Consider the following 55,422-nt stretch of genomic DNA (forward strand, 5'->3'; position numbering starts at 1 on the left):
GCTTCGCCGGGGTGAAGCTGCCGCTGCCGACGCTGCTCACCGGCGGCTTCAGCGCCTTCGCCATCGGCAACGCGGTGGGCCTGTCGATGCTCTCCGGCGGCTCGGTGCGCTACCGCCTGTATGCCCGCGCCGGGCTGAACGCCATGGAAGTGGCGCGCATGACGCTGTTCGCCAGCCTGTCCCTGGGCTGCGCGCTGCCGGTGCTGGCGGCCATGGCCGCGCTCAGCGACCTGCCCGACGCGGCCCTGGCGCTACGCCTGCCGCAGTGGCTGGTAGCGGTCCTGGCGGTAGCCATCCTGGCCTTCTGCGTGCTGCTGGTGATCGGCATGGAGCGGCGCCGCGAGGCGGAACAGCCGTCGCCGGACAGCCAGCTGATCCGCATCGGCCGCCGCTCGGTGCGCCTGCCGGGCCTGCGCCTGTCGCTGCTGCAACTGCTGATCACCGCGCTGGACGTGGCCGCCGCCGCCACCGTGCTCTACCTGCTGCTGCCCGAGGCGCCGCCGTTCGGCGCCTTCCTGCTGGTCTACATGATCGCCCTGGCCGCCGGCGTGCTCAGCCACGTGCCCGGCGGCGTCGGGGTGTTCGAGGCGATCCTGCTGGCGGCCTTCTCCGGGCAGATCGGCGCCGCGCCGCTGGCCGCCGCGCTGCTGATGTACCGCCTCATCTATGTGGTGCTGCCGCTGCTGCTGGCCTGCCTGCTGCTGCTGGTGGTCGAGGCGCGGCGCATGCTCCTGGCGCGCCAGGCCATGCGCGTGGCCTCCGGCCTGGCCGCGCCGGTGCTGGCGGTGCTGGTGTTCATTTCCGGCATCGTCCTGCTGTTTTCCGGCGCCACCCCGTCCATCGACACCCGCCTGGAGGAGCTGGACTTCCTGGTCCCGCACCGCCTGGTGGACGCTTCGCACTTCGCCGCCAGCCTGATCGGCGTGCTCTGCCTGCTGCTGGCCCAGGGCCTGCGCCGGCGCCTGTCGGCGGCCTGGGCGATCACCCTGGTGCTGCTGCTCAGCGGCGCGGTGCTGTCGCTGCTCAAGGGCGTGGACTGGGAGGAAGCATCGATCCTCGGCGTCACCGCCCTGCTCCTGGCGATCTTCCGCCGCTCCTTCTACCGCCGCAGCCGGCTGATGGCAGTGCCCTTCTCGCCGCTGTACCTGGCCGCCGCCGGCTGCGTACTGGCCAGCTCCATCTGGCTGTTCCTCTTCGCCTACCAGGACGTGCCCTACAGCCACGAGCTGTGGTGGCAGTTCGCCCTCGATGCCGACGCCCCGCGCGGCCTACGCGCCCTGCTGGGCAGCTGCCTGCTGCTGGCCGCAGTGGGCCTGACCTGGCTGCTGCGCACCTCGCCGCCAGCGATCCACGAGCCAACGCCCGAGGAACTGGACCGCGCCGCCGCCATCCTCGCCCGCTCCGAGCAGCCCGACGGCGGCCTGGCGCTGTCCGGCGACAAGGCCCTGCTGTTCCACCCGAGCCAGGACGCCTTCCTCATGTACGCCCGCCGCGGCCGCAGCCTGGTGGCGCTGTACGACCCCATCGGCCCGACCCAGGCCCGCGCCGAGCTGATCTGGCAGTTCCGCGACCTCTGCGACCTGCACCACGCGCGCCCGGTGTTCTACCAGGTGCGCGCGGAGAACCTGCCGTTCTACATGGACATCGGCCTGACCGCCCTCAAGCTCGGCGAGGAAGCGCGCGTGGACCTGCAGCGCTTCGACCTGGAAGCCAAGGGCAAGGACATGAAGGACCTGCGCTACACCTGGAACCGCGGCCAGCGCGACGGCCTGGCCATCGAGTTCCACGAGGCCGGGCAGGCGCCGCTGGACGAGCTGCGGGCGATTTCCGACGCCTGGCTGGGCGGCAAGGCCACCCGCGAGAAGGGCTTCTCCCTGGGCCGCTTCACCCCCGAGTACCTGCGCTACTTCCGCGTCGCCGTGGTGCGCCACCAGGGCCGCGCGGTGGCCTTCGTCAACCTGCTGGAAACCGCCAGCCACGGGCTGGCCAGCCTGGACCTGATGCGCGTGGTGCCGGACGCGCCGAAGATGACCATGGAATTCCTCATGCTCGGCCTGATCCTGCACTACAAGGAGCACGGCTACGCCCGCTTCAGCCTCGGCATGGTGCCGCTCTCGGGGCTGCAGCCGCGCCGCGGCGCGCCGCTGGCCCAGCGCCTGGGCGCGCTGGTGTTCCACCGCGGCGAACAGTTCTACAACTTCCAGGGGCTGCGTCGCTTCAAGGACAAGTTCCAGCCCGACTGGGAACCCCGCTACCTGGCCGTGCCCGCCGGACTGGATCCGCTGGTGGCGCTGGCCGATACCGCCGCCCTGATCGCGGGCGGCCTGTCCGGACTGGTGAAACGCTGATATGTCGAAACGTCGCTGGCGCCTGTTGGCCATCGTCCTGCTGCTGATAATCGCCGCTGCCGCCGCAGCCGTGGCGCTGTGGTTCCACCCGCTGTCCCAGGCGCGCCTGGAGCACGGCAAGCTGCCCGACGGCAGCCCGGTGAGCCTGGCCATTCCCGCCCGCCATCCAACTGCCACCGTGCTGCTGGCGGTGCCCCAGGACAACAAGCTGGACGACGCCCAGCTGCTGGCCCTGGCCCGCGACAACGGCGCGCGGGTGGTGCAGTTCCTCTTCCCGGACAACGACTGCGTGGCCCAGCAGCACCGCGTGCAGGCCGCGCTGAACCTGCTCGACGCCCAGCCCACCCTGGTCGCCGGCGTGCACCAGGGCGGCGCCTGGGCCTGGCGCTGGCTGGCCGGGCAGAACAGCGACAAGGCCAAGGCCCTGTCGGTCGGCTTCGCCCTCGACAAGCCCGACTGCGCCGCGCCCAAGCTGCCGCAGAGCGCGCCCCACGGCCACTGGACCGCGGCCTGGAACGACAACCCGGACGACGGGACCGCGCGCTTCGCCCGCACCCAGCAGAACGCCGAGACCGTCATCGCCAACTACTACGACAGCCTGCCGGTGGTCCTCGACGACCAGCTCAAGCGCCTGATCCAGGGCAGCGGCGACGACTTCCCGGTGGTCGAGGTGCCGGCCGCCAAGCCGTCGCCCACCGTCACCCTGTTCTATTCCGGCGACGGCGGCTGGCGCGACCTGGACCGCGACGTCGCCGGGCAGATGGCCGAGCTGGGCTACCCGGTGGTGGGCATCGACGCGCTGCGCTACTTCTGGGAGCACAAGAGCCCCGAGCAGAGCGCCGCCGACCTCGCCCTGCTGATGCAGCACTACCGCGAGAAATGGGGCGCCACCCACTTCGTGCTGGCCGGCTACTCCTTCGGCGCCGACGTGCTGCCGGCCATCTACAACCGCCTGCCCGAGGCCGACAAGCAGCAGGTCAGCGCCGTGCTGCTGCTGGCCCTGGCGCGCAGCGGGAGCTTCGAGATCGAAGTGCAGGGCTGGCTGGGCAAGGCCGGCCAGGAAGCCGCCACCGGCCCGGAACTGGCGCGCATGCCCGGGCCCAAGGTGCTCTGCGTGTACGGCATCGACGAGAAGGACGAGAGCGGCTGCACCCAGCCCCAGGCCATCGGCGAGAACCTCGAACTGCCCGGCGGCCATCACTTCGACGAGAACTACCCGGCCCTGGCCAAGCGCCTGGTGAACGCCATCCGCGCGCGCCAGGTGCCGCCGAACGAGTCCTGAGCCGAAGGCTGGCTTACACTTCAGGCATTGGCTGCGTCTTCAGCCGGGCTTCAGGCTGCGGACGCAAGCTGCCCCGACCCGCCGCCACGAGCGGGACAGCCTGAAGAGAAGGAGTTTCCATGAGCCAGCCCCCCTACCCGCGCCGCTACGGCAGCCTGTCCATCGCCCTGCACTGGCTGATGCTGGTGCTGATCGCCGGCGTCTACGCCTGTATCGAACTCAAGAGCAACTACCCCAAGGGCAGCGACACCCGCGCCCTGCTAAGCCAGTGGCACTTCATGCTCGGCCTGAGCGTGTTCTGCCTGGTCTGGCTGCGCCTGATCGGCCGTTTCATCTACCCCACCCCGCCGATCGTGCCCGCCCCGCCGGCCTGGCAGATGCTGCTGGCCAAGACCGTGCACGTGGCGCTCTACGCGATGATGATCGGCCTGCCGCTGGCCGGCTGGACCATCCTCAGCGCCGCCGGCAAGCCGATCCCCTTCTGGGGCCTGCAACTGCCGCCGCTGGTGGCGGAGAACCCGGACCTGGCCAAGCAGGTCAAGGCAGTCCACGAGACCGTCGGCAACATCGGCTACTTCCTGATCGGCCTGCACGCCGTCGCCGCGCTGTTCCACCACTTCATCAGCCGCGACAACACCCTGGTGCGCATGCTGCCCGGCGCCGGCGAGGCGCGGCCGGAGTAACCGCGCCATCCCGTACCTGCGCGCGAATCGCGGACGGAGCCCCGTAGGATGGGTTGAGCCTGCGAAACCCATGTGGTTGCGGTGATGGGTATCGCTTTGCTCAACACCATCCTACGAAAAGCCATGCATCCTGGAACCGTAGGAGCGGACTCCGTCCGCGATCGGCCGATCCCATGCACGGTCGATTGGCGAGGCCCCCAGAAACGAAAAAGCGCGCCCTCAGGCGCGCTTCGTCTTCCCGATAAAGCCGGTCAGATCTCCACCTGCGTCCCCAGCTCGATCACCCGGTTCAGCGGCAGGTTGAAGTAGCGCAGGTTGCCGTTGGCGTTCTTCAGCAGGAAGGCGAACAGCCCCTCGCGCCAGCGCGCCATGCCGATGCGCCGGGACGGGATGACCGTCTCGCGGCTGAGGAAGTAGGTAGTGCGCATGGGGCTGAAGTCCAGCTCGTTGAGGTGGCAGTACTTCAGCGCCGCCGGGATGTCCGGGTCCTCCATGAAGCCGAAGTGCAGCAGCACGCGGAAGAAGCCCTCGCCATAGGCGTCCACCTCGAAGCGGCGGTCGGTGGCGACCCGCGGGCTGTCTTCGTTGACCACCGTGAGCAGCACCACCTGCTCGTGCAGCACCTGGTTGTGCAGCAGGTTGTGCAACAGCGCGTGGGGCACGGCGTCGGAGCGCGCGGTGAGGAACACGGCGGTGCCCTGCACGCGGTGCGGCGGCTGCGAGCGGATGCTGGCGATGAACAGCGGCAGCGGCAGCGAGCCTTCGTCCAGGCGCTCCACCAGCAGCTGGCGGCCGCGCTTCCAGGTGGTCATCAGGATGAACAGGGCGATACCGGCCACCACCGGGAAGGCGCCGCCCTGCACCACCTTCGGCAGGTTGGCCGAGAAGAACAGCACGTCCACCAGCAGCATCATGCAGAAGAACGGAATGGCCAGCCACAGCGGCCACTTCCAGTGCAGCCAGAGCACCACGCCCATCAGCAGGGTGGTCACCAGCATGGTCCCGGTCACCGCCACGCCGTAGGCCGAGGCCAGCGCCGCGGACGACTCGAAGCCCAGCACCAGCAGCACCACGCCGACCATCAGCGCCCAGTTCACCCCGGCGATGTAGACCTGCCCCTGCTCCTGGCTGGAGGTGTGCTGCACGAACATGCGCGGCACGAAGCCCAGCTGGATGGCCTGGCGGGTCAGCGAGAAGGCCCCGGAAATCACCGCCTGGGAGGCGATCACCGTAGCCACGGTGGACAGCGCCACCATCGGCAGCAGCGCCCAGGACGGCGCCAGCAGGTAGAAGGGGTTGCGCGCGGCTTCCGGGTTGTAGAGGATCATCGCGCCCTGGCCGAAGTAGTTCAGCACCAGGCCCGGCAGTACCAGGGCGAACCAGGCGCGGGAAATCGGCTTGCGGCCGAAGTGGCCCATGTCCGCGTACAACGCCTCGGCGCCGGTCAGCGCCAGCACGGTGGCGCCGAGGATGGCCACGCCGATGCCCGGGTGGACGATGAAGAAGTTCGCCGCCCAGTAGGGGTTCATCGCGTTCAGCACCACCGGGTGCTGGTAGATGCCGTACAGGCCGAGCGCGCCCAGCACCACGAACCAGATCACCATCACCGGGCCGAACAGGATGCCGATGCGCGCCGTGCCATGGCGCTGGATGAGGAACAGGCCGACCAGCACGATCAGCGCCAGCGGCACCACCCAGTGCTCCAGGCCGTCGAAGGCGATCTCCAGGCCCTCGATCGCCGAGAGCACCGAGATCGCCGGGGTGATCATGCTGTCGCCATAGAACAGCGAGGCGCCGAACAGGCCCAGCACCACCAGTACCGAGCTCAGCCGCGGATAGTCGTGGGCGGCGCGGCGCGCCAGCGCGGTCAGCGCCATCACCCCGCCCTCGCCCTGGTTGTCGGCGCGCAGGACGAAGATCACGTACTTGATCGAGACCACCCAGACCAGCGACCAGAAGATCAGCGAGAGGATGCCGAGGATGGCGTCGTGCCCCACCTGCACGCCGTAGCCGCCGACGAAGACTTCCTTGAGCGTGTACAGCGGGCTGGTGCCGATGTCGCCGTAGCAGACGCCCACCGCGGCCACCATCATGCCCAGGGCGGAGCTTGAATGGTTTTCCTGCTGCTCCGCGGTTCCAGCGCTGGCGTTGGACATGTAACAAAATTCCTCTAGGAAAAATTCGGCGCATCCTGCGCCGACGGGCCCGGCGATGCAAGAGCCGCGAAAGCTTGACCTGAGTGACTATAGAAGGTGTTTGCCGCCCTTACCCTGTGCCTGCCGGCGCTTTCGCCGGCCGCTGCGGCAGCTTGTCTCACGGAGGCTGGTCAAGCGCGTGGGACGCCGCTAGAATTGCGCACTTTTTGATCAGAGGCGCCGCCAGCGCGCCCTTAGAGGTTAGCCGCCCATGTCCACCGCAACGCCCAAAGTCGGTTTCGTCAGCCTCGGTTGCCCCAAGGCAACGGTCGACTCCGAACGCATCCTCACCCAGCTGCGCATGGAGGGCTACGAGATCGTGCCCACCTACGAGGACGCCGACGTCGTTGTGGTGAACACCTGCGGCTTCATCGACAGCGCCAAGGCCGAATCCCTGGACGCCATCGGCGAGGCCATCGCCGAGAACGGCAAGGTCATCGTCACCGGCTGCATGGGCGTGGCCGAGGACAGCATCCGTGACGTGCACCCCAGCGTGCTGGCGGTCACCGGTCCGCAGCAGTACGAGCAGGTGGTCAGCGCCGTGCACGAGGTGGTGCCGCCCAAGGCCGAGCACAACCCGCTGATCGACCTGGTGCCGCCGCAGGGCATCAAGCTCACCCCGCGCCACTACGCCTACCTGAAGATTTCCGAGGGCTGCAACCACAGCTGCAGCTTCTGCATCATCCCGTCGATGCGCGGCAAGCTGGTCAGCCGCCCGGTGGGCGACGTGCTCAGCGAGGCCCAGCGCCTGGTCAAGGCCGGCGTCAAGGAACTGCTGGTGATCTCCCAGGACACCAGCGCCTACGGCGTGGACCTGAAGTACAAGCTGGACTTCTGGGACGGCCAGCCGGTGAAGACGCGCATGCTGGAGCTGTGCGAAGCGCTGTCGAGCATGGGCGTGTGGGTGCGCCTGCACTACGTCTACCCCTACCCCAACGTCGACGACGTGATCCCGCTGATGGCCCAGGGCAAGCTGCTGCCCTACCTGGACATCCCCTTCCAGCACGCCAGCCCGAAAGTGCTCAAGTCCATGAAGCGCCCGGCCTTCGAGGACAAGACCCTGGCGCGCATCAAGAAGTGGCGCGAGCTCTGCCCCGAGCTGACCATCCGCTCGACCTTCATCGTCGGCTTCCCCGGCGAGACCGAGGAAGACTTCCAGTACCTGCTCGACTGGCTGACCGAGGCCCAGCTCGACCGTGTCGGCTGCTTCCAGTACTCCCCGGTGGAAGGCGCCCCGGCCAACGACCTGGGCCTGGAGCCGGTGCCCGATGACGTCAAGCAGGAGCGCTGGGAGCGCTTCATGGCGCACCAGCAGGCGATTTCCGCCGCGCGCCTGCAACTGAAGGTGGGCAAGGAAATCGAAGTGCTGATCGACGAAGTGGACGCCGAAGGCGCCGTGGGCCGCTCCTGGGCCGACGCCCCGGAGATCGACGGCGCCGTCTACATCGATACCTTCGACGTGAAGCCGGGCGACAAGGTGCGCGTGCGCATCACCGACGCCGACGAGTACGATCTCTGGGCCGAGCTGGCCTGAGTCGCCGAAAGCCCCGCCTTGCGGGGCTTTTTCTTTCAACCGGGACACTACCGATGCTCAACAACGACATCCTGCGCAGCCTGCGCTACAGCCTCGACATCGCCGACCGCGAGGTCGCCGCCATCGCCGGCCTGGCCGGATTGGCGCTGGACGAGGCCGAAGTCGCCGCGCTGCTGGCCCGCGAGGACGAACCCGGCTACCGCGAGTGCCCGGACGAAGTGCTGGCGCGCTTTCTCGACGGCCTGATCATCCACCGCCGCGGCCGCGACGACAGCCGGCCGCTGCCACCGCTGGAACTGCCGCTGACCAACAACCTGGTGTTGAAGAAGTTGCGGGTGGCCTTCGAACTACGCGACCACGACCTGCTGGCGATCCTCGACGACGCCGGGCTGGTGATGACCAAGGGGGAACTCAACGCGCTGTTCCGCGCCCCCGGCCACAGTAACTACCGTCCCTGTGGCGACCAGTTGCTGCGCAATTTCCTCAAGGGCCTGGTCCGGCGCGACAGGCGCTGAGCCGCGGGCGGCCATGCCCTGGGCCTGGCTGCCCACGCACTTGTCTTGCGCCGAGGCGCTCTTCGTAGGATGGGTTGAGCTTGCGAAACCCATGCGGTCGTGGCGATGGGTATCGCTTCGCTCAACACCATCCTACGAAAAGCCGTGCTTCCCTGGAGGCGTAGGAGCGGACTTCGTCCGCGATTGGGTTCACCGACCACGCCAGCCCCCCGGTGGCACGAACGGCTCCCTCTCTCCCTCCGGGAGAGGACTGGGGTGAGGAACGAAACCAGACCTGGACACCTTCTACGGCTGGCTGTTGCTGCGCAGGCGCCGGCGATGACGCAAGCGGCGGGGTTTGCAGTGCCGATCGGGTAACATGGCGGCCCCCTGCTCCATGCGCGTGCCGCCATGTCCTACTCCGTCTCCCCCATCGGCTACATCCGTTCCTGCTTCAAGGAGAAGTTCGCCATCCCGCGCCAACCGCAGCTGGCCCCGGCGGCGCGGGGCGTGCTGGAGCTGCTGCCGCCGTTCGACGGCGGCGAGGCGGTGGAGGGCCTGGAGCAGGTCAGCCACGTCTGGCTGCTGTTCCTCTTCCACCAGGCCCTGGAAGACAAGCCACGGATCAAGGTGCGCCCGCCGCGCCTGGGCGGCAACCGCTCCCTGGGCGTGTTCGCCACCCGCGCCACGCACCGGCCCAACGGCATCGGCCAGTCGGTGGTGCGCCTGGAGAAGGTCGAGCCCGGGCGCCTGTGGCTGTCCGGCATCGACCTGCTGGACGGCACCCCGGTGCTCGACATCAAGCCCTACGTGCCCTATGCCGACGCCGTGGCCGACGCGCGCAACGGCATCGCCGAGGCGCCACCGGCGCCGATCCCGGTGCAGTGGAGCGACACCGCCCTGGCCCAGGCCCGCGAGCAGGCCCTGCGTCTGGGCGAGCCGGTGGTCGAGCTGGTCGAACAGTGCCTGGCCCAGGACCCGCGCCCGGCCTACCAGCAACCCACCCCGGAACGCCGCTACGGCGCGCGGCTGTGGGACCTGGACGTGCATTGGCATTACCCCGAGGCAGGGGTGATCCGGGTACTGGATGTGCAACCCGCGCTTCGCCGCCTCACCCCGTAGGTTCCAGGAAGCACGGCTTTTCGTAGGATGGTGTTGAGCGAAGCGATACCCATCGCCACGACCGCATGGGTTTCGCAAGCTCAACCCATCCTACGAAGAGCACCTAGGCGCAAGACAGTTGCTCCTACGGTTCAGGGAAGCACGGTCGTAAGCGGATTCATCCGCGATTGGATTTACCGGCCACGCCGGCCCCTACGCACTCCTACGCACGGCATTTCCCCATGTCCGCCATGAACGAAAAAGCCCGCCGGGTGGCGGGCTCCTTCAATTGCGGGCAGCTTACTTCTCGACGAAGGCGCGCTCGATCAGGTAGTCGCCCGGCTCGCCCATGCGCGGGGAGATCTGCAGGCCGAAGCCGTTCAGCACTTCGCTGGTCTCGTCCAGCATGCTCGGGCTGCCGCAGATCATGGCGCGGTCGTCCTGCGGGTTCATCGGCGGCAGGCCGATGTCGGCGAACAGCTTGCCGCTGCGCATCAGGTCGGTCTGGCGGCCCATGTTGCGGAACTCTTCACGGGTGACCAGGGGGTAATAGATCAGCTTCTCTTTGACCATGTCGCCGAAGTACTCGTGCTCCGGCAGGACCTTGGTGATGAAGTCGGAGTAGGCCAGCTCGCTGACCCAGCGCACGCCGTGGACCAGGATGACCTTGTCGAACTTCTCGTAGACTTCCGGGTCCTGGATCACGCTCAGGAACGGCGCCATGCCGGTGCCGGTGCTCAGCAGGTACAGGTGTTTGCCGGGCTTGAGGTCGTCCAGCACCAGGGTGCCGGTGGGCTTGCGGCTGACCATCAGCTCGTCGCCTTCCTTCAGATGCTGCAGGCGCGAGGTCAGCGGGCCGTCCGGGACCTTGATGCTGAAGAACTCCAGGTGCTCCTCGTAGTTCGGGCTGGCGATGGAGTAGGCGCGCATCAGCGGGCGGCCGTTGACCTCCAGGCCGATCATCACGAACTGGCCGGTCTTGAAGCGCAGGCCCGGGTTACGGGTGGTCTTGAAGCTGAAGAGGGTGTCGTTCCAGTGGTGCACGCTGAGAACGCGCTCGGTGTACAGGTTGCTCATCAAGGACTCCTAGAGATTCGTGGCGCACCCCAGCAGATCCCGGACGTAGCGCGATTGCGCGACATTTTATAGGGGGCGAGAATATCCGCAAAATAAATTATCTGGATATTGCTAATCCAAAACGCAGATAAGGGACGCCTGGCGGCCAGCGCGCGCCAGCTTACGCCCCCTGCCGCCCCGCCTGGGGCGACCGAATGTCGCGCCCCTCGCCCGCCACGGAGCCAGCCGAACCGATGAAATTCACCCTGCGCCAGATGGAAGTCTTCGTCGCCGTGGCCCAGCAGGAAAGCGTGTCGCGCGCCGCCGAAGCGCTGTCGCTGTCGCAGTCGGCCACCAGCACGGCCCTGGGCGAACTGGAGCGGCAGTTCGACTGCAAGCTGTTCGACCGCGCCGGCAAGCGCCTGACGCTGAACGCCCTGGGCCGCCAGTTGCTGCCCCAGGCGGTGGCGCTGCTGGATCGCGGCAGCGAGATCGAGACGCTGCTCAACGGCAAGAGCGCCTTCGGCTCCCTGGACCTGGGCGCCACCCTGACCATCGGCAACTACCTGGCCACCCTGCTGATCGGCACCTTCATGCAGCGCCAGCCGGACTGCCGGGTGCGCCTGCACGTGCACAACACCGCCCACGTGGTGCAGCGCATCGCCCACTACGAGCTGGACCTGGGCCTGATCGAGGGCGACTGCCAGCACCCGGACATCGAGGTGCAGCCGTGGATGGAGGACGAGCTGGTGGTGTTCTGCGCGCCGCAGCACCCGCTGGCCAACGCCGGGCCGGTGGACCTGCATCGGCTCAGCAGCGAGGCCTGGATCCTCCGTGAGCAGGGCTCGGGCACCCGCCTGACCTTCGACCAGGCCATGCGCCATCACATCGAGCCGCTGAACATCCGCCTGGAGCTGGAGCACACCGAGGCGATCAAGCGCGCCGTGGAGTCGGGCCTGGGCATCGGCTGCATCTCGCGCCTGGCCCTGCGCGACGCCTTCCGCCGCGGCAGCCTGGTGCCGGTGGACACCCCGCAACTGGACCTGCGCCGGCAGTTCTACTTCATCTGGCACCGGCAGAAGTACCAGACCGCGACCATGCGCGAATTCCTCGACCTGTGCCGCAGCGAGACGGCGGGCATCAGCCGCAGCGACGAGATCGTGCTGCCGATGATTCCCTGAGGCGGTCTTGTCGACCACGCCGGGACGCTCTTCGTAGGATGGGTTGAGCCTGCGAAACCCATGCTGCCGTGGTGATGGGTATCGCTTCGCTCAACCCATCCTACGACGGCATTTCTTCGCACCTTGCAGAGCGTAGGGCGGATAACGTTCGACGTTATCCGCCGTTTGGCCTTGGCTTCAGGCGCGCTCCGGGTTTGGCCACGAAGTGCCTGTTTCAGGGCACTCCGGGCTCGACCAAGGAGCCGGGCACGAGGTCGGTGTAGCGGCGTATGACCGCGAACGGTCATACGCCCTACGCGCCTGCTCCCATGGGCTCAGCCCAGCAGGATCACCGCCCAGGTCACGGTGATGATGCTCAGCGCGACGAACTGCGCGGCGCTGCCCATGTCCTTGGCGTTCTTCGACAGCGGGTGGCGCTCCAGGGAGACGCGGTCGACCACCGCTTCCACCGCCGAGTTGAGCAGCTCGACGATCAGCGCCAGCAGGCACACGGCGATCATCAGCGCGCGCTCGCCGCGGCTGACGTCGCAGAAGAACGCCAGCGGGACGAGGATGACGTTGATCAGCACCAGTTGGCGGAAGGCCGCCTCGCCACGGAAGGCGGCGACGAAACCGGCCATGGAGTAGCCGGCGGCGTTGAGGATGCGCTTCAGGCCGGTCTGGCCCTTGAAGGGGGAAGAAGTCACGAAGGGCTCTCTGCGAAAAAAGACGCGGCACTCTAAACCAGGTGCCGTAGGAAAGTGTGAAACCGAGGTCACCGGCCGCCGCTCAGGCGCCCGGAACCGTTTCCATCTGTTGCAGCAACAGCGCCGCCTGGGTGCGGGTGCGCACGTTGAGCTTGCGGAAGATCGCCGTGACGTGGGCTTTGACGGTGGCCTCGGAAACGCTCAGCTCGAAGGCGATCTGCTTGTTCAGCAGGCCTTCGCAGACCATGGTCAGCACGCGGAACTGCTGCGGCGTCAGGCTCGCCAGGCCGGCGCTGGCGGCGCGCACTTCCTCGCTCAGCTCGGTCACCGCGTCGGCCTGCGGCGGCCACCAGACGTCGCCGTCGAGCACCGCGCGCACCGCCTGCTGCAGGGTGGCCATCTCGCTGGACTTGGGGATGAAGCCGCTGGCGCCGAACTCGCGGGAGCGCTGCACCACGGCGGCGTCCTCCTGGGCCGAGATCATCACCACCGGGATCTGCGGGTACTGCCCGCGCAGCAGCACCAACCCGGAAAAGCCGTAGGCGCCGGGCATGTTCAGGTCCAGCAGGACCAGGTCCCAGTCGGCCTTCTCGTTGAGCCTGGCTTCCAGCTCGGCGATGCTCGCCGCCTCCACCAGTTTCGCTTCGGGGCCCAGGCCCAAGGTGAGGGCCTGGTGCAGGGCACTGCGGAACAGCGGATGATCGTCAGCGATCAGGATTTCATAGGAAGCCATGTAAGTTCCTTGATGGCCAGGCTCGATCCCGGCCGCGGATAACGGCGGGGCCAGCATGGGAAAGGTCGTGACCTGATTGGCGCATTGTACGCAAATGCATCGGCCGATGCCTGCCGAGAATGCAGATGCGGGCGACTCCCGGCGCACCCGCTGACGGAATGGACAGCTTTTCAAAGTCCCCGGCTTGCGGCAGAGTTGCGCTCTTTTTTTGCCTGCCGAGAACACCATGAAGAGCCACGCCCTGCGCGCCGATATCCTGATGCTGGTCACTGCCATGATCTGGGGTGTGTCCTTCGTCGCGCAGCGCCTGGGGATGGATGCCATCGGGCCCTTCCTCTATACCGGCCTGCGCTTCGCCCTCGGCGCGCTGATGCTGCTGCCGCTGCTGGCCTGGTCGGCCAGGCGCGGCGCCCAGCCGTTCAACCGCGGCCTGCTGCTGGCGGGCCTGGCCATCGGCACTGCGCTGACCCTCGGCATCAACCTGCAGCAGGTCGGCCTGCTGTTCACCAGCGTGACCAACTCCGGCTTCATCACCGGCCTGTACGTGATCATCGTGCCGCTGCTCGGCCTGCTGCTGGGCCACCGCACCGGCACGGGCACCTGGCTCGGCGCGGCGCTGGCGGTGGTGGGCATGGCCATGCTGAGCATCGGCCCGGGCTTCAAGGTGGCCTCCGGCGACTGGCTGCAGCTGACCGGCGCGCTGGTGTGGGGCTGCCACGTGTTGCTGGTGGGCCTGTTCGCCAGCCGCTACGACGCCATCCGCCTGGCCTTCCTGCAGTTCGTCACCTGCTCGGTGGTGAGCATGGCGCTGGCGCTGGTGTTCGAGGAGATCCATTGGGACGCCATCGTCCAGGCCGGCCCGGCACTGCTCTACGGCGGCCTGCTCGGCGTCGGCACCGGCTTCACCCTGCAGGTGATCGCGCAGAAGCACGCCATCGCCTCCCACGCGGCGATCATCCTCTCGCTGGAAGCGGTATTCGCCGCCATCGCCGGGGCGATCTTCCTCGACGAGAGCCTGCACGCGCGCGGTTACTTCGGCTGCGCGCTTATGCTCGCCGGCATGCTGGTGGCTCAGCTGTGGCCGCAGAAGGCCGCGGCGGCCTGAACCCTAGAGCGCGGTGTAGGGCCGCAGGGCCTGGTGCGCCGGGCTCTGCTCGTCCAGGCCGCGCTGGTGCTTGGCGCCCAGGTAGCGCTCGCTGAACACGTCCAGGTAGGCATCCAGCGCATCCCCCGCGCGCTGGTCGCCAGACAGGCCCAGGCACAGCGCCGCCACTTCCGCGGTGCACAGGTGCTCGTCGAACTTGGAGCGGCGCAGGCGGTAGCGCGACAACGCGTCCGGGGTGATGCTCAGCACCGGGAAGCGGTCCAGGTAGGGGCTCTTGCGGAACATCTTGCGCGCCTCGTTCCAGGTGGCGTCCAGCAGGATGAACAGCGGGCGCTTGCCGGGCTGCGGCGCGACCTTCTCCACCACCCGCTCGGCGGCGACGAACTCCCCCGGAAACACCACGTAGGGCTGCCACTGCGGATCGTCCAGCAGCGCCAGCAGGGCCGGGTCGACCTCGATCCGCGACCAGCCGAAGGCCCAGGTGTCCGGCACCGTCTCGGCGATCAGCCAGCCGGTATTGCTCGGCTTCAGCGGCTCGGTGTCGAACATCACCAGGCACATGCCGGCGTTGGCCTGCACCTGCGGCTGCCAGGCGCACATGCAGTAGTCCGGGCGCAGGCGGCAGCCGGCGCAGCGCAGCGAACGCGAGCCGCGGGCCACGAAGGGCTTCACGCAACGGGCCAGGCGCTCGGCGCGCAGGCGGGCGACGGCATGGTTCTTGGTGGCGGGATGGGCAGGCGACATCGGTGGCTCGGGCGGGCAGTCTCGGCGGGCGGCGATTGTAACAGAGCCCCTGCGCGCCAAGGCCGCTCGGCAGCCGGGCGGTTTTCAGGGACAATGGGGGATTTGCGGCGCCGGCGAACCGTGCCGGCGCCGCGCGGTCGAATACGCACCCGTTTCAGGAGAAGCCCATGCTGCGCCTAACCGCCCTCGCCCTCTGCCTCGTCCTGCCCGCGGCCCACGCCGCGTCGCTCAAGGACTTCGAACTGGCCAAGACACTGGAGAAAGTCGCCAAGGAAAGCAGCGAAGGCACTCCGCGCGCGATCAACGAGGACATCCTCGACCAGGGCTACACCGTCGAAGGCAACCAGTTGATCAACCACCTCAGCGTGCGCGCCAGCCACGCCGCGAAGATGCGCGCCAACCCCGAGAGCGTGCGCAGCCAGCTGGGCGACAGCGTGTGCAGCAACACCGGCTACCGCCAGTTGCTGGCCCAGGGCGCGGTGCTCACCTACGACTTCACCGAGTACCACAGCAACGCCCCGGTGGCCGTCGAGCGCTTCGATGCCGGCAGCTGCCGCATCAAGCTGCAGAAGTGAAGCCGGCGCCATGCTGGAGTCGGAAAAGCTCAACCTGCTGAAGATCGCCCGCACGCCGATGCCCTTCGGCAAGTACCAGGGACGCATGCTGGTGGACCTGCCGGAAGAGTACCTGCTGTGGTTCCAGCGCAATGACAGCTTTCCCAAGGGCGAGCTGGGCCGCCTGATGCAGATTGTGCTGGAGCTGAAGGTCGAGGGCCTGGATTCCCTGGTCAAGCCGCTGAAGCGCTGAGGCGCCTCAGCGTTTCAGCGCAGGGCCCGCGGGTCCCCCTTGCCGGCCAGCGCCGCGACCTCCTCGGCGGTCAGCAGCGCGCTGCGCGGTACTTCCAGCAGGCGCGCGCAGGCCGCCAGCACATCGCCCCAGCAGGCCCGGTTGGCGAAGAGCATGCCGGGCTCGTCGAGGGTCCCGCCGCGGTTGCGGTAGCCCAGCACCGAGCTGCGCAGCGCATCCGGCAGGATCGGCCAGAGATGCCCGCGCGCCACTTCCGGGCGCATGTGGGTGAGCAGCACGCGGCGCCCGTAGGCGTCCGGGAACAGTTGCTCGATCAGCGCCTCGTCGGCCACCGCCGCCAGCTCCCAGTTGTCCCTCGGCGCGCGGAAGCGCCCCGGCTCCTGCAGGTAGACCAGGCGGTACGGGTAGCCGGCTTCGGCCAGACGCTCCACGGCGCGGCGCATCTCACCGAGCTGGTAGCTGCCGTTGGCGATCAGCAGCAGCGGATCGCTGCCGGGATGTTCTTCCACCACGATGGCGCCATCGCGCGCCAGTTGTTCCGCCTGGGTCCGGTCGAACAGGTTCGGCCGCTCGCGCTTGGGCGCTACTACGCAGGCGAGCTGCCCACGGCTGCGGTAAATCTGCGGCAGCAGCGCCAGCAGGCTGTTGTGGTCGGCGGGGAACAGCACCCGCACCATGTCGCTCATCTCGCCCAGCAGGCTTTCGCAGAAGGTGGTGTCCTGGTGCGATTGCTGGTTCTTGCCGTTCTCCCAGGTGTGCGAGGTGGCCACCAGCGGCCAGCCGAGCCAGCCGGCCGGGCGCCCCGCCTCTTTCTGCAGGCGGGCGAAGATCAGCGTCTGGCGCACCGCGCCGAGCATCTTCACGCAGAACGCCTCGTAGCTGGCCACCAGGTTGAGCCCGCCCTGGTTGGCCAGGCAGGCGGAGACCACGGCCTCTTCGTTGAGCGCGGTGATGACCCGCCCGTCGACGGCCTCCAGCGCGCTCTCCGGCTGGCAGACGCGGTGCTTCAGCGCCTTGAGCACGCCGCCCAGGCGGTTGCTGGCCAGCTCGTCGGGGTTGCCGACGCGGGCCCGCAGGTCCGGGTTCGCCGCGCACAGTTCGCTGAAGAAGCGGTCCAGCGCCAGCATCGGCGAGCACTGGTCGTTGCGGTAGTGCAGTTCCGGCAGGCTGGGCTCGATGGGCCGCCGCACCGCCAGCGGGTTGTCGCGCTCCAGCAGGCGCCCCTGGCGGCTCGCGGTGAACAGCGCGCAGGCGGCGTCCAGCTCCGCTTCCGGCACCCACAGCCGCGCCGCATGCTGGTTGAACAGCTCACGGGCGTTCGCGTCGTCGTGGGGGTTGCCCGGCAGCGGCAGGTTGTGCGCGGCGTTGCTGCCGGCGCCGTAGAAGCCGAAGCCCTTGACCGTCTCGGCGATGCCGTAGGGAATCGGCAGCGGGTACTGCAGGATGCCGCTGTTCTTCTCGTGAACGCGATGGGCCAGGCGCTGCTCCATCTCCCAGAGGGCGCAGACGAAGGCGGCCGGGTCGCGGCCATCGAAGCTCAGGGGGTCGAAGCCGCAGCCGCTCAGGTGGTGCTTGAAGCCTTCCAGGCCTTCCCGGGTGCCCAACTGGGTACGCTGCTCGATGCGCCGGCCATTGGCGATCATCACCGGCAGGGCCACGCCGCAGTCCTCGGCGCGCCACCAGCGCGGCATCCAGTCGCTGCCGCGCTGCTCCTCGGCGGCGCCGTCGGAGAGGAAGGCCACCAGGGTCTCGCCGGGCAGCGGCAGGTGCGCGTACTGCAGTTCGGCGAAGCCCAGGTAGCCGCCTTCGGCAATGCCGCCGGCGGTATGCGGGTTGACGTGGCTGCCCAGGGGCGCGGCAACGCTGCCGTCCGGCGCCTGGGCGTAGCTGTAGAAATCCTGCACCAGGCGCTCCAGGCCGGCGGCGTCGATACTGTAGCGCCGCGCCTGCTCGGGCTGCAGGTTGGCGGTCAGCACGTTGAGCGCCTCGATGGCCGCCACGCAGTGCCCCTGCCCCATCAGCCAGCCGCGGGTGGTGCCGGTCAGGGCATTGAGCGCCAGGTAGCCGGCGTAGGCCGGCACCATGTTCAGGGCGCCGCCGGTATGGCCCTCGGGGCTGGCCTTGAAGTCCTCGGCCTGCAACGGCGAACCGTCCAGGCGCACACGGCGCGCGTAGGTCATGTGCACCACCAGCCAGAGCCCGGCGCAGGTCAGCCGGTCCAGCGCGCGGAACATCCGGTAGACGCTCGCCAGGTCCGGCTGCAGGCCGGCCTGGACCAATTGATGAGCCACGCGGAAGACCGCAGCCTGGGTCAGCGCGCTATGCTCAAGCGGACCGTATCCGCTCAGCCATTCGGCGAATGCCGGCTGCTCCGCCGCGTGCGCGGCCAGTTCGTCCGGACTGGGCAGTATCTGCGACATGCTCGACGTTCTCCCTGGGGCTATGGGGGAAGTCTAGGTCGCCGGATGGGAGGGGCGCTGACCTGTATCAACGCCATTTCGTTCCAGCTACGCGAGTCTGAAATACCGAATCCTGCTAAGGAGGCCTCATGGCCCTACTCACCTTCATCGGCGCAGCCCAGGAAGTCACCGGCTCCTGCTACCTGCTGGAAACCCGGGACGGCGCGCGCGTACTGCTCGAGTGCGGCATGCGCCAGGGCCGCAGCAACGGCAAGAGCACCCGCGACAACGAGGCCGGCAACCGCACGCCCTTCCCCTTCGACCCGAAGAGCCTGAACGCGGTGGTCATCTCCCATGCCCACATCGACCACAGCGGGCTGCTGCCGCGCCTGGCGAAGGAAGGCTACAAGGGGCCGATCTATGCCACCGAGTCCTGCTGCGAGCTGCTGGAACTGATGCTGATGGATTCGGCCAACATCCAGGAAAAGGACGCCGAGTGGGAGAGCAAGTGGCGCGCCCGCCTGAACAAGCCGCCGGTCACCCCGATCTACACCGTGGAAGACACCGAGAAGGCCCTGAAGCTGCGCCGCAGCGTCAGCTACGGCAGCACCGTGGAAGTGGCGCCCGGCATCCGCGTGACCTTCCACAACGCAGGGCACATCCTCGGCTCGGCCATCGTCGAGATCGAGATCCACGAGCAGGGCTTGACGCGCCGCCTGGTGTTCTCCGGCGACCTGGGCAACACCTGCTCGCCGCTGATGCGCACGCCGACACCACTGAGCCGCGCCGACGTGGTGCTGCTGGAATCCACCTACGGCGACCGCGACCACCGCGACAACAACGAGACGCTGCTGGAACTGGCGGACATCCTCGAACAGGCGCAGAAGGACGGCGGCAACGTGCTGATCCCCGCCTTCGCCGTCGGCCGCACCCAGGACCTGCTGTTCTACCTCGGGCGCTTCTACCAGGAAGGCCGCCTGCCGCAGCAGATGGTCTTTCTCGACAGCCCCATGGCCGCGCGGGCCAACGACATCTACCTGCGCCACTCCGGCGAGTTCTCCGACAGCGACCGCGAATACATCCGCGGCACCGGCACCGTGAAGCTGTCCGAATGGCTGCCGCTGCTACGCACCACGCAGACGCCGGAAGACTCCATGGCGATCAACCGCATCAAGAGCGGCGCCATCATCATCGCCGGCAGCGGCATGTGCACCGGCGGGCGCATCGTCCACCACTTCAAGCACAACCTCTGGCGCCAGGAGTGCCACATCGTCTTCCCCGGCTTCCAGGCCAAGGGCACCCTGGGCCGCACCATCGTCGACGGCGCCGAGAGCGTGCGCGTATTGCGCCAGCGCATCGCCGTGCGGGCGAAGGTCCACACCCTCGGCGGCTTCTCCGCCCATGCCGGACAATCGCAATTGATTCAGTGGGTTGGCCACTTCGAGAACAAACCCGAGCTATACCTGATACATGGCGAGCGGGAAAAGATGGATGCCCTGCAGGCCGCACTGCTCGAACGCCTCGACTGGAAAGCCAACATTCCCGAACAGGGGGACCGTATCGCAATCTGAAACAGGGTCATCGCCGACTGTCATCAGCGGCATGTCAGACTGGCGCACGCCTACGACAAGGGGTTGAAGAACAAGGAGTATCCCCATGCCCTATGAACCCGAGGACTACCTTTCCCGGCACTTCCAGACCAGCGGCACCGACCTGACGCAAAAGGTCGAGGAGCTGGCCGCCCTCGCCGCGCCGGGCGACAGCCCGAACCTGCCGCTGTACCGCGAGATGCTCTTCACCGTGGCGCGCATGGCCCAGGCCGACCGCAACCGCTGGGACGCCAAGATCATGCTGCAGACGCTGCGCGAGATGGAGCACGCCTTCGCCACCCTCGAGCAGTTCAAGCGCCGGCGCAAGGTCACGGTGTTCGGCTCGGCGCGCACGCCCCCGGACCACCCGCTGTACGCCCTGGCCCGGGACCTGGGGCGCACCCTGGCGCGCTACGACCTGATGGTCGTCACCGGCGCCGGCGGCGGCATCATGGCCGCCGCCCACGAAGGCGCGGGGCTGGAGAACAGCCTGGGCTTCAACATCACCCTGCCCTTCGAGCAGCAGGCCAACCACACGGTGGCCGGCACCAACAACCTGCTGTCGTTCCACTTCTTCTTCCTGCGCAAGCTGTTCTTCGTCAAGGAAGCCGACGCCCTGGTGCTCTGCCCCGGCGGCTTCGGCACCCTGGACGAGGCGCTGGAAGTGCTGACGCTGATCCAGACCGGCAAGAGCCCGCTGGTGCCGGTGGTGCTGCTCGACCAGCCCGGCGGGCATTACTGGGAGCAGGCGCTGCAGTTCATGCAGGAGCAACTGCTGGACAACCGCTACATCCTGCCCAGCGACATGCACCTGATGAAACTGGCCCGCTCGGTGGAGGACGCGGTGGGGGAGATTGCCCACTTCTACAGCAACTTCCACTCCAGCCGCTGGCTCAAGGACAACTTCGTCATCCGCCTCAACCACCGCCTCAGCGACCAGGCCATGCAGCGCCTGCACGAGGAGTTCGGCAACCTCTGCCTGCACGACGGCTTCCACCAACAGGCCTGCGGCGAACTGGAAAAAGACGAGCCGGAATTCACCCAGCTCACGCGCCTGGCCTTCGCCTTCAACGGCCGCGACCACGGCCGCTTGCGCGAACTAGTGAACTTCATCAACGACAAGCAGAACTGGACCGAAGCCTGCCCCGTTCCGGCATAGGCCACTGCACCTGTAAGCGGGCCCTGCCCGCGATTCGCGCGCAGGGCGCGCTCCTACATGGGATGGCGCGGGTGGGTGGCGCGCGGATCTCATCCGCGATCCGCGCCGGTGGTTCCGGCTATCGCGGACGGAGTCCGCTCCTACGCTCTCCGGCCCCCGTGGGATGGGTTGAACGAAGCGATACCCATCACCATGGCCCGATGGGTATCGCAAGCTCAACCCATCCTACGCAAAGCGCCTCGGTGCGGTGGACAAGGCCCCCATGTCCAGCCGTAGGGCGTATAACCGTTCGCGGTTATACGCCGTTGGCCCGACGTGACACCGAATCGACGAATAACGCTGGCGCGTGATTCCGGGAAAACGGTGTATGGAATGGCGTAGGGGCAACTGTCTTGCCGGCCGCGCCAAGGTGCGCCTCAACGGATGGGTATCGCTTCGCTCAACGCCATCCTACGGGTCTTGTGTTTGCCGGAGGGCGTAGGAGCGGACTCTGTCCGCGATCCGGACGACAGGCCGGTCAACCAGCGCCAGCCCGGGCTCAGTCGTCCCCGCCCCGCCCACTGAACAGGCGATTGATGGCTTCCATGGAAAAGCCCCGGTAGGCGAGGAAACGCCCCTGCTGGGCACGCTCCCTGGCGTCTTGGGGCAGGCGGGGGAACTTGCGGCGCCAGACATCCCGCAGTTGCGCCTGCCAGTCGACATCCGCCTCGCCCAGGGCCTTTTCGATCTCGCCCCGTGGCAGGCCGCGCTGGCTCAGTTCCTCGCGGATGCGCAAGGGGCCATAGCCACTGCGCGCCTTGCTGGCGATGAAGGCTTCCAGGTAACGGGATTCGTTGAGCAGCCCTTCCTCGGCCAGGCGGTCGAGGGCGGGCTCGATGAGCTCTGCAGGCGCGCCGCGCTGGCGCAGCTTGCGGACGAGCTCGGCGCGACCGTGCTCGCGTCGCGCCAGGAGGTCCATGGCGGCCCGCCGCACGGCGACGGGCGTATCGAGCACGGTCGGCATCGGCGGGATCAGTAGTCGAGGTCGGCTTCAGCGGCCTCGGCAGCTTCGGCTGCAGCCAGCTCGGCCTTGGTCGGCGCCGGCTGGTTGTTCAGCAGTTGCTCGCGGATGGCCTTGTCCAGCACCGCGCAGATTTCCCCGTTCTCTTCCAGGTACTTGGCGGCGTTGGCCTTGCCCTGGCCGATCTTGCTGCCCTGGTAGCTGTACCAGGCGCCGGATTTCTCCACCAGGCCCAGTTGCACGCCCAGGTCGATGATCTCGCCGGTGCGGTAGATGCCCTTGCCGTAGAGGATCTGGAACTCGGCCTGGCGGAACGGCGGGGCGACCTTGTTCTTCACCACCTTGACGCGGGTTTCGCTGCCGACCACCTCGTCACCTTCCTTCACCGCGCCGGTACGGCGGATGTCCAGGCGCACGGAGGCGTAGAACTTCAGGGCGTTACCGCCGGTGGTGGTTTCCGGGTTGCCGAACATCACGCCGATCTTCATGCGGATCTGGTTGATGAAGATGACCAGGCAGTTGGCGTTCTTGATGTTGCCGGTGATCTTGCGCAGCGCCTGGGACATCAGGCGGGCCTGCAGGCCGACGTGGGCATCGCCCATCTCGCCTTCGATCTCGGCCTTGGGCACCAGCGCCGCCACGGAGTCGACGATGATCACGTCCACCGCATTGGAGCGCACCAGCATGTCGGTGATTTCCAGGGCCTGCTCGCCGGTGTCCGGCTGCGAGACCAGCAGGTCGTCGACGTTGACGCCCAGCTTGCCGGCGTAGTCCGGGTCCAGCGCGTGCTCGGCGTCGACGAAGGCGCAGGTGGCGCCCTGGCGCTGGGCTTCGGCGATGACCGAGAGGGTCAGGGTGGTCTTGCCCGAGGATTCCGGGCCGTAGATCTCGACGATCCGGCCTTTCGGCAAGCCGCCGATGCCCAGGGCGATGTCCAGGCCCAGGGAGCCGGTGGAGATGGCCGGGATGGCCTGGCGCTCGTGATCGCCCATGCGCATTACCGCGCCCTTGCCGAATTGGCGTTCGATCTGTCCCAGGGCCGCGGCCAGGGCGCGCTTCTTGTTGTCGTCCATTGAAGTCCTCGCGAAGTCAGGCGGCCGGGATGGGCCACGAACAACTGTATAAGTAGACAGTATTATTTCACAGGGCAAGGCGCGCGCCTACCCCCGAACGGGATTTTCCCCGACGGCCAGTCGCAACACCCCGTCCAGAGCGGCCGCCACCGCCTGCCGGCGCACCTCGAGGCGGTCGCCGGAAAAAAGAAAGCGCTGCGCGGAGCAGTGTTCGCCATCGGCCCAGCACAACCAGACGGTTCCTACAGGCTTCTCTGGCGAACCACCGTCCGGACCGGCGATGCCGCTGACCGCAACAGTGAAACGCGCGCCACTGCGCGCCTGTGCGCCACGGGCCATGGCCTCGACCACTTCCCGGCTGACCGCGCCGACCTGTGGGAAAAGTTCGTCAGGCACGCCCAGCTGCGCACTCTTCTGCGCGTTGGAATAGGTGACGTAGCCGGCGTCGAACCAGGCCGAGCTGCCGGCGATCCGCGTGATCGCCTCCGCAATGCCGCCGCCGGTGCAGGACTCGGCGGTGCTGACCCGCGCCCCCAGCCGCTGCAGCTGCGCGCCCAGGCGCGCGGCCAGGTCGGTGATGCCTTCGTCGCTGATGCTCATTGCGTACTCCGATGCTTAAGCCGTCAGGCCGGATACCGTACACTAGGCGCTTTTGCATATAGAAGACGGACCGCCCAAAGTCATGAGCCAAAGCGACCTTTCTGCTCACACCCCGATGATGCAGCAATACTGGAAGCTGAAGAGACAGCATCCGGAACAACTGCTGTTCTACCGCATGGGCGACTTCTACGAGCTGTTCTACGAGGACGCCAAGAAGGCCGCCAAGCTGCTCGACATCACCCTCACCACCCGCGGCCAGTCCGCCGGCACGCCGATTCCCATGGCCGGCATCCCCTTCCACGCCGTGGAGGGCTACCTGGCCAAGCTGGTCAAGCTGGGGGAGTCGGTGGCCATCTGCGAACAGATCGGCGACCCGGCCACCAGCAAGGGCCCGGTGGAGCGCCAGGTGGTGCGCATCATCACCCCCGGCACGGTCAGCGACGAGGCGCTGCTCGACGAGCGCCGCGACAACCTGCTGGCCGCCCTGCTGGGCGACGAGCGGTTGTTCGGCCTGGCGGTGCTGGACATCACCAGCGGCCGCTTCAGCGTCCAGGAAATCCGCGGCTGGGAAACCCTGCTGGCCGAGCTGGAGCGCCTGAACCCCGCGGAACTGCTGATCCCCGACGACTGGCCCGCCGGCCTGCCGGCAGAGAAGCGCCGTGGTGTGCGGCGTCGCGCGCCCTGGGACTTCGACCGCGACTCGGCGTTCAAGAGCCTCTGCCAGCAATTCGCCACCCAGGACCTGAAGGGCTTCGGCTGCCAGGACCTGCCCCTGGCCATCGGCGCCGCCGGCTGCCTGCTGGCCTACGCCAAGGAAACCCAGCGCACCGCCCTGCCGCACCTGCGCAGCCTGCGCCACGAGCGCCTGGACGACACCGTCATCCTCGACGGCGCCAGCCGCCGCAACCTGGAGCTGGACACCAACCTCTCCGGCGGCCGCGACAACACCCTGCAATCGGTGGTGGACCGCTGCCAGACCGCCATGGGCAGCCGCCTGCTGACGCGCTGGCTGAACCGCCCGCTACGCGACCGCGCCGTGCTGGAAGCCCGCCAGGAATCCATCGCCTGCCTGCTGGAGCGCTACCGTTTCGAGAACCTTCAGCCACAGCTGAAGGAAATCGGCGATGTCGAGCGCATCCTCGCCCGTATCGGTCTGCGCAACGCCCGCCCGCGCGACCTGGCGCGCCTGCGCGACGCCCTGGCCGCCCTGCCGGAGCTGCAACGCGGCATGACCGAGCTGGAAGCCCCGCACCTGGGCGAACTGGCCGCCAGCATCCGCACCTACCCGGAACTGGCCGACCTGCTGGCGCGCGCGATCATCGACAACCCGCCGGCGGTGATCCGCGACGGCGGCGTCATCAAGCGCGGCTACGACGCCGAGCTGGACGAGCTGCAGACGCTCAGCGAGAACGCCGGCCAGTACCTGATGGACCTGGAGATCCGCGAGAAGGAACGCACCGGACTGTCGGGTCTGAAGGTCGGCTACAACCGCATCCATGGCTACTACATCGAGCTGCCGCGCATGCAGGCCGAGCAGGCGCCGGCCGATTACCAGCGGCGCCAGACGCTGAAGGGCGCCGAACGCTTCATCACCCCCGAACTGAAGGCCTTCGAGGACAAGGCGCTGTCCGCCCAGAGCCGCGCCCTGGCCCGCGAGAAGCAGCTCTACGAGGAGCTGGTGGAGCTGCTGATCGCCCAGTTGGCGCCGCTGCAGGACACCGCCGCCGCCCTGGCCGAACTGGACGTGCTGGCGAACCTGGCCGAGCGTGCGCTGAACCTCGACCTGAACCGCCCGCGCTTCGTCGAGGAGTCGGGCATCCTCATCGAGCAGGGCCGCCACCCGGTGGTGGAGCAGGTGCTGGACACGCCCTTCGTGGCCAACGACCTGAAGCTCGACGAAGACACCCGCATGCTGGTGATTACCGGCCCGAATATGGGCGGTAAATCCACCTACATGCGGCAAACGGCGCTGATCGTGCTGCTGGCGCACATCGGCAGCTTCGTCCCGGCGGCGCGCTGCGAGCTGTCGCTGGTGGATCGCATATTCACCCGTATCGGCTCGTCCGACGACCTCGCCGGCGGCCGTTCCACCTTCATGGTGGAGATGAGCGAAACCGCCAACATCCTGCACAACGCCACCGACCGCAGCCTGGTACTGATGGACGAAGTGGGCCGCGGCACCAGCACCTTCGACGGCCTGTCGCTGGCCTGGTCCGCCGCCGAGCACCTGGCGCACCTGCGCGCCTTCACCCTGTTCGCCACCCACTATTTCGAGCTGACCGTGCTGCCGGAAAGCGAGCCGGTGGTGGCCAACGTGCACCTGAACGCCACCGAGCACAACGAGCGCATCGTCTTCCTGCACCACGTGCTGCCCGGCCCGGCGAGCCAGAGCTACGGCCTGGCGGTGGCGCAACTGGCCGGCGTGCCCGGCCCGGTGATCCTGCGCGCCCGCGAGCACCTGGCGCGCCTGGAAACCACCAGCCTGCCCCACGAGGCGCCGCGCCAGGAGGCCGGCCAGCCCGCCGCGCCGATGCAGAGCGACCTGTTCGCCAGCCTGCCGCACCCGCTGATCGACGAGCTTGCACGCATCAAACCCGATGACCTGACACCGCGCCAGGCGCTCGATTTGTTATATGCATGGAAGACGCGAATCTGACGGACAGCGGAACAAGCTGCTAGAATCGCGCGCGCTTAGCCGCCCGCCTGAGGAGAGAATTAGAAAATGACCTTCGTCGTCACCGACAACTGCATCAAGTGCAAATACACCGACTGCGTGGAAGTCTGCCCGGTGGACTGCTTCTACGAAGGCCCGAACTTCCTGGTGATTCACCCGGATGAGTGCATCGACTGCGCCCTGTGCGAACCGGAATGCCCGGCACAGGCGATCTTCTCCGAGGACGAGGTCCCGGAGAACATGCAGGAGTTCATCGAGCTGAACAAGGATCTGGCCGAGGTCTGGCCGAACATCACCGAGAAGAAGGACCCGTTGCCGGATGCGGAAGAGTGGGACGGCGTCGCCGACAAGCTCAAGCACCTGGAGCGCTGATCGCTTCCTCCAAGCTCCAAGGCCCGCCTCGCGCGGGCCTTGTGCCATCTGTGACGGCACTTTTTCGCGGGCAAAAAAAGGGGCGGGATGGCCCGCCCTTTTTTCCCTACCCCATCATCCTGATGAATCGCATCCCGCGACGTCCTGACCGGCATCCCTGTCGGCCTGCGTCATTCCCTGTACGCAAGAGTGATATTAGCTTTCCGTACAAAAGCGGCAAGCGGCTGCGGGTCGCACCCCGGTAGGGCCAGGATTAGCGCAGTCGAAAATAAAGCCCTTTAAATTCAATTGGTTATTTATAAAGACTGAAGAAAAGGGCCCCTTGCCGGCAAGCCGAATCGTCAAAGGCTCACAGCACGTGTAAGCGATGGCTTACAAAACCAAACTCAAAAACTGCTGTCTCGCCTGGTTCGAGCGGCCGGGGAGTCCGCTCCTACCGCACGAGCGAGCATGGCTTTTCGTAGTGCGTAGGATGGGCTGAGCTTGCGAAACCCATCGGGCCATGGTGATGGGTATCGCTTCGCTCAACCCATCCTACGGGGCTTTCCTGGAACTGTAGGAGCGGATCTCATCCGCGAACCGCGCCGGAACATCCGGCCATCGCGGACAAGGTCCGCTCCTACGAGGGAGGAATGTCGTGCTTCCCGGCTACCTATATGTCCGCGATTGGATACACCGGCCACGCTGGACGCCCCGGTGGCACGAAAGGCCCCCTCTCCCGCTTGCGGGAGAGGGTTGGGGAGAGGGCGCTCTTGGAACCCGGCACAACAACCATCGGCAAACCCCATTCGCGGCAAGGCCCGCTCCCACAATTGGCACAGGCGAAAAAAAGCCCGGCAACCAACGCTCCGGGCTTTTTCGTTACGGGCGGCGCCTTACTGGAACAGCGCGTCGCTCGACAGGCCGTTCTTCTCCAGGATCTCCCGCAGGCGCTTGAGCGCCTCGACCTGGATCTGCCGCACCCGCTCGCGGGTCAGGCCGATTTCCTGGCCGACCTCTTCCAGGGTGCTGCTTTCGTGGCCGCGCAGGCCGAAGCGGCGGATCACCACCTCGCGCTGCTTGTCGGTCAACTCGGACAGCCACTGGTCGATGCTCTGGCTCAGGTCGTCATCCTGCAGCAGTTCGCAGGGGTCGGTGGGACGATCGTCGGTCAGGGTGTCGAGCAGCGTCTTGTCCGAATCCGGGCCGAGGGACACGTCCACCGAAGTCACCCGCTCGTTGAGGCCGAGCATGCGCTTGACCTCGTCGACCGGCTTCTCCAGCAGGTTGGCGATTTCCTCGGGGGACGGCTCGTGGTCCAGCTTGTGCGTCAGCTCGCGGGCCGCGCGCAGGTAGACGTTGAGTTCCTTGACCACGTGGATCGGCAGGCGGATGGTGCGGGTCTGGTTCATGATGGCCCGTTCGATGGTCTGGCGAATCCACCACGTCGCGTAGGTGGAGAAGCGGAAACCCCGTTCCGGATCGAACTTCTCCACCGCCCGGATCAACCCCAGGTTGCCTTCCTCGATCAGGTCGAGCAGGGACAGGCCGCGGTTGACGTAGCGCCGGGCGATCTTCACCACCAGGCGCAGGTTGCTTTCGATCATGCGCCGACGCCCGGCGGGATCGCCCCTTTGCGCGAGCCGCGCGAAGTGGACCTCCTCCTCGGGAGTCAGCAGTGGGGAAAAACCGATTTCGTTGAGGTAGAGCTGAGTGGCATCCAGGGCTCGGCTGTAATCGATGTGCTTGTGCTGCTTCGATGACAGCGAGCTGGCCTTGCCGGTGACCTGAAGTGAGACCTGCTCTTCGGCAAGTGACTCGTCGAATGTGATGGCGGGCTCCAGCAACAGCAGCTCGTCATCCACGTCAAACTCCGGCCCTTCTTTTTTGAGTGCCATGTCGTTATCCCTTGCTGAGTTCGACAACAAGCCCGGACGAATCCATATCCTTGGGACGTCCAAGCCCGCTCACCCACGCGGGATGCGGCGGTCGATCAACGAGGAGGCAGGTATTGCAAGGGGTCCACGGGTTTGCCCTGACGGCGAATCTCGAAGTGCAGCTTCACCCGGTCCGTGCCCGTGGAGCCCATCTCGGCAATGCTCTGCCCGACCTTGACCTGTTGCCCTTCCCGAACGAGCAGCCTGCGGTTGTGGCCGTAGGCACTCACGTAGGTATCGCTGTGCTTGATGATCACGAGTTCGCCGTAGCCCCGCAAACCACTACCGGCGTACACAACCGTGCCATTCGACGCAGCCAGGACAGGCTGGCCCAATTGCCCGGCTATATCAATCCCTTTATTCAAACTCCCGTTTGATGCAAAGCGGCCTATCAAAGTGCCACTGGTCGGCCACATCCAGCCCTCCACGCCCTTGCCGGAAGCCTGCGAAGGGGCAGTGCTGGCGGGGGGTGTCGAATTGCTGACGGTAGCCGCGGGAGCGGGCTTGGCCGGTGCCGGAGAACCGGCGGCGGGCTTGCCGACCACCACCGGCGCGACGGACGGTGTGGTTTTGGCGACGACGGGCTGTGCCGAGGTGCTGGAGCCGGCGCCGCCGAAACGAATGGCCTGCCCCGGGCGGATGGTGTAGGGCGGCGGGATGTTGTTGTGCGCGGCCAGGGCCTTCCAGTCCCAGCCGTAGCGGAAGGCGATCGAGTACAGGGTGTCGCCGCGGCGCACCACGTACTGCCCGCTGGTGGTCGCCGGCGTGCGCTCGGCCTGGTTGCGGTCGACCACCTTGACCTTGCCCCCGGAGGAGGAGGCGCAGGCCGCGAGCAGGGAACAGAATGCTGCCGCCAGCAGCATGCGCACGCCGCTCCGAATCCAGATCCATTGTTTCTGGGCCGCGATAGGGCTCACCCCTTCCCCCTTATCCATCGAATATGTGCCCGGCATCTCGCCGTTATGCTCCCCCTGGCTGCGCAACGGCGCTCCCGCCGCCGCTCAGCCCAGGGGGCCGTTGAGCAGGGGAACGAAGCGCACCGAATCCAGCACGCGCCGGTCGAATCCGTCGCCGGTGCGCTCGATCAGCATCAGTTGCTGCACTTCGCCGCTGCCCACCGGGATCACCAGGCGCCCGCCCGGCGCCAGCTGGTCGAGCAGCGCCTGCGGGACCTCGGCGGCTGCCGCGGTGACGATGATACCGTTGTACGGTGCCAGCGCCGACCAGCCTTCCCAGCCATCCCCCCAGCGAAAGACAACATTTCTCAGGTTTAGCTCCGCAAGGCGCTCCTTGGCGCGGTCCTGCAGGGCCTGAATCCGCTCGACGGAGAACACCCGCTCGACCAGTTGCGCCAGCACCGCGGTCTGGTAGCCGGAGCCGGTGCCGATCTCCAGCACCTTGTCCAGGGGGCCGGCGGCCAGCAGCAGCTCGGTCATCCGCGCCACCATGAAGGGTTGCGAGATGGTCTGATTGTGGCCGATGGGCAGCGCGGTGTCCTCGTAGGCGCGGTGCGACAGCGCCTCGTCGACGAACAGGTGGCGCGGCGTGCGGCGGATCACCTCGAGCACCCGGGCGTTGGACAGGCCCTCTTCGTACAGGCGCTGGATCAGCCGTTCGCGGGTGCGCTGGGAGGTCATGCCGATACCGCGGCGACTCAGTTCATCGGCCATGGTCCAGCCCTCCGATCCAGTCCTGCAGTCCATTGAACGCCTCGCGGAAGGTTCGGTCCAGTTGCAGCGGCGTGACCGAGACATAGCCCTGCATCACCGCATGGAAGTCAGTGCCCTCGCCGCCGTCCTCGACATCACCGGCTGCCGCGATCCAGTAGCCTTCGCGCCCGCGCGGGTTGACCACCTTGACCGGCGCCGCGGCGCGCTTGCGGTGGCCCAGGCGGGTCAGCTGGACGCCGCGGATGCGTTCCAGCGGCAGGTTCGGGATGTTGACGTTGAGTACGGTGCGCGGCGGCAGTTCGAGCCGCTCGTGGTTCTGCACCAGCAGGCGCGCGAAGTGCATGGCGCTGTAGAGGTTGTCCGGCTGGCGCGAGAGCAGCGAGAAGGCGAACGCCGGCCGCTCCAGGAAGCGGCCCTCGATGGCGGCGGCCACGGTGCCGGAATAGAGCACGTCGTCGCCCAGGTTGGCGCCCAGGTTGATACCCGAGACGACCATGTCCGGCAAGGTGTCCAGCAGGCCGTTGAGGCCCAGGTGCACGCAGTCGGTCGGCGTACCGTCGACGCCGATGAATCCATTGCTCAGGCGCTGCGCGTGCAGCGGCCGGTCCAGGGTCAGCGAGCTGCTGGCGCCGCTGCGGTCCTGTTCGGGAGCGATCACCACGCATTCGGCATGTTCGCTCAGCGCGTCGTAAAGCGCGGCGATACCGGGTGCGTTCACCCCGTCGTCGTTGGCAATCAATATGCGCATGGGTTTTCCGTCTGCCCTGCCGGTACCAGCTCGACCAGCTCGCGCACGACGACGGTGGCGAAGCAGCCTGCCGGCAGGACGAATTCCAGTTGCAGAATGTCAGGGGCCGGATAATGCCATGCCAGGGCCTGGATGGGGAGGCGCAGGATGCGCCGTTCGTGCGCCAGGTCAGCATTGCCCAGCCACTGGCAAAGCGCCACTTCGGCGGCGCCCACGGCATTTTCCAGCTCGCCGCTGGCGCCGCCGGCCGGCGAGGCGCCCTTGCCCCAGAGCGGCCCGGTGGGGTGCAGGTCAAGTTCGGCCAGGCGCGGATCGGCGCATTCCGCCTCGCCCGCCGGGAAGAAACTGCGGCTGTCGGTGAAGGCCAGCAGGTCGCCGACCTGGGCGTGGTTCCAGCTACCGTCCGTCACCCGCCGCGCCAGCACCTGGTTGAACAGGTAGCTGCGCCCGGCCGAGAGCAGTCGTGAGCGCAGGTTGCGCTGCTCCGGCAGGATGCCGCGCTCGGCACAGCTGCGGGCGTCCACGACGTTGCCGCCGTCGAAGCCGAAGCGCTGGCTGCCGAAATAGTTGGGCACGCCCTCGGCGGCGATACGTCGCAGCCGCTCGTCGAGCGCCTGGTGCTCGCCTTGCAGTTGCGTCAGGCGCAGGGTGAAGCCGTTGGCCGCGTGGGCGCCACGCTGCAGCTTGCGCTGGTGGCGGGTGCGCTTGAGGATGCGCAGGCTGTCGTCCTCGGCTGCGGTCAGGTCGGGGTCGGCCTTGCCCGGCAGGTGCAGGCTGAACCACTGGCGCGTCAGGGCCTGGCGATCCTTGAGCCCGGCATAGCTGATCAGCCGTTGCGACACTCCAGCCGCACGGGCCAGGCGGCGCGCGGCCTCCTCGGTGTTCAGCCCGCGCTTCTCCACCCACAGCCAGAGGTGTTCGCCTTCGCCGGACAGCGGGATGTCCAGCACCTCGTCGACCTGGAAGTCCTCGGCCACCGCCTTGAGCACCGCCTGCCCGCAGGGTTCGCCATGGGCGCGCGGGCCCAGCAGTTCCAGCTCGGTCATGGGCGGGCCAGCAGGGCGACGGCGTGCACCGCGATACCTTCCTCGCGCCCGGTGAAGCCGAGCTTCTCGGTGGTGGTGGCCTTGACGTTGACCTGTTCGAGGTCGACCTGCAGGTCCTCGGCGATGCTGCCGCGCATGGCCTTGATGTGCGGCGCCATCTTCGGCGCCTGGGCGATGATGGTGGCGTCGACGTTGCCGATCACGTAGCCCTTCCCGTGCACCAGGGCCACCACGTGGCGCAGCAGCGCGCGGCTGTCGGCGCCCTTGAAGCGCGGATCGGTATCGGGGAAGTGCTTGCCGATGTCCCCCAGGGCGCAGGCGCCGAGCAGCGCGTCGCTCAGCGCGTGCAGCAGCACGTCGCCGTCGGAGTGGGCGATGAGCCCGAACTTGTGGGGGATGCGCACGCCGCCGAGGGTGATGAAGTCGCCCTCGCCGAAGCGGTGTACGTCGTAGCCATGGCCGATACGCATAGAAAAACGCCCTGAGTCAGTCAGGGCGTCGATTCTACCGGAAAGCCGCGACGCCTTCAGAACAGCGCCCGCGCGTGGTGGCGCAGGTGGTCGTCGATGAAGCTGGCGATGAAGTAGTAGCTGTGGTCGTAGCCCGGGTGCAGGCGCAGCTCCAGCGGGTGCCCCGCCGCTTCCGCCGCCTGGCGCAGGGCCTCGGGCTTGAGCTGGGTGGCGAGGAAGTCGTCGCGCTCGCCCTGGTCGACCAGGATCGGCAGGCGCTCGCTCGCGCCGGCCAGCAGTTCGCAGGCATCCCACTCGGCCCAGGCGCTGCGGTCTTCGCCCAGGTAGCGGCCGAAGGCCTTCTGCCCCCAGGGGCAGTCGCTGGGATGAGCGATGGGCGCGAAGGCCGACAGCGACTGGTAGCGCCCCGGATTGCGCAGCGCGCAGACCAGCGCGCCGTGGCCACCCATGGAGTGCCCGGCGATGCCGCGGCGGCTGGAGACCGGGAAGTTGTCCTCGATCAGCGCCGGCAACTCGTGCACCACGTAGTCGTGCATGCGGTAGTTGCGCGCCCAGGGTTCCTGGGTGGCGTTGAGGTAGAAGCCCGCGCCCAGGCCGAAGTCCCAGGCGCCCTCCGGGTCGCCTGGTACGTCCGGGCCGCGTGGGCTGGTGTCCGGCGCCACTATCACCAGGCCCAGTTCGGCGGCCAGGCGCTGGGCGCCGGCCTTCTGCATGAAGTTCTCGTCGGTGCAGGTCAGCCCCGACAGCCAGTAGAGCACCGGCAGGCCGGCCTCGGGCTCGGCCTGGGGCGGCAGGTAGATGGCGAACACCATGTCGCAGCCGAGCGCCTGGGAACGGTGGCGGTAGCGCTGGTGCCAGCCGCCGAAGCTCTTGGTGCTGGAGACGATTTCCATAAAAAGCTCCGTGTAAAGACGAGGAAAGCGCTGGAGGCTGGACGAAAAAGCGCTACGTATAGCCTTCAGCCTCCAGCGCTCCCGCCGGCTTTTCAGTAATGGATGACCAAGTGGATGCTCTTGCCTTCGTGCATCAGGTCGAAGGCCTCGTTGATTTCCATAAAAAGCTCCGTGTAAGGACGAGGAAAGCGCTGGAGGCTGGACGAAAAAGCGCTACGTATAGCCTTCAGCCTCCAGCGCTCTCGTCGGCTTTTCAGTAATGGATGACCAAGTGGATGCTCTTGCCTTCGTGCATCAGGTCGAAGGCCTCGTTGATTCCCATAAAAAGCTCCGTGTAAGGACGAGGAAAGCGCTGGAGGCTGGACGAAAAAGCGCTACGTATAGCCTTCAGCCTCCAGCGCTCTCGTCGGCTTTTCAGTAATGGATGACCGAGCGGATGCTCTTGCCTTCGTGCATCAGGTCGAAGGCCTCGTTGATCTTGTCCAGGCCCATGGTGTGGGTGATGAAGGTGTCCAGCGGGATTTCGCCCTTCTGCGCCTTCTCCACGTAGCTGGGCAGCTCGGTGCGGCCGCGCACGCCGCCGAACGCCGAACCGCGCCAGACGCGCCCGGTGACCAGCTGGAACGGCCGGGTGCTGATCTCCTGGCCGGCGCCGGCGACGCCGATGATGGTCGACTCGCCCCAGCCCTTGTGGCAGCACTCCAGCGCCGCGCGCATCAGCTGCACGTTGCCGACGCACTCGAAGGAGTAGTCCACGCCGCCGTCGGTCATCTCGACGATGACGTCCTGGATCGGCTTCTGGTGGTCCTTCGGATTGACGAAGTCGGTGGCGCCCAGTTCCCTGGCGATGTCGAACTTGGCCGGGTTGATGTCGACGGCGATGATCCGCGAGGCCTTGGCCATCCTGGCGCCGATGATCGCCGCCAGGCCAATGCCGCCCAGGCCGAAGATCGCCACGGTGGCGCCCTCTTCCACCTTGGCGGTGTTGAGCACGGCGCCGATGCCGGTGGTGACGCCGCAGCCGAGCAGGCAGACCTTCTCCAGCGGGGCGTCCTTGGGAATCTTGGCCAGGGAGATTTCCGGCAGCACGGTGTACTCGGAGAAGGTCGAGCAGCCCATGTAGTGGTAGATCGGCTGGCCGTTGTAGGAGAAGCGGCTGGTGCCGTCGGGCATCAGGCCCTTGCCCTGGGTGGCGCGCACGGCCTGGCAGAGATTGGTCTTGCCGGATTTGCAGAATTTGCACTCGCGGCATTCGGCGGTATACAGCGGGATCACGTGGTCGCCAACCTGCAGCGAGGTCACGCCCTCGCCCACCGCTTCGACGATGCCGCCACCCTCGTGACCGAGGATGCACGGGAAGACGCCTTCGGAATCCTCGCCGGACAGGGTGTAGGCGTCGGTGTGGCAGACCCCGGTGGCGACGATGCGTACCAGCACCTCGCCCTTCTTCGGCGGCGCCACGTCCACCTCGACCACCTGCAGCGGCTGGTTGGGGGCGAAGGCGACGGCGGCACGGGACTTGATCATCTCGGAACTCCTGGCGGGTTGATGCATGGGCCTCCGCCTTCGGGGCGGAAGCGGCCGGCGATGGATGCCGGCGGAAACCGGGTGGCCCGGCGAAAAACGCGGGGCACAGCCTTGGAAGTGTAGAAAAGTGCCTGGAAAGAAATAATCAGGCAATAATCAAAACTTTATTGCCATACAGGGACAATCCAGATGAATCGCTGGGAAGGCCTCGACGAATTCGTCGCGGTGGCGGAAACCGGGCAGTTCACCGCCGCCGCCGAACGCCTGGGCGTGTCCTCCTCCCACGTCAGCCGGCAGATCGCCCGCCTGGAGGAACGTCTGCAGACCCGTCTGCTCTACCGCAGCACCCGCCGCGTGTCGCTGAGCGAAGCCGGGCAGACCTTCCTGCAGCACTGCCAGCGCCTGCAGGACGCCCGCGACGAGGCGCTGCGCGCGGTCAGCGACCTCTCCGCCGAGCCCAAGGGCCTGCTGCGCATGACCTGCGCGGTGGCCTACGGCGAGCGCTTCGTGGTGCCGCTGGTGAACGCCTTCATGGCCGACTACCCGCAGCTGCGGGTGGACATCGAGCTGTCCAACCGCCAGCTCGACCTGCTCCACGAGGGCTTCGACCTGGCCATCCGCCTCGGCCGCCTGAGCGACTCGCGCCTGGTGGCCACGCGCCTGGCGCCGCGAGTGATGTACCTGTGCGCCACGCCCGGCTACCTGGAGCGCCACGGCGCGCCGCGCTCGCCGACGGAACTGGCGCAGCACAACTGCCTGGTGGGCAGCAGCGACATCTGGACCTTCCTCGAGGACAGCCGCGAGACGCAGCACCGCGTGCAGGGCAACTGGCGCTGCAACAGCGGCCAGGCGGTGCTCGACGCCGCGCTGCGCGGCTTCGGCCTGTGCCAGTTGCCGGACTACTACGTGCTGGAGCACCTGCGCAGCGGGCGGCTGGTTTCCCTGCTGGAGGAACACCAGCCGCCGAACACCGCGGTCTGGGCGCTGTACCCACAGCAGCGGCATCTGTCGCCGAAGGTGCGGCAACTGGTGGACTTCCTCAAGGACGGCCTGCAGCGGACGCATCCGGGGTTGTCCTGAAACAGGGTGGTTTCCGGCGATTCGGTTAGAATTACCGGTTTACCACGCTACCCTGCCAAGGATGCCGCCATGTCCGCTCTTTCTGCCTTCCGCGAGCGCTACCTGCTGCGCTTCTGGTCACCGCTGCCGACCCTGGTCGCGCTCGGCGTCGCCTCTGCCTACTACTTCGCCCTGACCGGGACCTTCTGGGCCGTCACCGGGGAATTCACCCGCTGGGGCGGCCACGTGCTGTCCTGGTTCGGCGTGCCGGTGCAGGACTGGAGCTACTTCAAGATCATCGGCCTGCAGGGCACGCCGCTGGACCGCATCGACGGGGTGATGATCATCGGCATGTTCCTCGGCGCGCTGTGCTGCGCGCTCTGGGCCGGCAACGTCAGCCTGCGCTGGCCGACCAGCCGGCGCCGCCTGCTGCAGGGCCTGGTGGGCGGCATCATCGCCGGCTTCGGCGCGCGCCTGGCCATGGGCTGCAACCTGGCGGCGTTCTTCACCGGCATCCCGATGTTCTCGGTGCATGCCTGGGCCTTCATGCTTTCCACCGTGATCGGCGCCTGGTTCGGCGTGAAGCTGAGCCTGCTGCCGTTCCTGCGCACGCCGCTGAAGGTCACCGGCAAGGCCGCCAGCCTGCCCGACGCGGCGAGCCTCGCCCGCCGCGCCAAGGTGCAATGGCGCCTGGGCCTGGCGGTGCTGGCCGTGGCCGCGCTGTTCGCCGCCTGGCGCTTCGAGGTGTCGCTGGTGCTGGGCCTGGCCACCCTGTTCGGCCTGCTGTTCGGCGGCCTGATCGAACGCGCGCAGATCTGCTTCACCAGCGCCGCCCGCGACCTCTGGACCACCGGCCGGACCAAGGCCGCCTTCGGCATCCTGCTGGGCATGGCCGCGGCCTGCGTCGGCACCTTCGCGGCGATCCACCTGGGCGTGGCGCCGAAGACCTTCTGGATGGGCCCCAACGCGGTGATCGGCGGCGTGCTGTTCGGCATCGTCCTGGCCGGCGGCTGCGAGACCGGCTGGATGTACCGCTCGATGGAAGGCCAGGTGCATTTCTGGGTGGTCGGCGTCGGCAACGTCATCGGCGGAACCCTGGTGGCGGTGTACTGGGATGCGCTGGGCAGCGCCCTGGCCCTGCCCTATCCCAAGCTCAACCTGCTGCAGATGTTCGGCCCCGGCGGCGGCCTGCTGCTGACCTTCGCCGGCCTGGCGCTGTGCATGCTGCTGGTACAGCTGAACGCCAACCGTTTCACCCGTTCGAGGAAAACCGCCAATGAGCGCGAACAAGACGCCGACGCTGTCGCTTGACCTGCGCGGCGAGCACTGCCCGTACAACGCCATCGCCACCCTGGAAACCCTGGAGACGCTGAAGCCGGGCGACCTGCTGGAGGTGGTCACCGACTGCTCGCAGTCGGTGCACGGCATCCCCGAGGATACCAAGCGCCACGGCTACAACTGCCTGGCGGTGGAGCAGCATGGGGCGCTGTTCCGTTTTCTCATCGAGGTGCCGTTGTTGGGGTGAGCCCTGGCGATCCCCATGCGGGCGGGGTTTCTCGTAGGAGCGAGCTTGCTCGCGAACGGACTCCGCTGCGGGCTCATTCGCGAGCAAGCTCGCTCCTACGAAAAGCGCCCACACCGCTCCTACGTTGTTTATTGGGTTCCCGCGTTCGCGGGAACCCAATAAACAATTGCTCCTACGCACAACCCCACCTTGTAGGAGCGCGCCCTGCGCGCGAAATCGCGGGCAAGGCCCGCCTAGGCCGAATCGCCACGGCCGGTATTGCGGCCGTGGCGGTGCAGGAAATCGTGGATGTGCCCGGGGAAGCGCGAACCGACCCAGGCGAACGCCAGGTACTTGAGCAGTTTGCCGGTGAAGATCGCCAGCAGCACGCCGGGATAGTGCAGCGGCACGTTGGACAGCACCACCAACGCCGGCGTCTGCGGCAGCGGTGAGATGGACACCAGGAACAGCGCCAGCAGGCCGTAGCGGCGGGTCCAGTCCATCACCTGCGCCCAGCTTGGGTCCTGCAGCAATTGCGGGAAATGGGCGTACAGGCTGGCCCAGCCCATGTGGTGCAGGACGATCACCAGCAGCAGCGCCCCCAGCGCGCTGCCCAAGGCGGCGCTCAGTGCTATGCCGCCCCAGCGCCGTGGCGCCACCAGGACCGCCGGCACCACCACAGAGGTGATCGGGTAGGCGGCGGTGCAGGTACCCAGCAGCGCCAGGCCCAGGCACAGCCAGGGCATGCGCCAGCCGTCGCCGGCCCAGCGCAGGATGCGGTGCAAGTCGCCTTCGAGCCTGGGCAAGAACCTCGCAAGGCGCTTCATGGTTTCAGCGTTTTCCGAAAGTCCGTTGCAACCGCTGCAGGTCTTCCGGGGTGGTGACCTTGATGTTGTCGGCGCGGCCCTCGACCATCTTCGGGGCGTTGCCGGCCCATTCCATCGCCGAGGCCTCGTCGGTGATCGCCGCGCCCGCCACCAGGGCATCGGCCAGGGCGCGGTGCAGGGCGCCCAGGTGGAACATCTGCGGCGTGTAGGCCTGCCAGACCACGCTGCGGTCGACGGTTTCCAGCACCCGGCCATCGGCGCCGACGCGCTTGAGCGTGTCCCGCGCCGGCACGCCGAGCAGGCCGCCCACCGGGTCGTTGTCCAGTTCGCCGAGCAGCCGGTCGAGGTCGCCGCGGCTCAGGTTCGGTCGCGCCGCGTCGTGCACCAGCACCCAGTCGTCGCTGCCAGCGCCCTGTTCGTTGAGCAGCAGCAGGCCGTTGAGTACGGAGTCCGCGCGCTCGCGGCCGCCTTCGGCACGCAGGATGCGCGGGTCGGCGGCACAGGGCAGGTTCGGCCACCAGGGATCGTCAGGCGCCAGGCAGACCACCAGGCCCTTGAGCATGGGGTGGCCGAGGAAGCAGTCGAGGGTGTGTTCGAGAATGCTGCGGCCGGCGAGGTCGAGGTATTGCTTGGGGCGGTCGGCGCGCATCCGCGAACCGATGCCCGCGGCGGGGATCACGGCCCAGAAGGCCGGCAGGGAGATGTCGCGGAATTTCATTGCGCCAGCTGGTAGAGGGTTTCCTTGTCCTTGACCATGCCGAGTTCGTGGCGGGCACGCTCCTCGACCGTCTCGGTGCCTTTCTTCAGTTCCGCCACCTCGGCCTCGAGGATGCGGTTGCGCTCGAGCAGACGCTGGTTCTCGCCCTGCTGGTCGGCGATCTGCTTCTCCAGCTCGCGCACTTGCGCCAGGCTGCCGTCCCCTACCCACAGGCGATACTGCAGGCCGGCGAGGCCCAGGAGCAGGACGAGGAACAGCCAGTAGGGGCTGCGCAGCTTACTCAGACGCAATTGTGGACTCCATGTGCGAAGGGGTGGCTCGCGCCACCCCTTCACCGTACCAGACTAGCCTCAGCCGCGGAATTCCGCGCGGCCACGGTACGGCGCCTTGGCGCCCAGCTGCTCTTCGATGCGCAGCAGCTGGTTGTACTTGGACACGCGGTCGGAGCGGCACAGCGAACCGGTCTTGATCTGGCCGGCGGCGGTGCCCACGGCCAGGTCGGCGATGGTGCTGTCCTCGGTTTCGCCGCTGCGGTGCGAGATCACCGCAGTGTAGCCGGCAGCCTTGGCCATCTGGATGGCTTCGAGGGTCTCGGTCAGCGAGCCGATCTGGTTGAACTTGATCAGGATGGAGTTGCCGATGCCCTTCTCGATGCCTTCCTTGAGGATCCTGGTGTTGGTCACGAACAGGTCGTCGCCGACCAGTTGCACCTTGCCGCCGATCTTGTCGGTGAGGACTTTCCAGCCGGCCCAGTCGGACTCGTCCATGCCGTCTTCGATGGAGATGATCGGGAAACGCTCGGCCAGGCCGGCCAGGTAGTCGGCGAAGCCGGCGGCGTCGAACACCTTGCCTTCGCCTTCGAGGTCGTACTTGCCGTCCTTGAAGAATTCGCTGGAAGCGCAGTCCAGGGCCAGGGTCACGTCGTCACCCAGCTTGTAACCGGCGTTGGCCACGGCTTCGGCGATGGCGGCCAGGGCGTCTTCGTTGGAAGCCAGGTTCGGTGCGAAACCGCCTTCGTCGCCCACCGAGGTGCTCAGGCCACGGGCCTTCAGCACGGCCTTGAGGTGGTGGAAGATCTCGGCGCCCATGCGCAGCGCGTCGGCGAAGGTCTTGGCGCCTACCGGCTGGACCATGAACTCCTGGATGTCGACGTTGTTGTCGGCATGCTCGCCGCCGTTGATGATGTTCATCATCGGCACCGGCATGGAGTACACGCCCGGGGTGCCGTTCAGATCGGCGATGTGCGCGTACAGCGGCACGCCCTTGGCCTGTGCGGCGGCCTTGGCGGCGGCCAGGGACACGGCCAGGATGGCGTTGGCGCCCAGCTTGGCCTTGTTGTCGGTGCCGTCGAGTTCGATCATCGCCTGGTCCAGCGCCCGCTGCTCGACCGGGTCCTTGCCCAGCAGCAGGTCGCGGATCGGGCCGTTGATGTTGGCCACGGCCTTCAGCACGCCCTTGCCCAGGTAACGGCTCTTGTCGCCATCGCGCAGTTCGAGTGCCTCGCGGGAACCGGTGGAAGCACCGGACGGGGCGCAGGCGCTGCCGACGATGCCGTTGTCCAGGATCACGTCCGCTTCAACGGTCGGGTTGCCGCGGGAGTCCAGGACCTCACGGCCCTTGATGTCGACGATCTTTGCCATTCTTGATAACACTCCGAAGATAGATAAACGGGGCGGCTGGTGAGACTTTAGAACCTGTTCAAGGTCTCGCCGAGCGCAGCTCAGGCAAGGCGGAAGCAAGCGAAAAAGCGCAGTTTACATAGAGTAAATGAGCATCTTTTCGATTGTTTCCAACGCAGCATGGGCAAGCGCAGGCAGACATTGTCAGGTTCTCAGGCGGTCTCGATGGTGGGGAAACTCTTCACCAGGTCGTCCAGCTGCTTGAGCTGGGACAGGAAAGGCTCGAGCTTGTTCAAGCGCAGGGCGCACGGGCCGTCGCACTTGGCGTGCTCGGGGTCCGGGTGGGCCTCCAGGAACAGGCCGGCCAGGCCCTGGCTCATGCCGGCCTTGGCCAGGTCGGTGACCTGGGCGCGGCGGCCGCCGGCGGAATCGGCGCGGCCGCCCGGCATCTGCAGGGCGTGGGTCACGTCGAAGAACACCGGGTACTGGAACTGCTTCATGATGCCGAAGCCGAGCATGTCCACCACCAGGTTGTTGTAACCGAAGGAGGAGCCACGCTCGCAGAGGATCAGTTGGTCGTTACCGGCTTCCTCGCACTTGGTCAGGATGTGTTTCATCTCCTGGGGCGCGAGGAACTGGGCCTTCTTGATGTTGATCACCGCGCCGGTCCTGGCCATGGCCACGACCAGGTCGGTCTGCCGGGAGAGGAACGCCGGCAGCTGGATGATGTCGCAGACCTCGGCCACCGGGGCGGCCTGGAAGGGCTCGTGGACGTCGGTGATGACCGGCACCTTGAAGGTCTTCTTGATCTCTTCGAAGATCTTCAGCCCCTCTTCCATGCCCGGACCGCGGTACGAGTTGATGGACGAGCGGTTGGCCTTGTCGAAGCTGGCCTTGAACACGTAGGGGATGCCGAGCTTCTCGGTGACCCGCACGTATTCCTCGCAGACCTGCATGGCCAGGTCGCGCGATTCCAGCACGTTCATGCCGCCGAACAGCACGAAGGGCAGGTCGTTGCCGATCTGGATGTCGCCGACGCGGATGATCTTCTGGCTCATGTTCAGGCCTTCCCGGCTTGCTTCAGGGCGGCGTTGACGAAGCCGCTGAACAGCGGGTGGCCATCACGCGGGGTGGAGGTGAACTCCGGGTGGAACTGGCAGGCGACGAACCACGGATGGTCCGGGGACTCGACCACTTCCACCAGCGCGCCGTCGCCGGAGCGGCCGGAAATCTTCAGGCCAGCTTCCTGCAGTTGCGGCAGCAGGTTGTTGTTCACTTCGTAGCGGTGGCGGTGACGCTCGACGATCACGTCCTTGCCGTAGCAGTCGTGCACCAGGGTGCCGGCTTCGAGCTGGCATTCCTGGGCGCCCAGGCGCATGGTGCCGCCCAGGTCGGAGGCCTCGGTGCGCACTTCGGTGGCGCCGGTGGAGTCCTGCCATTCGGTGATCAGGCCGACCACCGGGTGGCCGCTGGACTTGTCGAACTCGGTGGAGTTGGCGTCCTTCCAGCCCAGCACGTTGCGGGCGTATTCGATGACCGCCACCTGCATGCCCAGGCAGATGCCCAGGTAGGGAACCTTGTTCTCGCGGGCGTACTGCACGGCGGTGATCTTGCCTTCCACGCCGCGCAGGCCGAAGCCGCCCGGGACCAGGATGGCGTCGGCGCCGTCGAGCAGGCCGGTGCCCTGCTGCTCGATGTCCTCGGAGTCGATGTAGCGCAGGTTGACCTTGGTGCGGCTCTGGATGCCGGCGTGGGTCATGGCCTCGATCAGCGACTTGTAGGCGTCGAGCAGTTCCATGTACTTGCCGACCATGGCGATGGTGACTTCGCGCTCGGGGTTGAGCTTGGCGTCGACCACCCGGTCCCACTCGGACAGGTCGGCCGGGCCGCACTCCAGGCCGAAGCGCTCGACGACGATGTCGTCCAGGCCCTGGGCGTGCAGCACCGACGGAATGCGGTAGATGGTGTCGACGTCTTCCAGGGAGATGACCGCGCGCTCTTCGACGTTGGTGAACAGGGCGATCTTGCGGCGCGAGGAGACGTCCACCGGGTGGTCGGAGCGGCAGACCAGCACGTCCGGCTGCAGGCCGATGGAGCGCAGCTCCTTGACCGAGTGCTGGGTCGGCTTGGTCTTGGTCTCGCCGGCGGTGGCGATGTACGGGACCAGGGTCAGGTGCATCAGCATGGCGCGGCGCGAGCCGATTTCCACGCGCAGCTGGCGGATCGCCTCGAGGAACGGCTGCGACTCGATGTCGCCGACGGTGCCGCCGACTTCCACCAGGGCCACGTCGGCATCGCCGGCGCCCTTGATGATGCGCCGCTTGATCTCGTCGGTGATGTGCGGGATCACCTGCACGGTGGCGCCCAGGTAGTCGCCGCGGCGCTCCTTGCGCAGCACGTCCATGTAGACGCGGCCGGTGGTGAAGTTGTTGTTCTGGGTCATGGTGGTGCGCACGAAGCGCTCGTAATGGCCCAGGTCGAGGTCGGTCTCGGCGCCATCGTGGGTGACGAACACCTCACCGTGCTGGAACGGGCTCATGGTGCCCGGATCGACGTTGATGTAGGGGTCCAGCTTGAGCATCGTGATCTTCAAGCCACGCGCTTCCAGAATGGCAGCCAAGGAAGCCGAGGCGATGCCTTTCCCCAATGAAGAAACAACACCACCCGTGACGAAGATGTAGCGCGTCATGAAAAGCCCTGAATGTCAGCGTTTAGGCGGCTGGGCCGCCGGGGAAGCGAATGAATGGGCCGCGGCCCAAACCGCGGCGCATGCCGCGCTCAATAGCGAACTCCCGCCGATTCCGTGGGAATCGACGGGAGCGGTATAAGACGGGAGCGTAGTCTACCGGAAAGGCCCTTTCAGCTCAAACCCGGGTCATTCGTCGGGGCTGTCCAGCGCAGGCGCCAGCCCGTCTCGCCGGCCTGGCGCAGCGCCGGCAGGTTGGCCACGCCGAGCAGTTGCCCGCCGCGCCAGAGCAGCGGCAGCCGCGGCCGGACGAAGGCCGGCACGGCGCTTTCGTTGAGCAGCCGCTTGAGGTCGCGGTGGCCGCGTTGGGCCAGTTCCAGTTGCTCGCCGCCGCGCCGGCAGGTCACCCGCAGCGGCCCGACGGGCGGTGCACCTTCCAGGTGCAGAAGGCCATTGCCGGGCAGCGCCAGGGGTTGCGACGGGTCGTCCCAGGGCAGTTCGCACGCCGGCGCCTGCAGCCAGGCGCCCGACAGCCACCAGAGCCGCCCGCCGCTGCGCTGCAGCTCGCCGCCGCCCAGGCGCCAGACCGGCGCGGCATCCCCGGCGGCATCGCGCAGGGCCTGCCAGCCGGCCCAGTGGGCGCTGTCCGGCATCGGCGTGAAGGGCGCCAGCCAGTGGCGCAGGGCGTTGCGCTGGCGGCTTTCACTGAGCTCCAGCAGCGGAGCCAAGGCCAGCGAGGGTACGTGCAACCAGTCGAAGTCATTGCCGGGCCGCGCCGCCGCCAGGTCCTGCTGCGCCAGTTCGGCCAGCAGCGCCTCGGCCTCGGCCAGGTGCGCGGCGCTGCGGGCGATGTTGTCCACAGCCCGTGGCCAGCGCTCGGCGAGCAGCGGCAGCACGCGCCGGCGCAGGTAGTTGCGGGCGAAGGCGGTATCGGTGTTGGACGGGTCTTCGATCCAGCGCAGGCCATGCTCGCGGGCGTAGGCTTCGAGTTCGGCGCGGGAGACGTCCAGCAAGGGCCGCAGCAGCATGCCACGCCCCAGCGGCCGGGCTGCGGGAATGCCAGCCAGGCCACGCACGCCGGCGCCGCGCAGCAGGCGGAACAGCAGGGTCTCGGCCTGGTCGTCGCGGTGCTGGGCGGCCAGCAGGCAGTCGCCCGTTTTCAGGTGTTTCGCAAAAGCCTCGTAGCGTGCACGACGCGCGGCCTGCTCCAGGCTCGCGCCCGTCGGTACCGTTACCCGTTCGACCAGCAGAGGAACGCCCAGCTCGCGGCAGAACGCCTCGCAGTGCGCCGGCCAGGCATCGGCCGCGGCCTGCAGGCCATGGTGGACGTGGATGGCGGACAGAGGCGGCAGGGATTCGGTCCTGGCCAGTTGCGCCAGCAGGTGCAACAGCACGGAGGAATCCAACCCACCGGAGAAGCCTACCCGCCACGCCGGGGCCTGACGCCAGGGGGCCAGGGCGGAGAGCAGGCGGGATGGTAGGGGCATAGAGGGGACAGGGGGCTGGAAGCTGGAAGCTGGAAGCTGGAAGCCGAAGAGCGTGAGGGAGGCGGGCTTTTCGCTCTTGCCTTCAGCTTCCAGCTTCCAGCTTCCAGCCTCCCGCCGCCCTCAAGCGATCCCGTAGCTCATCAGCCGCTCGTAGCGGCGAGCCAGCAGTTCCTCGGTGCTCAGGCCCTTGAGCATGGCCAGTTGCGACTTGAGCGCGTTGCGGATGCTTTCCGCGGCAGCGGCCGGGTCGCGGTGGGCGCTGCCCAGCGGTTCGGGGATCACGGTGTCGACGATGCCCAGGTCCTTCAGGCGCGCCGCGGTGATGCCCATGGCTTCGGCGGCTTCCGGGGCCTTTTCGGCGGTGCGCCAGAGGATCGAGGCGCAGCCTTCCGGGGAGATCACCGCGTAGGTGGAGTACTGCAGCATGTTCAGGTTGTCGCAGACGCCGATGGCCAGGGCGCCGCCGGAGCCGCCCTCGCCGATGACGGTGGCGATGATCGGCGTCTTCAGGCGCGCCATCACGCGCAGGTTCCAGGCGATGGCCTCGCTCTGGCCGCGCTCTTCGGCGTCGATGCCCGGGTAGGCGCCGGGGGTGTCGATGAAGGTCAGGATCGGCATCTTGAAGCGTTCGGCCATTTCCATCAGGCGGCAGGCCTTGCGGTAGCCTTCCGGACGCGGCATGCCGAAGTTGCGGCGCACCTTCTCGCGCACTTCGCGGCCCTTCTGGTGGCCGATGACCATCACCGGCTGCTCGTCCAGGCGGGCGACGCCGCCGACGATGGCGGCGTCGTCGGCGAAGTGGCGGTCGCCGTGCAGTTCTTCGAACTCGGTGAAGATGTGCTCGATGTAGTCCAGGGTGTAGGGCCGGCGCGGGTGGCGCGCGAGCTGGGCGATCTGCCAGCTGCTCAGGTTGCCGAAGATGTTCTCGGTCAGCGCGCGGCTCTTGTCTTCCAGGCGGGCGATTTCATCGCTGATGTTGATGGAATTGTCGTTGCCGACCAGACGCAGCTCTTCGATCTTGGCTTGCATGTCGGCGATCGGCTGTTCGAAATCGAGGAAGTTCGGGTTCATGGGCTATCCGTCGTGCTGAATGGCGGCAGGGCCTGGTCCGTATGGCGCCCTACCTTACGGTATCGGGCGCCCAGGGTCGAGACTGGCGGGCGGGCGGCGTTCGGCCACCGGCCACGCTAGCGGTAGTTGAGGAAGACGTTGTCGCGTCCGAACTGGTCACGCAATGCCTGAATCAGCGCATCGGCCGGGTCGATGCGCCAGTCTTCGCCGAACTGCAGCAGGGCGCGGGCGTCGCTGGAACTGTAGTCGACGGTGACCGGGCAGTTGCCGCGATGGCGGCCGCACAGCTCGGCCAGCCAGCGCAGGCGGTCGCCCTTGAGCGCATCCGCGGCGACCTTCAGCCGCAGGCTCTCGGCCAGCGCGGTGCGCGCCTCCTCCAGGCCCATCACGCGCTTGGCGCGCAGGCGCAGGCCGCCGGAGAAGTCGTCCTGGCTGACCTCGCCCTCGATCACCACCATGGCGTCGGTCTGCAGCAGGCCCTGGTTGGCGGCGAAGGCCTCGGCGAACAGCGAGGCCTCGATGCGCCCGGAGCGGTCGTCGAGGGTGACGAAGCCCATCTTGTCGCCGCGCTTGTTCTTCATCACCCGCAGGTTGACGATCAGCCCAGCCACGGTCTGGGTGTCGCGCGCCGGCTTCAGTTCGACGATGCGCTGGCGGGCGAAGCGGCGCACCTCGCCTTCGTACTCGTCGATCGGGTGGCCGGTGAGGTACAGGCCGAGAGTGTCCTTCTCGCCTTTCAGGCGTTCCTTGAGGGTCAGTTCCTTGGCCTTGCGGTGGTTGGCGTAGACGTCGGCCTCGGGCTCGGCGAACAGCCCGCCGAACAGGTCCATGTGGCCGCTGTCATGGCTGCGCGAGGTCTGCTCGGCGGCCTTGATGGCTTCCTCCATGGACGCCAGCAGCACCGCGCGGTTGCGGTCGATATCGGCCAGATAGGCCTTGGGCTCTTCGTGGAAATACGGGCCCAGGCGGTCCAGCGCGCCGGCGCGGATCAGCGCATCGAGGGTGCGCTTGTTGATGCGCTTGAGGTCGATGCGGTCGCAGAAATCGAACAGGTCCTTGAACGGCCCGCCCTCGGCGCGGCATTCGGTGATGGCTTCCACCGGGCCTTCGCCGACGCCCTTGATCGCGCCCAGGCCGTAGACGATCTGGTTGTCGTCGTCGACGGTGAAGCGGAACTCGGAGTTGTTCACGTCCGGGGCGACGATGCGCAGCTTCATGTGCCGGCATTCTTCGATCAGCGTCACCACCTTGTCGGTGTTCTGCATATCCGCGGTGAGTACCGCGGCCATGAAGGGCGCGGCCCAGTGCGTCTTCAGCCAGGCGGTCTGGTAGGACACCAGGCCGTAGGCGGCCGAGTGCGACTTGTTGAAGCCGTAGCCGGCGAACTTTTCCACCAGGTCGAAGATGTTGCCCGCCAGGTCCTTGTCGATGCCGTTGTTGGCGCAGCCTTCGATGAAGCCGCCGCGCTGCTTGGCCATCTCCTCGGGCTTCTTCTTGCCCATGGCGCGGCGCAGCATGTCCGCGCCGCCGAGGGTGTAGCCGGCCATCACCTGGGCGATCTGCATCACCTGTTCCTGGTACAGGATGATGCCGTAGGTGGGCTTGAGCACCGGCTCCAGGCCCGCATACTGGTAGTCCGGGTGCGGGTAGGAGATTTCCTCGCGGCCGTGCTTACGGTTGATGAAGTCGTCCACCATGCCCGACTGCAGCGGGCCGGGGCGGAACAGCGCCACCAGTGCGATGAGGTCTTCCAGGCAGTCTGGCTTGAGCTTCTTGATCAGCTCCTTCATGCCGCGCGATTCCAGCTGGAACACCGCGGTGGTCTCGGCCTTCTGCAGCAGGTCGTAGGTCTTCTTGTCGTCCAGCGGGATGCGGTCGATGTCGACCAGGTTCTCGTCGCCGGCCTTGCGCTGGATGCGATGGATGATTTCCATCGCCCACTTGATGATGGTCAGGGTGCGCAGGCCGAGGAAGTCGAACTTCACCAGGCCGGCGGCTTCCACGTCGTCCTTGTCGAACTGGGTCACCAGGCCGCCGCCTTCTTCGTCGCAGGCGATGGGCGAGAAGTCGGTGAGCTTGGTCGGCGCGATCACCACGCCGCCGGCGTGCTTGCCGGTGCCGCGGGTGACGCCTTCCAGCTTCAGGGCCATGTCCCAGATTTCCTGGGCTTCCTCGTCGGACTTGAGGAAGTCGCGGAGCATTTCCTCCTGTTCGAAGGCCTTGTCCAGGGTCATGCCGACTTCGAAGGGGATCATCTTCGACAGCTTGTCGGCCAGGCCGTAGGACTTGCCCTGCACCCGCGCCACGTCGCGCACCACCGCCTTGGCGGCCATGGAGCCGAAGGTGATGATCTGGCTCACCGCGTTGCGCCCGTAGGCGTCGGCCACGTAGTCGATCACCCGGTCGCGGCCTTCCATGCAGAAGTCCACGTCGAAGTCGGGCATGGAGATACGTTCGGGGTTGAGGAAGCGTTCGAACAGCAGGTCGTAGGCCAGCGGGTCGAGGTCGGTGATCTTCAGCACGTAGGCAACCAGCGAGCCGGCACCCGAACCCCGGCCCGGCCCCACCGGCACGCCGTTGTTCTTGGCCCACTTGATGAAGTCCATCACGATCAGGAAGTAGCCGGGGAAGCCCATCTGGATGATGGTGCCCAGCTCGAACTCCAGGCGGTCGACGTAGACCTGGCGCTTTTCCTCGTAGTTCGGCGTGTCCTTGGGCAGCAGCACCGCCAGGCGCTCCTCCAGCCCCTCGTAGGAGACATGGCGCAGGTAGTCGTTGATGTCCATGCCTTCGATGGGAATCGGGAAGTTGGGCAGGAAGTACTTGCCCAGCTGCACTTCGATGTTGCAGCGCTTGGCGATCTCGACGGTGTTTTCCAGGGCCTCGGGCAGGTCGCTGAACAGCTCGGCCATTTCCGCCGGCGATTTCAGGTACTGCTGGTCGGAGTAGTTGCGCGAGCGGCGCGGGTCGTCCAGGGCGCGGCCTTCGCCGATGCACACGCGGGTCTCGTGGGCCTCGAAGTCTTCCTGCTTGATGAAGCGCACGTCATTGGTGGCCACCAGCGGCGCGCCGCTGCGCTCGGCCAGCGCCACGGCGGCGTGCAGGTGTTCCTCGTCGTTGACCCGCGCGGTGCGCTGCACTTCCAGGTAGAAGCGGTCGGGGAAGACTTCCATCCACTCGGCCAGCAGCGAGTCGGCCAGGGCGTCCTCGCCGTCGAGCAGGGCGTGGCCGATCTCCCCTTCCTTGGCCGCGGACAGCGCGATCAGGCCTTCGGCGGCCTCTTTCACCCAGTCGCGCTCGATGATGATCTCGCCGTTGCGCTGGCCTTCCTGCCAGCCGCGGGAGATCAGCTCGGTGAGGTTGCGGTAGCCCTTGGCGTTCATCACCAGCAGGCTCAGGCGGCTGAGCGGGCCGTCCTCGTCGCGGCTGGCCAGCCAGATGTCGGCGCCGCAGATCGGCTTGATGCCGGCGCCCATGGCGGTCTTGTAGAACTTCACCAGCGAGCACATGTTGCTCTGGTCGGTGATCGCCACCGCCGGCATGCCGGCGCCGGCCACTGCCTTGCACAACGGTTTGACCCTGACCAGGCCGTCGACCAGGGAGTACTCGGAGTGCAGACGCAGGTGGACGAAGGAGGCGGTCATGGTGGTCCTATGCAACGCGGAAACGATAAGCGGCCGATTGTACCGGCCCGCTCCGCAAAGCTACAGGCTTCAGATCGCCACTGCACTTCGCGATCTTGGACTTCGTTCATTGTGCCGCGAGCCAGAGCAGACCCGCAGAAGCCGACGATAGCAGCGTCTTCCGTCAGGAGGCATTGCCCGAGCGACGAAGGCGTAGCCGACAGGTTAATGACTTCCCTTACTCCGATGGCTTACCTGAAACACCTGGCCGGCTGGCGATGAAGTCGTCCAGCGCTCGCTGGTCCACTTCGGCCTGTTCACGGGAGGTCGGCGGCGCCGGGGCGGGCTTGAGCGGCGGCGGAGTCAGTGCGCCGGGGCGGAAGCGCACGCTGGCCACCACGGCATCCCAGACCTCGAAGAACTCGGCTTCGGTGGGGCCATCTGGGGTGTCTTGCGCTTCCGGAAATGCCCCTAGTGATAAGGGCTTGGATGATGTACGGAATGTGCTGCCCATACTCACGGCTACGCTGGGTTGCGGCGAGGGTAGCCCTGCGCCGGGGAACGCCCACTCAGCGGCTACATTGGTTTTGAATGAAGCAGGATTTTCCTCTTGTGTGCCCCCCATGGCGTATTCCTGCCCATCCATGGCTCCTTCGGAACGTGCAGCCTCTCGATAGACCGTGTTACCGGCGACGACATTTGACTGCGCCAGTATTCGGGCGACAAACGCAGCCATTTCCCGCTCGGCCTCACGGTTACGTTCAAGGAGAGGTTGCATAGGGCTTCGAACAGCCGTGTGGCGGATAACCAAGCCAAGCATCCGGGGAAGAGAAAACCTCCAACTGACCTCCTCGCTTTCGCCAAGGTCGTAGTACCCCCTCACGAATCCACCGTTCAGGCACAGCCCTGGCGAAAAGGGAATCTCATCTGCCTTGCGCGCATACAGGCGGGGTAACAACGCGGCGATTTTTTCCTGGCCATTGAGCGCGGGGCCCAATTTGAACAGGGTGCCATCGGCCCAGTAGTAGCCCTCCGCATCATGGAAGATATTGTTGCGATATACCCCATCCACGTCAGGCCCCTCCACATGACGGAAGCCATATGTGAAGACAGCACTGTTGGTCAGGGGCGAGGTACGCTCGGCAGAGCGCTGCACGTAACGTTTACTTCTGCTTTTCTTAGCCTCAATTTCTTGCCAACGTTGCTCTATGTAGTCCTTGAACCGTTCCTGGCTGATATCCGTTTCAACGGCAAGTTTAATGCCGCCTATAGTTGCGCCACTCGCGTCAGGCTTCCAGGTACTGCCCTCGGGCAGGTCGATCAGCAGGCGGCCCACACAGTGGGTGCGCAGGTTCTGGGTCAATGCGGTCATCTCATGGCTCCGGTCGGGATGAGCCAGACGCCACTGGCGCCAGCCGTAGGCGCAGGCACCGAGCGACGCCAACAGGATGAGGATGCAGCCGAACCGCCCCTTCCAACTGGCAATGGGCGCCCTCATTCCGGGGGTTTGCCTGCACCACCCGGCCGGCTGGCGATGAAGTCATCGAGAAAACGCTGGTCCGCTTCGGCCTGTTCGCGAGAGATCGGTGGCGCCGGGTCGGGCTTGAGCGGCGGCGGCGTCAGTGCGCCGGGGCGGAAGCGCACGCTGGCCACCACGGCATCCCAGACCTCGAAGAACTCGGCTTCGGTGGGGCCTTGCGATACGTCTTGTGGTTTCGGGAAGCCCCCAGCCGGGGATGGGATATAAGTGGTCCGGATATCCGGTACATTCAGTTTGATGTTCACCATGGGACGAGGAGATGGCTTCCCAAGTCCGGGATACTCCCAGACTCCCCCGATAGAAGTCTCGTACCCTGTTGACTTCGTTCCTTGGATAGCCCCTACCACGCCCTCTTCACCATCCAACTCCCCCGCACGAAGTTTTGCCCAACGAAACTTGTGATCATCGTAGAAATCATCGGTAGACATTGTTGCTGCCATATAAGCAGCAGCTTCCCCGAGAGACTCCTTGTCACGTTGGAACAGTGAACCGGCGGGCTCATGGACGAGCGTATGCTCGATCCGCAAGCCCAGGTCATAAGGCAGGTTAAAATTCCCAGTGATCTGCTCGCTCTCAGCAAGGTCGTAGTACCCCATCACGAAAGCACCGTTTAGGCACAGTCCAGGCGAAGAGGGAACCTCATCCGCCTTGCGTGCTCGCAGACGGGGCAACAGCTCGGCGATTTTTTCCTGGCCATTGAGCGCGGGGCCCAGTTTGAACAGGGTGCCATCAGCCCAGTAGTAGCCCTCAACTTGGTAAAACAGATCCTTGCTCCATACTCCCTGCAGGTTCGGACCATCTATATATTCAAACTCATAAAGAAACACTGCGGCATTGGCAGTTGGGTCATGTCGTTCAGATGGGCGGACATATCTTTTCCTATAGTTATCGAGTTTTATTGCTTCGACTTCCCTCCAGCGCTTTTCCACCCGCTCCTTGAACCGCTCTTGTCTTATATCCGTTTCGACGGCAAGTTTAATGCCGCCTATAGTTGCGCCACTCGCGTCAGGCTTCCAGGTACTGCCCTCGGGCAGGTCGATCAGCAGGCGGCCCACACAGTGGGTGCGCATGTTCTGGGTCAATGCGGTCATCTCATGGCTCCGGTCGGGATGGGCCAGACGCCACTGGCGCCAGCCGTAGGCGCAGGCACCGAGCAGCATGGCAGTGGCGATCAGGGACAGAAGTATGTGCTTGCGGGTCATGTCGGGGAGAGCTCCCTGGCCTGGGCGCCAATGCTCAAGACGCAGTAGAGCGTTAGACGCTGGACCCGGGCATCGGCGTAGGAACCCTGATGTTCGTAGCCGTGCATGCGCGCGGCGAATACCGCCCGTTTTTCCGCGTCCTCGGCCGAGTGCGCCGGTACGGTGCCGTCGCCGCCTTGATCCTGGCCTTGCAACTCGGCGATGTAGCTGTCGCCACGGGTGTCGTGGACCACCCCGACGCCATGTTGATTGATCCACTGCTGCTCGCTCTGGTCATTGACCAGGCGAACCCGTCCCTCGTGGTTGTCATCGACCAGCCGCAGGTTGGCGGCGTGCTCTGAGCCGGCGAGCGTCGCGCGCGTTCCGCTTTGCCCCGGTAGCTGATAAGCGATGAAGCTGCCTTTCAAGTCCCAGGTGACGCAGCGGAAAGACGGGTAGTCCTCATCTGCGCCGTAATGCACATAGCTATGAGGATGGTAGTAGTCGCCCAGATCTGCATGGAAGCTCTTTGCACGATTCAGTTGTTTTCTATAGGCCATCCAAGCAGCAGTCAGGGATGGAGCAGCTACATTGCTGGGAGCCTCGGTATCGACCGGATCAATCCAGGCCGGATCCATCAAGCGCCACCATGCATCCGGCTCCAGGTAAATCTGCGTATAGGGATCGATGCCGTCCGGACTGGACCTGGGCAACTGCAGCAACTCCTTGCCGTTGCAGGTAACCCGCAGCCAACCCGAGCCATAGCGCTGGCTGGGCAGTAGTTCCAGTGGGCCGGCGGCATTGGCGAATACCGGCATGATCTTGCGTCCGGTGCCGCCCAGCCCGATGGCGCCCGCCAGGTCTTCCCAGCCGGCGCGCACCCGCCGGTAAGCGGTGGCCGCACCTGTGGCAGGTTGTACACCATGCACGACACCTTGGATCAGCTCCGGATAGCGCTTGGCGCACAGGCGTGCTACCAGCCCGCCCATGGAGTGGGTGACCAGAATTACTCCGTGCCGGCACTTGATGCGCATGTCCCGTTGGCAGCGTTCAAGAATGGCGCGGATGCGTTCGGCCAGGTAGTCGGCGGCTTCGGCATTGGAGTTCAGCCAGTTGTAGCCCACCGCATAGACCGGATAACGAAACTCTGCTGCTTGTCGAAGGCTCGTCTGGTCCAATGGCACGTACCCCTTGAGTTCTCCCCAAGAGGCAGGATCGCGGGGCATTGCGCCCAGGATACCCGGGTAGGGCTGGCCCTGGGGGGTGAGGATGTAGCGCAGTTGCGCTTCGAGGAAGTTAAGGATGCCACCATAGGAGCTTAACATCACCGAGCCCCAACCACGTTGCAGGGCCTCCTCGACATAGAGCGTTGAGCTGTGCTTAGCGACGGTTTCGCGATGAGCATCCTCCGGAGTAGCGAATGCACGGGTTGCCGTGGGGGACAGAAGACGTTTGCGCTCGCCAGGGGTAAGGGTTCGATAGCTATCAAGTGGCTTTATCAACCATTTGACGTCATCGGGAAACCATGCCCAACGGCTCTTTTGGACCATGCCAAGGTTTTCCCCTGTCGCCAGCAATGGGCTGCCCATGATGCCCGGTACGAATACGATGGGAATGGCCTGATCCGGGGGGACTTCTACCTCCACGCGCTGGGTGTTGGAGGACGGTGTCATGCTAACTCTGGCCCTTACCCGGCCATCCGGGCCAATTTCCGTTGGAATAGGGCGAGTGGTGTCGGTCATGGGTGAATTCCTTTCCTCGATCGCTTTCAGGCCGGCCCCAGCAACTGGATTTCGTAACCCTCCGTTGTAAGGCTGCGCTGAAGGTCAGCCCAGCCTTCGCTGTCGGTCACACCTGGAATGCGAGTGCCGTCGCTCCGCACAATTTCATAGCGATAATTCGGTAGGGAACGGCCATTGCGCTTGAGCTGAATGCGCTCGTCGAATGGCGCTCGCTCCCATGCATTGAAAGCCTCTGAGGCACTGCTGGGGGCGAGGAACTGATGGTTCGCTGCCTTGGCGGTAAAGTTGCCGGGCATGCCTAACTCGATGTTCCCACCTTGCATCTTTAGATAGGCGCCGCCGCACAGCAGGGTGATGTGCTCTTGGGCTTTGACCAGGATGTGCTCCTGGCTTGCACTGATTTCCACGCTCTGGTCGGCCTCCAGACGAACGCTGTTGTGCTGCGCCTGCAGGAGCAATTGGCCCTGGTGGGCGATGTGGCGCATGTCGCCGCTCTGGGCAAAGGTGCCCAGGCCCTGGCCGGCGTTGAGCAGCATCTGCTCGCCGGCAGTGAGTTGCAGGTGTTGCTGGGCGGCGGCATCGATGTGCTCACCGGCGCCCAGGGCGATGCTGCGCGGGCTGGCCAGGGCGATGCCGGCCGGGGCGGAGAGGGCGATGACCGGTTCACTGCCATTGCCGCCGCCGTCGGCCTGGTCGTTGGCGCCATGGCCCATGGCGCGCACGGCCTCGGTCAGGTTTTCTTGCGGCTTGGCCTGGTGGGCCAGGCCCTGGTGTTCACCGGCGTAGTCGCCCAGGGTCCTGGCCAGCTCCAGTGCCGCCTCCAGGGTGCTGACCAGTTGGGCGCGGTCGAGCTGGCCGCCGTTGGCGTTGGCTTGTGCCTCGGTGCTGAGCAGCATCCCCTGCGCCGCGCGCAAGGCGCCGTGCAGGTCGGTGCGCAGCTCGAAGCCTTCGCCGCGCGGCTGGCCGCCGTCGGGCCGCGGGTGGGTGAGGTAGCCCAGGTGCAGATGGCTTTGGCCATGGTCGTTCATCAGCGCGGCGCTGATTTCGCCGGTGGTGTCGTCCAGGCGCAGCTCGCTGGCGCGCTGGCCCTTGTGTTCCTTGCTCTTGAGGGTGCTGAGCACCTGGTGCCTGGGCAGTTCGTAGGGCGGGCGGTTGCCCACCCGGTAGCTGCGCCCGGTGACGACGGGTTGGTCCGGGTCGCCATCGAGGAAGTCGACGATGACCTCCTGGCCGATGCGCGGCAGGGTGATTTGCCCCCAGCCGCTGCCGGCCCAACCGTG

47 protein-coding genes (1 of these 47 cut by a window edge) are annotated in these 55,422 nt (G+C 66.7%); 17 read left to right on the top strand and 30 right to left on the bottom strand.

The genetic code is table 11. The features are described 5' to 3' along the window. The 3 genes from mprF to RN02_RS25390 all read left to right on the top strand — a co-directional run. A protein-coding gene (gene mprF, locus RN02_RS25380; RefSeq protein ID WP_043317780.1) for a bifunctional lysylphosphatidylglycerol flippase/synthetase MprF crosses the window boundary here: on the top strand, positions 1-2,348 show its 3' portion. It extends 286 nt beyond the left edge of the window; the window shows 2,348 of its 2,634 coding nt (coding positions 287-2,634); the start codon falls outside the window, past its left edge; its stop codon occupies positions 2,346-2,348. 1 nt (position 2,349) lies between these two features. Next, the gene (locus RN02_RS25385; protein ID WP_043317782.1) at positions 2,350-3,630 is read left to right on the top strand and encodes a virulence factor family protein; all 1,281 of its coding nucleotides are present in this window, start codon (positions 2,350-2,352) and stop codon (positions 3,628-3,630) included. Positions 3,631-3,749: 119 nt separating this feature from the next. Then, positions 3,750-4,313 carry a cytochrome b gene (locus RN02_RS25390; protein ID WP_043317784.1) on the top strand — a complete coding sequence of 188 codons (564 nt, stop codon included), beginning with the start codon at positions 3,750-3,752 and terminating at the stop codon, positions 4,311-4,313. A 251-nt stretch (positions 4,314-4,564) separates the two neighbouring features. Here RN02_RS25390 and RN02_RS25395 read toward each other — a convergent pair whose 3' ends face one another. Next, positions 4,565-6,469, bottom strand: coding sequence for a potassium transporter Kup (locus RN02_RS25395; protein ID WP_043317786.1), 1,905 nt, complete (start codon positions 6,467-6,469; stop codon positions 4,565-4,567). A 250-nt stretch (positions 6,470-6,719) separates the two neighbouring features. Here RN02_RS25395 and rimO point away from each other — a divergent pair, with 250 nt between their 5' ends. The 3 genes from rimO to tsaA all read left to right on the top strand — a co-directional run bounded on the left by rimO (position 6,720) and on the right by tsaA (position 9,658). Next, positions 6,720-8,042: a 30S ribosomal protein S12 methylthiotransferase RimO gene (rimO, locus tag RN02_RS25400; protein ID WP_009616861.1), complete on the top strand. Its 1,323-nt coding sequence runs from the start codon at positions 6,720-6,722 to the stop codon at positions 8,040-8,042. Positions 8,043-8,095: 53 nt separating this feature from the next. Further along, positions 8,096-8,557: a DUF1456 family protein gene (locus RN02_RS25405; RefSeq protein ID WP_043271136.1), complete on the top strand. Its 462-nt coding sequence runs from the start codon at positions 8,096-8,098 to the stop codon at positions 8,555-8,557. A 390-nt stretch (positions 8,558-8,947) separates the two neighbouring features. Beyond that, positions 8,948-9,658 (top strand): tRNA (N6-threonylcarbamoyladenosine(37)-N6)-methyltransferase TrmO, encoded by a 711-nt coding sequence (gene tsaA, locus RN02_RS25410; RefSeq protein ID WP_043317788.1) that lies wholly within the window; start codon positions 8,948-8,950, stop codon positions 9,656-9,658. 279 nt (positions 9,659-9,937) lie between these two features. Here the strand turns inward: tsaA and fpr are convergent, their stop codons facing one another. Beyond that, a complete protein-coding gene (fpr, locus tag RN02_RS25415) occupies positions 9,938-10,714 on the bottom strand; it encodes a ferredoxin-NADP reductase (RefSeq protein WP_043317790.1) in 777 nt (258 codons plus the stop codon). Between the two features lie 233 nt (positions 10,715-10,947). Here fpr and RN02_RS25420 point away from each other — a divergent pair, with 233 nt between their 5' ends. Beyond that, a complete protein-coding gene (locus RN02_RS25420) occupies positions 10,948-11,874 on the top strand; it encodes a LysR family transcriptional regulator (protein ID WP_009616855.1) in 927 nt (308 codons plus the stop codon). A 314-nt stretch (positions 11,875-12,188) separates the two neighbouring features. Here RN02_RS25420 and RN02_RS25425 read toward each other — a convergent pair whose 3' ends face one another. Both RN02_RS25425 and erdR read right to left on the bottom strand, forming a co-directional pair. Continuing rightward, positions 12,189-12,560, bottom strand: a complete 372-nt coding sequence (locus tag RN02_RS25425; RefSeq protein WP_009616854.1) for a diacylglycerol kinase — start codon at positions 12,558-12,560, stop codon at positions 12,189-12,191. 82 nt (positions 12,561-12,642) lie between these two features. Then, on the bottom strand, positions 12,643-13,293 hold the full coding sequence (gene erdR, locus RN02_RS25430) for a response regulator transcription factor ErdR (RefSeq protein WP_009616852.1): 651 nt from the start codon (positions 13,291-13,293) through the stop codon (positions 12,643-12,645). Between the two features lie 226 nt (positions 13,294-13,519). Here erdR and RN02_RS25435 point away from each other — a divergent pair, with 226 nt between their 5' ends. Then, positions 13,520-14,398, top strand: a complete 879-nt coding sequence (locus tag RN02_RS25435) for a DMT family transporter (RefSeq protein ID WP_043317792.1) — start codon at positions 13,520-13,522, stop codon at positions 14,396-14,398. A 3-nt stretch (positions 14,399-14,401) separates the two neighbouring features. On the opposite strand, the gene RN02_RS25440 is transcribed toward RN02_RS25435, so the two are convergent. Continuing rightward, positions 14,402-15,142, bottom strand: a complete 741-nt coding sequence (locus RN02_RS25440) for a tRNA-uridine aminocarboxypropyltransferase (RefSeq protein WP_043317794.1) — start codon at positions 15,140-15,142, stop codon at positions 14,402-14,404. A 167-nt stretch (positions 15,143-15,309) separates the two neighbouring features. On the opposite strand from RN02_RS25440, the gene RN02_RS25445 reads away from it, so the two are divergent. Further along, positions 15,310-15,717: a quorum-sensing-regulated virulence factor family protein gene (locus RN02_RS25445; protein ID WP_043271144.1), complete on the top strand. Its 408-nt coding sequence runs from the start codon at positions 15,310-15,312 to the stop codon at positions 15,715-15,717. Positions 15,718-15,727: 10 nt separating this feature from the next. Next, complete coding sequence (locus RN02_RS25450) at positions 15,728-15,949, top strand: DUF3820 family protein (RefSeq protein ID WP_009616847.1); 222 nt, start codon at positions 15,728-15,730, stop codon at positions 15,947-15,949. 14 nt (positions 15,950-15,963) lie between these two features. On the opposite strand, the gene RN02_RS25455 is transcribed toward RN02_RS25450, so the two are convergent. Next, positions 15,964-18,369 (bottom strand): xylulose 5-phosphate 3-epimerase, encoded by a 2,406-nt coding sequence (locus RN02_RS25455; protein WP_043317796.1) that lies wholly within the window; start codon positions 18,367-18,369, stop codon positions 15,964-15,966. A 128-nt stretch (positions 18,370-18,497) separates the two neighbouring features. Between RN02_RS25455 and RN02_RS25460 the strand changes: the two genes are divergently transcribed. Both RN02_RS25460 and RN02_RS25465 read left to right on the top strand, forming a co-directional pair. Then, a complete protein-coding gene (locus RN02_RS25460) occupies positions 18,498-19,919 on the top strand; it encodes an MBL fold metallo-hydrolase RNA specificity domain-containing protein (protein ID WP_043317798.1) in 1,422 nt (473 codons plus the stop codon). Positions 19,920-20,004: 85 nt separating this feature from the next. Next, positions 20,005-21,096: an LOG family protein gene (locus RN02_RS25465; RefSeq protein WP_009616844.1), complete on the top strand. Its 1,092-nt coding sequence runs from the start codon at positions 20,005-20,007 to the stop codon at positions 21,094-21,096. Between the two features lie 538 nt (positions 21,097-21,634). Here RN02_RS25465 and recX read toward each other — a convergent pair. The 3 genes from recX to RN02_RS25480 all read right to left on the bottom strand — a co-directional run bounded on the left by recX (position 21,635) and on the right by RN02_RS25480 (position 23,769). Next, positions 21,635-22,099 (bottom strand): recombination regulator RecX, encoded by a 465-nt coding sequence (gene recX, locus RN02_RS25470; protein ID WP_009616841.1) that lies wholly within the window; start codon positions 22,097-22,099, stop codon positions 21,635-21,637. Between the two features lie 8 nt (positions 22,100-22,107). Continuing rightward, positions 22,108-23,169 carry a recombinase RecA gene (gene recA / locus RN02_RS25475; protein WP_043271151.1) on the bottom strand — a complete coding sequence of 354 codons (1,062 nt, stop codon included), beginning with the start codon at positions 23,167-23,169 and terminating at the stop codon, positions 22,108-22,110. A gap of 87 nt (positions 23,170-23,256) precedes the next feature. Continuing rightward, positions 23,257-23,769: a CinA family protein gene (locus RN02_RS25480; RefSeq protein ID WP_043317801.1), complete on the bottom strand. Its 513-nt coding sequence runs from the start codon at positions 23,767-23,769 to the stop codon at positions 23,257-23,259. An 82-nt stretch (positions 23,770-23,851) separates the two neighbouring features. On the opposite strand from RN02_RS25480, the gene mutS reads away from it, so the two are divergent. Continuing rightward, positions 23,852-26,425 (top strand): DNA mismatch repair protein MutS, encoded by a 2,574-nt coding sequence (mutS, locus tag RN02_RS25485; protein ID WP_177331075.1) that lies wholly within the window; start codon positions 23,852-23,854, stop codon positions 26,423-26,425. 66 nt (positions 26,426-26,491) lie between these two features. Further along, positions 26,492-26,815 carry a ferredoxin FdxA gene (fdxA, locus tag RN02_RS25490; RefSeq protein WP_009616706.1) on the top strand — a complete coding sequence of 108 codons (324 nt, stop codon included), beginning with the start codon at positions 26,492-26,494 and terminating at the stop codon, positions 26,813-26,815. An 875-nt stretch (positions 26,816-27,690) separates the two neighbouring features. On the opposite strand, the gene rpoS is transcribed toward fdxA, so the two are convergent. The 8 genes from rpoS to RN02_RS25530 form a co-directional block, all read right to left on the bottom strand. Continuing rightward, on the bottom strand, positions 27,691-28,692 hold the full coding sequence (rpoS, locus tag RN02_RS25495) for an RNA polymerase sigma factor RpoS (protein ID WP_009616703.1): 1,002 nt from the start codon (positions 28,690-28,692) through the stop codon (positions 27,691-27,693). A 95-nt stretch (positions 28,693-28,787) separates the two neighbouring features. Beyond that, positions 28,788-29,666, bottom strand: coding sequence for a peptidoglycan DD-metalloendopeptidase family protein (locus RN02_RS25500; protein WP_052267869.1), 879 nt, complete (start codon positions 29,664-29,666; stop codon positions 28,788-28,790). A gap of 66 nt (positions 29,667-29,732) precedes the next feature. Beyond that, the gene (locus tag RN02_RS25505; protein WP_099049128.1) at positions 29,733-30,368 is read right to left on the bottom strand and encodes a protein-L-isoaspartate(D-aspartate) O-methyltransferase; all 636 of its coding nucleotides are present in this window, start codon (positions 30,366-30,368) and stop codon (positions 29,733-29,735) included. Positions 30,369-30,390: 22 nt separating this feature from the next. Then, positions 30,391-31,149 carry a 5'/3'-nucleotidase SurE gene (gene surE / locus RN02_RS25510; RefSeq protein ID WP_043317806.1) on the bottom strand — a complete coding sequence of 253 codons (759 nt, stop codon included), beginning with the start codon at positions 31,147-31,149 and terminating at the stop codon, positions 30,391-30,393. Beyond that, a complete protein-coding gene (gene truD / locus RN02_RS25515) occupies positions 31,137-32,195 on the bottom strand; it encodes a tRNA pseudouridine(13) synthase TruD (RefSeq protein WP_043317808.1) in 1,059 nt (352 codons plus the stop codon). Before truD ends, surE begins: the two co-directional genes overlap by 13 nt. After that, positions 32,192-32,665 (bottom strand): 2-C-methyl-D-erythritol 2,4-cyclodiphosphate synthase, encoded by a 474-nt coding sequence (ispF, locus tag RN02_RS25520; protein WP_043317810.1) that lies wholly within the window; start codon positions 32,663-32,665, stop codon positions 32,192-32,194. The genes truD and ispF overlap by 4 nt, the downstream gene beginning before the upstream one ends. Positions 32,666-32,721: 56 nt before the next feature. Beyond that, positions 32,722-33,558: an S-formylglutathione hydrolase gene (gene fghA / locus RN02_RS25525; RefSeq protein WP_043317812.1), complete on the bottom strand. Its 837-nt coding sequence runs from the start codon at positions 33,556-33,558 to the stop codon at positions 32,722-32,724. Between the two features lie 414 nt (positions 33,559-33,972). Further along, complete coding sequence (locus RN02_RS25530; RefSeq protein WP_043271164.1) at positions 33,973-35,085, bottom strand: S-(hydroxymethyl)glutathione dehydrogenase/class III alcohol dehydrogenase; 1,113 nt, start codon at positions 35,083-35,085, stop codon at positions 33,973-33,975. A gap of 189 nt (positions 35,086-35,274) precedes the next feature. On the opposite strand from RN02_RS25530, the gene RN02_RS25535 reads away from it, so the two are divergent. From RN02_RS25535 to yedF, 3 genes are all read left to right on the top strand, one after another. Continuing rightward, positions 35,275-36,165 carry a LysR substrate-binding domain-containing protein gene (locus tag RN02_RS25535; protein ID WP_043317814.1) on the top strand — a complete coding sequence of 297 codons (891 nt, stop codon included), beginning with the start codon at positions 35,275-35,277 and terminating at the stop codon, positions 36,163-36,165. Between the two features lie 69 nt (positions 36,166-36,234). Continuing rightward, positions 36,235-37,455, top strand: coding sequence for a selenium metabolism membrane protein YedE/FdhT (gene yedE / locus RN02_RS25540; RefSeq protein ID WP_043317816.1), 1,221 nt, complete (start codon positions 36,235-36,237; stop codon positions 37,453-37,455). Further along, a complete protein-coding gene (gene yedF, locus RN02_RS25545; RefSeq protein ID WP_009616683.1) occupies positions 37,421-37,669 on the top strand; it encodes a sulfurtransferase-like selenium metabolism protein YedF in 249 nt (82 codons plus the stop codon). Before yedE ends, yedF begins: the two co-directional genes overlap by 35 nt. Positions 37,670-37,902: 233 nt before the next feature. Here yedF and RN02_RS25550 read toward each other — a convergent pair whose 3' ends face one another. From RN02_RS25550 to RN02_RS25610, 13 genes are all read right to left on the bottom strand, one after another. Further along, on the bottom strand, positions 37,903-38,433 hold the full coding sequence (locus RN02_RS25550) for a hypothetical protein (RefSeq protein WP_052267865.1): 531 nt from the start codon (positions 38,431-38,433) through the stop codon (positions 37,903-37,905). Positions 38,434-38,479: 46 nt separating this feature from the next. Beyond that, positions 38,480-39,193 (bottom strand): 2-C-methyl-D-erythritol 4-phosphate cytidylyltransferase, encoded by a 714-nt coding sequence (ispD, locus tag RN02_RS25555; RefSeq protein WP_043317818.1) that lies wholly within the window; start codon positions 39,191-39,193, stop codon positions 38,480-38,482. After that, on the bottom strand, positions 39,190-39,468 hold the full coding sequence (gene ftsB / locus RN02_RS25560) for a cell division protein FtsB (protein ID WP_024128518.1): 279 nt from the start codon (positions 39,466-39,468) through the stop codon (positions 39,190-39,192). The genes ispD and ftsB overlap by 4 nt, the downstream gene beginning before the upstream one ends. A 75-nt stretch (positions 39,469-39,543) precedes the next feature. Continuing rightward, entirely contained in the window at positions 39,544-40,833 is a 1,290-nt protein-coding gene (gene eno / locus RN02_RS25565; protein WP_043317821.1) for a phosphopyruvate hydratase, read from the bottom strand. 191 nt (positions 40,834-41,024) lie between these two features. Further along, positions 41,025-41,870: a 3-deoxy-8-phosphooctulonate synthase gene (kdsA, locus tag RN02_RS25570; RefSeq protein ID WP_043317823.1), complete on the bottom strand. Its 846-nt coding sequence runs from the start codon at positions 41,868-41,870 to the stop codon at positions 41,025-41,027. 2 nt (positions 41,871-41,872) lie between these two features. Continuing rightward, positions 41,873-43,501, bottom strand: coding sequence for a CTP synthase (locus tag RN02_RS25575; RefSeq protein WP_009616672.1), 1,629 nt, complete (start codon positions 43,499-43,501; stop codon positions 41,873-41,875). A 170-nt stretch (positions 43,502-43,671) separates the two neighbouring features. Further along, positions 43,672-44,985: a tRNA lysidine(34) synthetase TilS gene (gene tilS / locus RN02_RS25580; protein ID WP_043317825.1), complete on the bottom strand. Its 1,314-nt coding sequence runs from the start codon at positions 44,983-44,985 to the stop codon at positions 43,672-43,674. A gap of 120 nt (positions 44,986-45,105) precedes the next feature. Further along, positions 45,106-46,056, bottom strand: coding sequence for an acetyl-CoA carboxylase carboxyl transferase subunit alpha (gene accA / locus RN02_RS25585; RefSeq protein ID WP_043317827.1), 951 nt, complete (start codon positions 46,054-46,056; stop codon positions 45,106-45,108). A gap of 116 nt (positions 46,057-46,172) precedes the next feature. Then, the gene (dnaE, locus tag RN02_RS25590; protein WP_043271174.1) at positions 46,173-49,700 is read right to left on the bottom strand and encodes a DNA polymerase III subunit alpha; all 3,528 of its coding nucleotides are present in this window, start codon (positions 49,698-49,700) and stop codon (positions 46,173-46,175) included. A 217-nt stretch (positions 49,701-49,917) separates the two neighbouring features. Then, positions 49,918-51,051: a T6SS immunity protein Tli4 family protein gene (locus RN02_RS25595; protein WP_082033888.1), complete on the bottom strand. Its 1,134-nt coding sequence runs from the start codon at positions 51,049-51,051 to the stop codon at positions 49,918-49,920. A gap of 122 nt (positions 51,052-51,173) precedes the next feature. Continuing rightward, a complete protein-coding gene (locus RN02_RS25600) occupies positions 51,174-52,421 on the bottom strand; it encodes a T6SS immunity protein Tli4 family protein (RefSeq protein ID WP_043317831.1) in 1,248 nt (415 codons plus the stop codon). Beyond that, a complete protein-coding gene (locus tag RN02_RS25605) occupies positions 52,418-54,142 on the bottom strand; it encodes an esterase/lipase family protein (RefSeq protein ID WP_043317833.1) in 1,725 nt (574 codons plus the stop codon). The genes RN02_RS25600 and RN02_RS25605 overlap by 4 nt, the downstream gene beginning before the upstream one ends. A 26-nt stretch (positions 54,143-54,168) precedes the next feature. Further along, a partial coding sequence (locus tag RN02_RS25610; protein WP_043317835.1) for a DUF2345 domain-containing protein occupies positions 54,169-55,422 on the bottom strand: 1,254 nt, incomplete at its 5' end.

The organism is Pseudomonas sp. PI1 (assembly GCF_000812405.1).
Taxonomy (GTDB): Bacteria; Pseudomonadota; Gammaproteobacteria; order Pseudomonadales; family Pseudomonadaceae; genus Pseudomonas; species Pseudomonas citronellolis.

Coding starts and splice junctions, on each gene's coding strand:
- RN02_RS25530 (WP_043271164.1), bottom strand. CDS start 35,085: ATGATCAAGTCCCGTGCCGCCGTCGCCTTCGCCCCCAACCAGCCGCTG.
- recX (WP_009616841.1), bottom strand. CDS start 22,099: ATGCCGACCGTGCTCGATACGCCCGTCGCCGTGCGGCGGGCCGCCATG.
- RN02_RS25605 (WP_043317833.1), bottom strand. CDS start 54,142: ATGACCGACACCACTCGCCCTATTCCAACGGAAATTGGCCCGGATGGC.
- accA (WP_043317827.1), bottom strand. CDS start 46,056: ATGAACCCGAACTTCCTCGATTTCGAACAGCCGATCGCCGACATGCAA.
- kdsA (WP_043317823.1), bottom strand. CDS start 41,870: ATGAGCCAGAAGATCATCCGCGTCGGCGACATCCAGATCGGCAACGAC.
- rpoS (WP_009616703.1), bottom strand. CDS start 28,692: ATGGCACTCAAAAAAGAAGGGCCGGAGTTTGACGTGGATGACGAGCTG.
- RN02_RS25455 (WP_043317796.1), bottom strand. CDS start 18,369: ATGTCGCAGATACTGCCCAGTCCGGACGAACTGGCCGCGCACGCGGCG.
- rimO (WP_009616861.1), top strand. CDS start 6,720: ATGTCCACCGCAACGCCCAAAGTCGGTTTCGTCAGCCTCGGTTGCCCC.
- fdxA (WP_009616706.1), top strand. CDS start 26,492: ATGACCTTCGTCGTCACCGACAACTGCATCAAGTGCAAATACACCGAC.
- tsaA (WP_043317788.1), top strand. CDS start 8,948: ATGTCCTACTCCGTCTCCCCCATCGGCTACATCCGTTCCTGCTTCAAG.
- RN02_RS25445 (WP_043271144.1), top strand. CDS start 15,310: ATGCTGCGCCTAACCGCCCTCGCCCTCTGCCTCGTCCTGCCCGCGGCC.
- RN02_RS25390 (WP_043317784.1), top strand. CDS start 3,750: ATGAGCCAGCCCCCCTACCCGCGCCGCTACGGCAGCCTGTCCATCGCC.
- ispD (WP_043317818.1), bottom strand. CDS start 39,193: ATGAAATTCCGCGACATCTCCCTGCCGGCCTTCTGGGCCGTGATCCCC.
- surE (WP_043317806.1), bottom strand. CDS start 31,149: ATGCGCATATTGATTGCCAACGACGACGGGGTGAACGCACCCGGTATC.
- RN02_RS25450 (WP_009616847.1), top strand. CDS start 15,728: ATGCTGGAGTCGGAAAAGCTCAACCTGCTGAAGATCGCCCGCACGCCG.
- recA (WP_043271151.1), bottom strand. CDS start 23,169: ATGGACGACAACAAGAAGCGCGCCCTGGCCGCGGCCCTGGGACAGATC.
- RN02_RS25460 (WP_043317798.1), top strand. CDS start 18,498: ATGGCCCTACTCACCTTCATCGGCGCAGCCCAGGAAGTCACCGGCTCC.
- yedF (WP_009616683.1), top strand. CDS start 37,421: ATGAGCGCGAACAAGACGCCGACGCTGTCGCTTGACCTGCGCGGCGAG.
- fpr (WP_043317790.1), bottom strand. CDS start 10,714: ATGAGCAACCTGTACACCGAGCGCGTTCTCAGCGTGCACCACTGGAAC.
- eno (WP_043317821.1), bottom strand. CDS start 40,833: ATGGCAAAGATCGTCGACATCAAGGGCCGTGAGGTCCTGGACTCCCGC.
- RN02_RS25600 (WP_043317831.1), bottom strand. CDS start 52,421: ATGACCCGCAAGCACATACTTCTGTCCCTGATCGCCACTGCCATGCTG.
- RN02_RS25405 (WP_043271136.1), top strand. CDS start 8,096: ATGCTCAACAACGACATCCTGCGCAGCCTGCGCTACAGCCTCGACATC.
- ispF (WP_043317810.1), bottom strand. CDS start 32,665: ATGCGTATCGGCCATGGCTACGACGTACACCGCTTCGGCGAGGGCGAC.
- RN02_RS25395 (WP_043317786.1), bottom strand. CDS start 6,469: ATGTCCAACGCCAGCGCTGGAACCGCGGAGCAGCAGGAAAACCATTCA.
- RN02_RS25505 (WP_099049128.1), bottom strand. CDS start 30,368: ATGACCTCCCAGCGCACCCGCGAACGGCTGATCCAGCGCCTGTACGAA.
- RN02_RS25435 (WP_043317792.1), top strand. CDS start 13,520: ATGAAGAGCCACGCCCTGCGCGCCGATATCCTGATGCTGGTCACTGCC.
- truD (WP_043317808.1), bottom strand. CDS start 32,195: ATGACCGAGCTGGAACTGCTGGGCCCGCGCGCCCATGGCGAACCCTGC.
- RN02_RS25440 (WP_043317794.1), bottom strand. CDS start 15,142: ATGTCGCCTGCCCATCCCGCCACCAAGAACCATGCCGTCGCCCGCCTG.
- mutS (WP_177331075.1), top strand. CDS start 23,852: ATGAGCCAAAGCGACCTTTCTGCTCACACCCCGATGATGCAGCAATAC.
- RN02_RS25595 (WP_082033888.1), bottom strand. CDS start 51,051: ATGACCGCATTGACCCAGAACCTGCGCACCCACTGTGTGGGCCGCCTG.
- fghA (WP_043317812.1), bottom strand. CDS start 33,558: ATGGAAATCGTCTCCAGCACCAAGAGCTTCGGCGGCTGGCACCAGCGC.
- RN02_RS25500 (WP_052267869.1), bottom strand. CDS start 29,666: ATGGATAAGGGGGAAGGGGTGAGCCCTATCGCGGCCCAGAAACAATGG.
- erdR (WP_009616852.1), bottom strand. CDS start 13,293: ATGGCTTCCTATGAAATCCTGATCGCTGACGATCATCCGCTGTTCCGC.
- RN02_RS25480 (WP_043317801.1), bottom strand. CDS start 23,769: ATGAGCATCAGCGACGAAGGCATCACCGACCTGGCCGCGCGCCTGGGC.
- yedE (WP_043317816.1), top strand. CDS start 36,235: ATGTCCGCTCTTTCTGCCTTCCGCGAGCGCTACCTGCTGCGCTTCTGG.
- RN02_RS25385 (WP_043317782.1), top strand. CDS start 2,350: ATGTCGAAACGTCGCTGGCGCCTGTTGGCCATCGTCCTGCTGCTGATA.
- RN02_RS25575 (WP_009616672.1), bottom strand. CDS start 43,501: ATGACGCGCTACATCTTCGTCACGGGTGGTGTTGTTTCTTCATTGGGG.
- tilS (WP_043317825.1), bottom strand. CDS start 44,985: ATGCCCCTACCATCCCGCCTGCTCTCCGCCCTGGCCCCCTGGCGTCAG.
- dnaE (WP_043271174.1), bottom strand. CDS start 49,700: ATGACCGCCTCCTTCGTCCACCTGCGTCTGCACTCCGAGTACTCCCTG.
- RN02_RS25535 (WP_043317814.1), top strand. CDS start 35,275: ATGAATCGCTGGGAAGGCCTCGACGAATTCGTCGCGGTGGCGGAAACC.
- RN02_RS25420 (WP_009616855.1), top strand. CDS start 10,948: ATGAAATTCACCCTGCGCCAGATGGAAGTCTTCGTCGCCGTGGCCCAG.
- RN02_RS25465 (WP_009616844.1), top strand. CDS start 20,005: ATGCCCTATGAACCCGAGGACTACCTTTCCCGGCACTTCCAGACCAGC.